The sequence below is a fragment of the Hyphomicrobium sp. CS1BSMeth3 genome, from assembly GCF_900117415.1.
Taxonomy (GTDB): domain Bacteria; phylum Pseudomonadota; class Alphaproteobacteria; order Rhizobiales; family Hyphomicrobiaceae.
In genome coordinates this window covers 1-55,601 of the sequence record NZ_FPEI01000003.1, presented here as the reverse complement: position 1 = coordinate 55,601, position 55,601 = coordinate 1, and the positions used below count along the sequence as shown (strand labels likewise).

The window sequence follows — 55,601 nt, the reverse complement described above, 5'->3', positions numbered from 1 at the left end:
ACACTAGGTCCAGAGAACCATGACAGAGCTGAGCGATCTCTACAGCCAGCGTATCATCGAGCTGGCCGCAACCATCCCGCCGGCCGGGCATCTTGCCGCGCCGGATGCGACGGCGTCCGCCCATTCCAAGCTCTGCGGCTCGACCATAGCGATCGAGCTGGCCATGAACGGCGATCGCGTCACGGAATATGCGCAGACCGTGAAGGCCTGCCTGCTCGGTCAGGCCTCGGCGGCGGTCATGGCGCGCAACATCGTCGGCTCGAGCGATGCCGAGTTGCGCGAGGTCGCGGCCGAAATGCGCCGGATGCTCAAGGAGAATGGGACACCGCCGGGCGGACGCTGGGCCGATCTTTCGGCACTCGAGCCCGTGCGCGAGGTCAAGGGACGGCACGCCTCGACGCTGCTGGCCTTCGAGGCCGTCGTCCGGGCGCTCGACCAGATTGCCGAGAAGCGCGGCGCACACGAGAAAGTCGCCGCGCGCGACTGATGCACGACGTAACCCCCATGGCGAACCCATTCGAGCGCGCCACGAAGGAGATCGCCAAGGCGCCCGTGCGGCTCTACCGCTGGACGCTGAAGCCTCTGCTCGGTCATGAGTGCCGGCATCTGCCGACATGCTCGGAATACGCGCTCGACGCGATCGAGCTCAATGGCGCATGGCGCGGCTGCTGGCTCGCCGGCGCGCGCGTGTGCCGCTGTCATCCCTGGGGAACGTCCGGCTATGACCCCGCGCCCGATATCCGCGGCGAACAGCACATGTTCGCGCCATGGCGCTATGGCCGCTGGTCGCAGCGCCAGATGGAGGCGGATCGCCTTATGAGTCCGCCGGCTGCGGCCCCTCGTGGCCTTGGACGACCACGAGATCCATGATGGCCTTGCCCTGCCGAAGGGCCATCGCCTTGGCGTATTCAGGCGATCGGTAGCACTGGAGTGCGGCCTCATAGGTCGGAAACTCTATGACGACAGTCCGAGAGCGCGTCTCGCCCTCGAGCGCTTCAGACGGACCGCCGCGCACGAGAAAGCGTCCGCCATACTTCTTGAAGGCGTTCGCGTTCTCTTGAACGTACGCTTTGTATCCTTCGGGGTCCGTCAAGTCGGCAAAAGCAACCCAATATCCCTTGGCCATTTCACCCTCGCGAAATGCTCATTATCCAAGCGCAATGAATTGAGCACATGTGCCGAGCAAGTGCCAGCGGGGCCCTGAAAGGGCTTCGAAGAGTGGTCCTGCCTCAGCGCGCACTCAACCGCTTGAGCCGCTCCTCGGCCTCGCGCGCGCCGAGATCGCGCGCCTTCTCATACCAGCGGCGGGCAAGTGCAATATCGGGCTGCACGCCTGCGACGCCCATGGCCGCAAGCTCGGCCGGATCGTAGGTCCCTGCGAGCGCGAGCGCGCCCTCGGCGAGATCGGCCTCGGCGGCGCGCTGATAGAACAGCCGCGCGGCGGCGATGTTGCCCTGCTGGGCCTGCGCCCGACCGCGGACAATGAAGCCGAGTGCCCGCTTCTGCTCTTCGGTCAGCGGCGCGGGCTCCTTCGCGACCGGGGCGCTCGCTGCCGGCATGGGCGGTCGTGGGGCCGGAGGCGGTGAGGCTTCGAGCGGCGCCGGCGGATTGCCCACGGAGGCGACGCTGCGCTCGCGCGGTGCCGCCGGTTGTGCCGGGGCGATCATTTCTGCAGCCGCAACGACAAGGGAGGCACGCGCCTCGGCGAGCACCGTACCGTCGATCTGGACGAGCGCGATGGTGATGTCGGTCTTGCCGGACACGCCGACGGGGATCGAGATGCGCAGGTTCGGCAGGACGGAGAGCGGCACGGCCCAGGAGCCCGGCGCGATCGAGTGGCCTTCCGAGAGCACGGCAGCGGCCGGCACGCCACGGATGCGCACGAAGCTGTTGCGCGGGATGGCTTCGAGTGGGCCGACCTGGATCGGCATCGGCGTTTCGCTCGCCGGCTCGGCGAGGACGACCTTGCCGATGTTGATGTGCGGCTTCTGGTTGATGGGTGCCTGCACCTGGATGGAGGCGCCATCGGAGTCGTCCTGCGCGGCGAGCGTGACGGCGCTGCCGATCGCCGGTACGGCCGCAGCGGAGGTGATCGCGCCCGCCCCGAGCGCGATGATGCAAAGGCTGCTGGCGCCCATCAGAATGCCGCCGATCGGCACTCGCATTCTGGTGTAAGTCATGTTGCCCCCTCAGTGTCCCGATTCCGCAGTTCGCCGCACCTCGATGCCAGCGTCCCGAGCGAACTGCGGAAGCATAAGGGACACTAGACTCATAAACTTGCTAGTGTGATTCAGATCGAGAAATTCGTTCGATGCCGTGCCGAGAGATGTGGCGAATTTCTCGATCATCACACTAGAGCTGCGAAGCGCGTCGGCTGCCGTTGCCAAGGCAGCCGCTCGCGCTCACACCCTTAGTTCTGTCGCTGCTTCGTCCATTCGATGAACTGCTGGAAGAGCCGCTCCTGCTCCTGCGGATTGTCCGGCGCCGCGCGCGCAGCCTGGGCGCGAGCGAGCGCATGGTCGATCTTCGGGCGGGCTGGCGCGGCCGCCGGTGCCTTCGCGATCTTGTCGATCTTGTCCTGCATGGGCTGGAAGCGCTTCCAGCCGGGGACGTTGGCCGCGAGGTTCACGTCCTTCCACTTGGGATGATAGCCCGGCTCGCTCTGAAGGCGCGGGAAGCGGTCATAGATGTAGTCCACGAGACGCGAGACGCGCTGATAGCGATCCGTATCCTTCGGCCAGTCGTAGACGGCGAGGAGGGCCGGAACAGCGATCGTCTCGACGCGCTGGCCTTCGGGAATGAGCGCCGGATAGTCCTTCGACTCGAGGTAGGCCGGCAGGTAGTACTCGAGCTTGTCGGAGTACTCGACGGGCAGGAACTTGAAGCCCGGCGGGAAATTGCCCTTCAGGAACGGCGGCAGCGGCTTCGAGGAGACCCACACGGTCGCGGCGAACTTGTCGCCCTTGCGCATGGACTCCATGGCGACGTTGTGCGGGATGAACTGCGCGTCGACGTTGATGCCGAGCTGCTTGAAGATGATCGGGCCGCTGTAGGCGGCGGCCGTGCCGACGGTGTTGAAGTTGACCGCCTTGCCTTCGAGGTCCTTCAGCGAATTGATCTCCGGGCGCACGAAGATGTGCAGCTCCGAGGGGAAGAGGTTCATCAGGTAGTTGATGCGCCGCCCGATGCCCGCGATCTCGGGGTTGTTCTTGAAGTGCTCGAGCACGTCGCCATAGACGATCGCCGCATCGACGCCGCGCAGGTAGAGCAGGTCGAAGACGTTGTCGAAGGGGCCGCGGGTCACGATCGGGAGCACGCGCATGTTGTCGCCGTCATCGACGACGCGGGCGAGCTCGGACGCGAACTGGAGCGGCGCACCTTCCGTACGGCCGGCGGCTAGGCCCACGGTCCAGGAGTTGATCGCCTCGCGGCGCTTCGCTTCCGCCGACACCTGCGGCGCTTGAGGCTGCTTGGCGCGTTTGGCAGTGGCCTGCGCAACCTGCTGCTGGGCATCAGCGCTTCCGATCAAAGATCCCCCGAGAAGCGCAAAGGTCAGCAGCACCCCTGCGAGGGCTCGGCTGCAACGCGACACAAGCATGAATACCTCCGTTTCGTCCGGCCACGGCAATCGCCCTCGGCATCACCGTGAAACTGCCAATACCAACGTGCTCCCTGGCCAGGGCGCCCACCGCAGGCGCATCCCGGGGGACCACTGTGCGCGCCGTTCCGCCTTTCAGGCGCGCAACCCGCCCTCTCGTGGGCAGGGACACCGCGCGGCCTCACGCATGGAGGCCGCACGGCAAAGGTTCATCGCCAGCTCAGGGGCGGATATAGGCGTAGCCCTGGTGCTGCAGCTCGGCGAGGCGCACGACGCCCGAGGGCGTGACCTTGGCTTCGCTGATGAGCGAGATGTCCTTGTTTTCTTGCTTCTTCATGTTCGCCTGGGTGTTGGCGCAGGCGGCGAAGGAAACTTCCGGTATCTCGAGCGACATCTGCTGGATGCGCTGCTTCACCGGGCTCGTGTCATCGCGCAGCATGTGCAGCCCGGGGCCGAACGTGACGATCTCGACCACGACCTTCTCACCCGCCTTCTTGTAGTGCTGGATGATGTTGGTCGCGTTGTTGAGGGCGAGGTTCATGAGCTGCGGGTTGTTCTCGGCGACCTGGATCGCGATCTTGTGCACCTTCTCGCTTGCTTCCTTCTTGGAAGCTTTCGACTTGGCCTGCGCGACGCGCACGGTCTCCTTCGGGCGCTCCTGGGCGCACGCGGCCAGCGGGCTCAATCCAACCAGGCATCCGACGGCCGTCATCATTGCGATCCGGCGACGCGCGCGAGAGGTCATTTCATTCCGCTCCTGAATCCCCGAGGCCCGGCATTGCACCGTTGGGCCTAGTTTCCCCGACGGGATGCCGTTGACGCAGCGCCATGCCAAAACGGGCGGGCTTAACGGACGGCCCGCCGACGAATGAATAGACTTCTGGCATGGGCGGCCGGCGGCTAACGAAGGTCCCCCTAACCCCGGCGATCCCGTCGCTAGCAACCCGCTATTTTCCAGGCTTTTTTGCGGCACTTGCGGCGAGAGAATGAAAAATATTCAATAGCTTAGGCTGAATGTCAGGCTACGCCTTACTATTCGGGGCGCGCTCCTGGAAATACTTCAGAAGCCATATGCGCACGGCGCTCGAAAGCCCTGCTTCGCCACGACTTTGATCGATCGTGGCAACCAGCTTCGCGAGCGGCAGGCGTTCGCGGGCGGCGACCTCCTTGAGAGCGCTCCAGAAGTCCGCCTCGAGCGAAATGGACGTGCGGTGCCCGCCGATGGAGAAGGAACGCTTGATCGGCCGCGTCACGGCGCTTTTGGCGATGGCGACTTGGGCGCAGGATCGGCGGGAGCGTTGTCGGACGCGGGGTCTGCGGCCGGATCGAGCTGGTGGCTGTCGAGGAGGAGCTTCTTGCGCGCCTCGCTCAGTTCGTCCCGCTCGCGCTCGCCGCGCGTGCGTCCGAAGCGGGCCCTGTTCTCGGCCGCCTCGGCTGCCCGGGCCTCGCGTTCGCGCTGCTTGCGCACTTGCCTGAGGTTGATGATCTCGGCGGTCATTGGAAGTCCATGGGGACGATCACTGCTGGCTCAGACGACAACGCGGATCTTCCTGTCGATGACGGCAAGGACGCGATCGAGCTCGTTGCCGCGCTTGAGAATGAGACCGGTCGCGCTGACCACGCTGTAGGCGCCCTGCTTGCGGGCGAGCTTCGGCGTCTTTTCGATGCGGTAAAGGGGGACTTCGCTCGAGCGGCGGAAGATCGAGAATGACGCCGTCTCGCGGCCGTGGTCGATGGCGTAGTCGCGCCACTCACCGGCTGCAACCTGACGCCCATAGACATCCAGAATGGCCGCCAGCTCGCGCCGATTGAAGACCACCATGGCCGGTACCGGCGAAGGTGCGCGTTGGGTCTGCGTCGACGACCCGCCGGCACCAAAGCCGGGGTAGAGGCTTATTGGCTCGGCATCGCTCACGGGCGCCTCCTGTTCGTGTTTGACAAAAAGATGACGCCAAACCGAGGGGAGCGCAAGTGCGTGCCGGGACGCGGCCGAGTGTCCTGTGCGGAACAGCTCGGCGCGCCTTGTCGGGCTAATCAGGTCTTGGTCTTTGCGAGCTTCTCGATTCGGGCCTGCATGGCCGCGAGCTCGTTCCGCATGGCCGCGAGCTCATCGCTCTCGGGCTGCCCGTCCGGGCCTGCCGCCGGCTTTGCCGCAGCCGGCTTGTCACGTGGCACGCTCGGCTCCGGGGACTCGCTCTTGGCAGGGCCCTCCTCGGGCTTCGCGCCAGGCTTGCCGGTGGCGCCGAAGGGGCTGAACATGGCCATGGCCTGCTCGAAGAGCTGGAGGTTCTTGCGCGCCTGCTCCTGGTAGGCCTCGAGCGCTCCCTGGGGCGTGAAGGCATTGGCGAACTGCTTGCGGAAGCGGTCCTGCTCGCGCGTCAGCGTCTCGAGGCTGACCTGAAGGTAGCTCGGCACCATGCGCTCCATGGCCCCGCCATAGAAGCGAATGAGCTGGCGCAGGAACGGCACCGGCAGCAGCGTCTGGCCCGCGCGGCTCTCCTGCTCGACGATGATCTGCGTCAGCACGGAGTGGGTCAGGTCGTCGCCCGTGCGCGCGTCGAATACGACGAAATCACGCTCGGACCGGACCATTTGGGCAAGGTCCTCCAGCGTCACGTAGGTGCTGGTCTCGGTATTGTAGAGACGCCGGTTGGCGTACTTCTTAATGACGACCGGCTCTTTTTTGCCCGTGGCTGGGTCAGACTTGCTCAGCATATCCTTGGCCGCCTCCCAGTGCTTGACATATGGCAATGCTACCACGCTCTCCCCGTGGCAGGAAACCTTGGATTACAGGCCTCGGGAAGCCAAATGCCAACCTTGGTTGCCATGCGATCCGATTGCGGGGGGCCTCGATCGGCTGTAATCGTACGAATACATCGAAACGAGCACCGGCGGCAGCCGGCCCCTCATTGGGTCGCACGGGACGGGGCGCGATCCCTTCACTCAGGAGACGACGATGAGCTCAGAATCGACAACCATTGTCATCGCAAGCGCGGCGCGCACGCCGGTCGGCTCATTCAACGGCGCGCTGGCAAGCCTGCCGGCGCATGAACTCGGCAAGACGGCGATCAAAGGCGCGCTCGATCGTGCCGGCGTTGCGGCCGGCGACGTGTCCGAAGTCATCATGGGCCAGATCCTCGCGGCCGGCGCCGGCCAGAACCCGGCCCGTCAGGCGTCCATTGCGGCCGGCATCCCGGTCGACGCGCCCGCCTGGGGCATGAACCAGCTCTGCGGCTCGGGCCTGCGCGCGGTCGCGCTCGGCGCCCAGCAGATCCAGGAAGGCTCGGCGTCGATCGTCGTCGCCGGCGGCCAGGAGAGCATGAGCCAGGCGCCGCACGTCATGCACCTGCGCGACGGTGTGAAGATGGGCGACACCAAGATGATCGACACGATGATCAAGGACGGCCTGTGGGATGCCTTCAACGGCTATCACATGGGCACGACCGCCGAGAACGTCGCGCGCCAGTGGCAGATCAGCCGCGACGAGCAGGACAAGTTCGCCGTTGCTTCGCAGAACAAGGCCGAGGCGGCGAGGAAGTCGGGCCGCTTCAAGGACGAGATCATTCCGGTGACGATCAAGTCGCGCAAGGGCGACGTGGTCGTTGCCGATGACGAGTACATCAAGGACGGCGTCACGCTCGAGTCCATCTCGAAGCTGCGTCCGGCCTTCGACAAGGAAGGCACGGTCACCGCGGCGAACGCCTCCGGCATCAACGATGGTGCGGCGGCGGTGGTGCTTATGTCGCTCGAGGAAGCCAACAAGCGCGGCATCAAGCCGCTCGCGCGCATCGTCTCGTGGGCGCACGCCGGTGTCGATCCTTCGATCATGGGCACGGGGCCCATTCCTGCATCCCGCAAGGCGCTTGAGAAGGCCGGCTGGACCGTGCAGGACCTCGATCTCATCGAAGCCAATGAAGCCTTCGCGGCGCAGGCCTGCGCGGTCAACAAGGGCCTCGGCTGGGATACGTCCAAGGTCAACGTGAACGGCGGCGCGATCGCCATCGGCCATCCGATCGGCGCTTCCGGCGCGCGCGTTCTGACGACGCTCCTCTACGAGATGCAGCGCCGCGACGCCAAGAAGGGCCTCGCAACGCTCTGCATCGGCGGCGGCATGGGCGTCGCCATGTGTGTCCAGCGCGATTGATCGGCTTCGTAAACGATAAGGCGGGCGGCCGCTTGCAGGCCGCCCGTCGATTGAGCGAGAACAAGATCTGACTGACTGCAAAAGCATATGAACATGCCGAGCAGTTCGGCGTGTTGGGAGAGGAAGCGAGTAATGGCGCGCGTAGCAGTGGTGACCGGAGGTACTCGCGGGATCGGTGAAGCGATCTCGATCGCAATGAAGAGAGCAGGCTTTCGCGTCGCCGCGACTTACGCGGGTAACGACGCGGCCGCGCAGAAATTCCAGGCCGAGAGCGGCATCCCCGTCTACAAGTTCGACGTCGGCGATTACGACGCCTGCGAAAAGGCCGTGGCACAGATCACGCGCGATCTCGGACCGGTCGACGTCCTCGTCAACAATGCCGGCATCACACGCGACGCTGCCCTGCATCGCATGACGCGCGCCTATTGGAATGACGTCATCCGCACGAACCTCGACTCGGCCTTCAACATGTCGCGCCTCGTCATCGACAGCATGCGCGCGCGCAACTTCGGCCGCATCATCTCGATCTCGTCGATCAACGGCCGCAAAGGCCAGTTCGGCCAGGCCAACTATGCGGCGGCCAAGGCCGGTCTCGTCGGCTTCTCCAAGTCGGTCGCGCTCGAGGGTGCCGCCAAGGGGATCACGGCCAACGTCATCGCGCCGGGCTACATCAATACCGAGATGGTCGCCGCCGTGCCCAAGGAGATTCTGGACACCAAGATCATCCCTCAGATTCCGGTCGGGCGTCTCGGCACGGCCGAGGAGATCGCGCGCTGCGTGGTGTTCCTGGCCTCGGACGATGCAGGCTTCATCACCGGCGCCTGCCTCGACGCCAATGGCGGCCAGTACATGGCCACCTGATACATGGCCGCCTGAGCGCCCGGATGCCCTGATTTGGCGAACGCTCCGCACTCCGACGGGGCGTTCACCATTTCGGGCAGCGCCTTTGCCATGAAATCAATTGACCTTTTGCCTCAATCAGACTGCAAGATCAGTGGAAGGCTGCGGGCAGCGCATGGCAGAGACGCAGGCTCGAGGCGGAGGTCCTGGGACAATGGTTGAAGACGTGAAGGGGCGCGGCGGTACGTTCCTTACCCGCAAGAGTGACGCCGCAAAGTCTCAGCAGGACGGGAACCGGCCCTCGGATGTGCTCATCGTCGAGGACGAGAACTTCGACGCCGATCGCCTGCGCGCCACGCTCCACATCATGTTCGGCTACGCAATCGAGGTGCGCCGCGCACGCACGCTCGGATCGGCGCTCGACTGCGTCATCGAGCGCAAGCCCGAGCTGATCTTCCTCGACGACTACCTGAAGCCCTCCGACAACGCGACCCACACCATCCCGTTCCTGCGCCGCTGCGGCTATGCGGGGCCGATCATCGTCGTCAGCGGGCAAGTGGACCGGCTGCGCCGCGCCATGCTGGTCAAGGCCGGTGCTGTCGACGTCATCCACAAGGATGATCTCGACAGCGTGCGCATTGCCGAGGCGCTCGCGCGCGCGTCGGAGGCCGCAGGGGACCCGCCGCCGGCCCAGTAGCGGCCCGCGCCCCACTGCCCTGTCATTTTAGCAAAGCTCCCCCGTCGATTGCGGGCTTGTGCTGCCCGGCTCCGTGCGCGAGTTCAGGCAACAATAAGTTTACGGATCAACCTTGGGAGAAACGTCTATGCGATCAGTGCTGGCCAGTCTCATATCTGCCGCCTTGTGTCTCGGGTCCGGGGTGGCGCACGCGCAGATCTCCGGCGATGCCGTGAAGATCGGCGTGCTCAACGATCAATCAGGACTGTATGCGGACTTCGGCGGCACGGGTTCGGTGCTCGCCGCACGCATGGCCGCCGAGGATTTCGGCGGCACGGTTCTCGGTAAGCCCATCCAGATCCTCTCGGCCGATCACCAGAACAAGGTCGATCTGGCGTCCGCGACGGCGCGTCAGTGGATTGATGTCGAGGGCGTCGATGCCTTCGCCGATCTCACGAACTCGGCAGTTGCGCTCGCGATCCAGAACCTGACCAAGGAGCGCAATCGCATCGCGCTCTTTTCAGGCCCCGCAACGACCCGCCTCACCAATGAGGACTGCTCGCCCAATGGCTTTCATTGGACGTTCGATACGTACTCCCAGGCGATCGGCAGCGCGCGCGCCATTCTCCAGGAAGGCGGCAAGGAGTGGTTCCTCCTCGTCGCGGACTATGCTTTCGGCCACCAGATGGCCGCAGATCTGACGGCCGAGGTCACCTCGAAGGGCGGCAAGGTCGTCGGCCAGGTTCGCCATCCGACCGGCTCGAGCGATTTCTCCTCGTTCCTGCTCCAGGCTCAGGGCTCGAAGGCGCCCATCATCGGTCTCGCCAACGGTGGGCTGGATACGGTCAACGCCGTGAAGCAGGCGAGCGAGTTCGGCATCACGGACGGTGGCCAGAAGCTCGTCGGGCTCGTGATCGTGATCACCGACGTTCACGCCATGGGCTTGAAGGGCGCGCGCGGCCTCATCGCGACGACCGCCTACTACTGGGACCGCGACGATGCGAGCCGTGCGTTCGCCAAGCGCTTCGAGGCTCAGACCAACCGCAAGCCCGGCATGATCCAGGCCGGCGTCTACTCGTCGGTCACGCACTACCTCAAGGCCGTTCAGGCGGCCGGCACCGATGAGGCCAAGGCGGTTGCCGCGAAGATGCGGGAAATGCCGGTCGACGACTTCTTCGCCAAGGGCGCCAAGATCCGCGAGGACGGGCGGCTGATCCACGACATGTATCTCGTCGAGGTCAAGAGCGAGAAGGAGTCGAAGGGCCCGTGGGACTACTACAAGATCCTGCGCACCATTCCGGGCGATCAGGCGGCCCTGCCGCTTTCCGAGAGCAAGTGCCCGCTCGTGAAGAAGTAGAACTTCCCCTTCTCCCCGTTCTTCGTCGCGCCAGAGGCGCGCTTCCAGCGCGACGAGAAGGTCGGGATGAGGGGCGGGAGCTCGTTGAAACGTCAGCGTATGCCGCCGCCCCCCACCCTAACCCTCTCCCCGCAGGCGGGGAGAGGGGACGCGTAGCGCTGGCGGTCACAGCAATTTTCACCCATAGCTGCGATCGTCGGCAATCACCTTGCCATCGTTCGGCAGCGTGCCCGGAGCGACCAGCTCGACGCCCGCCTTGAGCTTTGTCGCCTGCTGCACGGCTTCGCCGACGCGTGCGGCCATCTCCGCATCCTGCGATGCGCTCTCTGCCTTGAACGTCATCACATCCTGCTCGCCCGTGCGCGTCACGACGAGGCGCACGCGACCGAGCTCGGGAAAGCGCTTGGCAACCTCGGCCACCTGCTCGGGATGGACGAACATGCCCTTGATCTTCGTCGTCTGATCCGCACGACCAAGCCAACCGCGAATGCGCATGTTCGTGCGCCCGCACGGCGAGCGGCCGGGCAGCACCGCGGAGAGATCGCCGGTCGCAATGCGGATCATCGGATAATCGCGATTGAAGGCGGTGACGACGACCTCGCCGACTTCGCCTTCCGGCACGGGATCGCCTGTGCCGGGACGCACGATTTCGACGATCACGCCTTCATCGACGATCATGCCTTCGACGGCGCCGTCGGGACCCGGGCTTTCGTAGGCGATATTGCCGACATCGGCCGTCGCATAGGCCTGACAGACCGAGACGCCGCGCTTTGCATACTCTGCACGCAGCGAGGGAAAGAGTGCGCCGCCGGAGACGAGCGCGCGCTTGATCGAAGAGGCGTCCTTGCCGAGCTCTGCGGCCTTGTCGAGCAGGATCTTCAGGTAGTCGGGCACGCCGACATAGACGGTCGGCTTCAGGTGCTGAATGGCCTCGAGCTGCTGCTCGGTGTTGCCGGGGCCGGCGGCGATGACGGTGCAGCCGAGCGCGCGGCCGCCGGCATCGAGAAGCCAGCCGCCGGGTGTGAGGTGATAGGCGAACGTGTTGTGAATGATGTCGCCGCGCCGGACGCCGGCGGCGAAGAGGGCGCGCGCAGAGCGCCACCAGTCGGCGCCGAGGCCTTCGGGCTCGAAGATCGGACCGGGTGACATGAAAATGCGGCCGATCTCGCGACCGCTCGCGACGTTAAAGCCGCCGAACGGCGGGCGCCCGACCTGCAGGCTGTGGAGCGCGCTCTTGCGCAGGATCGGAAGCTTGGCGAGCGCTGCGCGCGAGGTGAGCGCGGCCGCATCGACCCCGGTGAGGTGGCTCGCCCAGCCGGGCGCGCCGGCAATGGCATTGCGCACGAGATCGGGCAGGAGCCCGAATTGCGAAGCCTCGCGCACCTCCGGCTCGCGCGTTTCCAGTTGATCCAGGAATTCATTGGCCACGGTGCGCTCCCCTTCGGCTGCGGCAATACGGTCGCCGAATTTGGCATGCCCGGCCTGCAATGGCGATGGTCCGAAGGATGAAGATGACCGCCGTCGGCACAGGCGGCAACCATTTGGCAACCGTGCCAATAGAACGCGCTCGGAACATCTCAAAAAAGGATTATCTTCCACCGCGAAAAGCGAGCGAGCCTTTTCACCTCTTGGCATCGTGTACGACGGCAGGTGATCGCCATGGATGGAACCATTCAGATCTTGTTCGCCGCATTGACGACGGGCAGCATTCTCGGTCCCGGCGGGGCCAACATTGCATCCCAGCCGAATGTGCTGGCATTGACGATGGTCCTGCTGCTTGCGGCATTTATGATGGCTGCGCTGGCCGCGTGGAAGGCCGCGACGGGGCCGGTGCGCCGTCCGCCACCCCCCGGCCCGGCGCTGCCGAAGCTTCGCCGAAGCATGCATGGGCCCCGCGAGCGCCGCACCTGACGCCACGGCGTCGCGCATTTCCAAAAAATTACGCGGCCCGGAAGTAGTTCCGGGCCGCTGAGTTTTTGACTTCGGTTTTTGAGATCGCGCGGTTAAGGCGTCGCGATGTTGTTGTCCGGGAGAACTGGGTCGGCGAGCGGCAGGGCCTGCCGGTACTCGTCGTCGCTGACCTGCGGCGCGTGCGGCAGCGCCTGGCGGAAGTCGTCGTTGCCGAACTCGGAATGCGGCAGCGCCAGGCTCGGATCGTAGAAGGGGTCTTTGGCGGGCGCCTGCGCATGGGCTGCGCCGGCAAGGACGCCGACAGCGACGAGTGCACTCAGAATCGTCTTCATGACCTATCTCCGTTTTTTTAGGCCCCTGCGCATTTTGCCAGGGGCTCTGCCTCCAGGGTTCTTGTTGGCCCCATGGCATCCAAGCCCGGAGGCCTGCTCGACCAGCTTTTGTGCGGTCTTGCTGAAGCGCTATATGGGGCCGCCCGAGGTCCCGCCCAGGGGGGCTCACGCGTGCGTGAATCGAGTTGAGCGGGCGCGACCCGGCACGTGAAAGTAGGTGATCGGGCAATTGACGCCGCAGCCCGGCGCGCGCTCAATACGGTCTCAGAACAATTCAAAAGTAGGGGAGAGCCCGTGATGCAGGACCAACAGATTGCCGAGCCCAAAGCCGAGCCGAGAACTCTGCGCCTGCATCCGAGCGACAACGTGATCGTTGCGGTGGACCAGATTGCCCAAGGTGCCCGCGCGCAGGGCATTTCGGCGTCCTCCCGCGTGCCGCGCGGGCACAAGATGGCGACGACTTTGATCGAGAAGGGCGCGCCGGTTCTGAAGTTCGGTCAGGTCATCGGCTTTGCGACGGAGGCGATTGCGCCCGGCAGCCACATCCACACGCACAACTGCGCCTTCGGCGAGTTCGATCGCGACTATGCTTTTGCCAAGGATGCGAAGCAGGAGCCGCTGCTGCCGCTCGAGGCGCGCGCCACCTTCGAAGGCTACCGGCGCGCCAACGGCAAGGCCGGCACGCGCAACTACATCGGCGTGCTTACCAGCGTTAACTGTTCCGCGAGCGTGGCGCGCTTCATGGCGCGCGAAATTGAACAGTCCGGCATTCTCGACGCGTATCCGAACATCGACGGCATCATTCCGCTCGTGCACGGCACGGGCTGCGCGCTCGATCTCAAGGGCGAGGGCTACGAGGTGCTGAAACGCACGCAGTGGGGCTACGCGGCGAACCCGAACATGGGTGGCGTCGTCATGGTCGGCCTCGGCTGCGAGGGATTCCAGATCAAGGCCTTCATGGAGCAGACCGGGATCAGGGAGAGCGATACCTTCCGCACGTTCACCATCCAGGAAGTCGGCGGCACGAAGAAGACTGTCGCCGCGGGCGTCGAGGCCATCAAGGAGATGCTGCCCAAGGTCAATGCCGTGCGGCGCGAGAGCATCCCGGCATCGGAGCTCGTGCTGGCTCTCCAGTGCGGCGGCTCGGACGGGTACTCGGGCATCACGGCGAACGTCGCGCTCGGCGCGGCCGTCGACAAGCTCGTCGAGCATGGCGGCACGGCCGTGCTCTCGGAAACGCCGGAGATCTACGGCGCCGAGCATCTGCTGACGCGGCGCGCGGCGACCCGCGAGGTCGGCGAGAAGCTCGTCGACATCATCAAGTGGTGGCAGGACTACTGCGCGAAGAACAACGGCTCCATGGACAACAACCCCTCGCCCGGCAACAAGGCTGGCGGGCTGACGACCATCCTCGAGAAGTCGCTCGGCGCCGCGGCCAAGGGCGGCACGCGCACGATGAGCGCCGTCTATCGCTATGCCGAGCCCGTCACGGCCAAGGGCTTCGTCTACATGGACACGCCAGGCTATGACCCGGTGGCGGCAACGGGGCAGGTCGCAGGCGGCTGCAATGTGCTCTGCTTCACGACCGGGCGCGGCTCGGCCTATGGCTGCAAGCCGACGCCCTCGATCAAGCTCGCGACGAACAGCGCGATCTACCGGCAGATGATCGACGACATGGACATCAACTGCGGCGACATCCTCGATGGCGTCTCGATCGAGGCCAAGGGTGAGGAAATCTTCCAGCATGTGCTGCGCGTTGCTTCCGGCGAGAGGTCGAAGTCGGAACAGCTCGGCTATGGCGATGCCGAGTTCGTGCCCTGGCAGCTCGGCGCGACGATGTAAGGAGACGATTTCGATGTGCCGAGCCGCGAGCAACAGGTCATGAAGTTCGAGCAGGTCCCTCTGCGCGCGGCGTCCGGCGCTATTCTCGCCCACTCGATCCCGACACCGTCGGGCGCGATCAAGAAGGGGCGCGTGCTCGGCGCGGACGAAATTGCGCGCCTTGAGGCTGCCGGTATCGAGAGCGTCACGGCGGCGCTGCTCGAAGCAGGCGATGTCGGCGAGGATGCGGCGGCGGCGCGCGTGGCGGCCGCGCTCTGCGGAAGTGCGATGCATGTCGCGGAGCCTTTCACGGGACGCGCGAACCTCTATGCGGATGCGAGCGGGCTCGTCGAGATCGATGCGGCGCGTCTCGGCCGCCTCAACAGTCTCGACGAAGGCCTGACGGTCGCCACGGTCTCCGCCTTCGAGCGCGTGACGCGCGGCCAGATGATCGCGACGGTGAAGGTGATCACGTTCGCGCTGCCGGAAGCCGTGGTCAGTGCGGCGGAGACGCTGGCGCGCGAAGCCGGCGGCCTCATGCACGTGCGTGCCTTCCGCGCGGTGCACGCGGGCCTCGTCCTCACGCAGCTACCCGGCACGCGCAAGAACCTCGTCGAGAAGCGCCGCCGTGCCATCGCGCAGCGGCTCGAGGCGCTCGGCAGTGAGATCGGCGCATCCGAGGTCGTGGCGCACGAGACGGGGGCCGTCGCGGCCGCGATTTCGCGCATGGCTGCGGCGGGCCACGATCCCATTATCGTCTTCGCGGCTTCCGCGATCGTCGATCGCCAGGACGTCATTCCGGCGGGGCTCGTCGCTGCGGGCGGCGCCATCGAGCGGCTGGGGATGCCGGTGGATCCCGGCAACCTCATGCTGCTCGGCCGTCTCGACAAGAGGGATGTCATCGGCGCGCCGAGCTGTGCGGCTTCGCCGAAGATCAACGGCTTCGATTGGGTGCTCGAGCGGCGTCTCGCCGGCATTGCCGTGACGTCGGCGGATGTGGCCTCGATGGGCCTTGGTGGTCTGCTGAAGGAGATCGTGACACGTCCACAGCCGCGCGAGGTGCCGCCGGACGAGGACGCAAACGCGGACAGTGCTGAGGTCGTGCGCCGCGCGCCGCGCATTGCGTCCGTGGTGCTCGCGGGTGGCCGCTCGACGCGTTACGGCCAACGCAACAAGCTGCTCGAAATGCTCGACGGTGCGCCGCTGGTCGTTCGTGCCGTGCGGGCCGCACTCGCGAGCCGGGCGAAGCCGGTGATCGTGGTGACCGGGCATGAGGCTCCGGCCGTCGAGCACGCACTCGCCGGCCTCGATGTGCGCATCGTGCACAATCCCGATTTCGCGGAAGGCCTCAGCACCTCGCTCAAGGCGGGCATTGCGGCGCTGCCCGATGATGTGGACGGCGCGATCGTCAGTCTCGGCGATATGCCGCGGATTGAGGCGCGGCATCTGGACCGGTTGATCTCGGCCTTCTCGCCGAAAGAGGGGCGCGGCATCGTCGTGCCCGTGCACCTCGGCAAGCGCGGCAATCCCGTTCTCTTCGCGCGCGTTTATTTCCCCGAGCTTCTGGCCATCGAAGGCGACACCGGCGCCCGCCACATCATTGCGGCCAGTGCGAGCGAAGTGGCCGAAGTTGATCTCGCCACGGACGCGATCTTCCTCGATATCGACACGCCGGAAGCGCTCGAGCGGGCGAAGGAAAACTGAAAAGGCGGGTGGGTCCGGGAGGGTGTCCCTCCCGGTAGAGCGCGAGACTAGTCTCGCTCGCGCCTCCGGCGCGACGGGGCTTTGTTGAGTCGCGCGCCGCCGGCGCGACCGCCCCTGGCCCCAACCGGGAGACCCCGGCCCCCCTCCTTTTTTGAGTTGAGAGCTTGCCACGCGCGCTACAGGCCCCTTCTCCCCGTCCTCGCGGGGAGAAGGTCAGGATGAGGGGCGGCGGCAAACGCCGACGTCGCAAATATTGCCGCCCCTCACCCCGACCCTCTCCCCGTCCTCGCGGGGAGAGGGGGGAAAAACAGCGCAGCGACTGCCGCGATCTCCTTGGCCGGCCTGTGGAAACAGTGTGTGGGGACCGGGGCCCGGCGCCCCCTGCCGTGCCGCGCAGGGCGAATCACCTATCTTGCGCACAAACCAACGACCGGGCCCTCATGCGCTTTCCGCCGCACATATTGGACGATATCCGGGCCCGGCTGCCGGTCAGCTCGGTGGTCGGCCGGCGCGTCGCGCTCAAGAAGGCCGGGCGCGAATGGAAGGGGCTCTCGCCCTTCAAGAGCGAGCGCACGCCGTCGTTTACGGTCAACGATCAGAAGGGCTTCTACAAGTGCTTCGCCTCTGGCGAGTACGGCGACATCTTCACGTTCGTCATGAAGACGGAGGGGCTGTCGTTCACCGAGGCTGTCGAGCGGCTGGCGGCCGATGCGGGCGTGATCCTGCCGAAGCCCGAGCCCCGTAGTCAGCGGGCCATGGAGGAGGTGGATACTCGGGCGCGGTTGATGGCGCTCGTCGAGGCCTCCGCGAAGTTCTTCGAGACGCAGCTCATGTCCTCCCCGGGGCAGGAAGCGCGGCGCTATCTCGAACGGCGCGGCGTCACGCGCGAGACCATCCAGCGTTTCCGGCTCGGCTTTGCGCCCGCGGGCCGCGAGATCCTGAAGGCGCATCTCGCGAAGGAAGGCTTCACGGTCAAGGAGATGGGCGAGTCCGGCATGGTCATCATGGGTGATGACATTGCCGTGCCCTATGACCGCTTCCGCAATCGCGTGATGTTCCCGATCGAGGATCTCAAGGGCCGCGTGATCGCGTTCGGCGGCCGCGCGCTCGATTCTGACGCGCCGGCCAAGTACCTGAACTCGCCGGAAACGCCGCTCTTTCACAAGGGCAACCAGCTCTACAACATCCACCGCGCGCGGCCCGTCGCCTTCGAGACGTCCCGCATTGTGGTTGTCGAGGGCTACATGGATGTCGTCGCGCTCGACCAGGCAGGCTTCCAGGCGGCCGTGGCGCCGCTCGGCACGGCGCTCACCGAAGCGCAGGTGCAACTGCTCTGGCGGGTCGCGCCCGAGCCCATTCTCTGCTTCGATGGCGACAGTGCCGGCCAGCGGGCGGCCTATCGGGCCGTCGATACGATCCTGCCGCTGCTGAAACCCGGCTACAGCTCCCGCTTTGCCTTTCTCACGGACGGCCAGGACCCTGATGACCTCGTGCGCCAGCAGGGTTCGGCGGCTTTCGAGGCTGTCCTCGCGCGGACCAAGGCCCTGTTCGACGTCATGTGGGAGCGGGAGCTGGCCACCCAGCCGGTGGCGACCCCTGAGCAGCGCGCCGCCTTCGAGCAGAAAATGAAAGCGCTGGTCGGCCGGATCGGCGACCAGAGCGTGCGCGAGCACTATGAGCGCGAGGCCCGCCAGACGCTGTTCAGCCTGAACCGGGCGGTGCTGCGGGAGCTGGCCGGGTCATCCCCGCGTGGTGCGGGCGATCGCCGCATCGCCGGTCGCCAGAACAATGTTCAGATGGATTGGCGCGTGCGCGAGCGGGCGCGTCTCCAGCAGAAAGGGCGTCCACCGACGGCTGCGGCGCCAGTCGCCAGCAGCGAGCTTTCGGGGCGCCTTGTGGCCGTTCCTGCTAGGGAAGCGTTGATCCTGAAGGCCCTCGTCAACCATCCCTGGCTCATCGAGGAGCACGCTGAACGAATCGCGGCAATGGAGTTTACCGTCCCGGCCCTCGTTGGGCTGAAAGACGCTATTTTGGCGGCTTTGGCGGAGGAAATTCCACTTGACAGTGTAAGCCTACGCAACCATTTCTCCGCTGTAGGCTTGTCCCAAGTCGTTGCCCTCGTCGAGCGTGCGATCACGCATAAAGGCGACAAGTTCGCCGAACCAGAGGCCGACCAGGAAGCCGTCGAAACCGGTTGGTGTCACGCCGCGACCCTGCACGAAAGGCAGGTAGGGTTGCGGCGGGATTTGGTTGTGGCCGAGCAAACGTGGCTTGAGGAGCAGAGCGAGGACGCCTTTCAGCGCCTCTGCGAAATCAAGGCCCGGCAGAACCAGGTCGATGACGGCGAGACGGAAAGGGAAGAGCGCACAGCATTGCCATCGGGTCGGGTGCAGCCGTGAGGCATGAGTGTCGGATCATGCCACCGCTATGCGACCTAGAAATGGCGAAGGAAGTGCGCGGGGGGACAGCATTGGGCCGCTTTGTCATGCCGATGCGTTTCGTGGTCGCGAGTGCGGTTCGCTCGTTCCACGTCGTGCGCGGCGTCGTCGCAGGTCCGGACAACTGAGGTTCTTGCCCCAGCAGGCAACCATTTCATCGAGGTGAGATCACCATATGGCGACGAAATCCGAGGAGAAGGCCGCCCCCGCAGCCGAGACCGCCGAGAAGGACAGCCCGCTGCTCGATCTCTCGGATCAGTCGGTCAAGAAGCTGCTCAAGGTCGGCAAGCAGCGCGGCTACGTCACCTATGACGAGCTGAATTCCGTGCTGCCCTCCGAGGAGGTCTCCTCCGAGCAGATCGAGGACACGATGGCGATGCTCTCCGAGATGGGCATCAACGTCGTCGATTCCGAGGAGAGCGAGGAAGCTGCGGCCGATGACACGCCGGACGCCGCGGACGAGGAAGACGGCCGCGCGATGACCGTGCAGTCGCTGCCCGCGAAGACCGAGGGCCGCGCCGAGCCGGCCGATCGTACGGACGATCCCGTGCGCATGTATCTGCGCGAGATGGGCACCGTCGAGCTGCTGTCGCGCGAGGGCGAGATCGCGATCGCCAAGCGCATCGAGGCCGGTCGCGAAGCCATGATCGCGGGCCTCTGCGAGAGCCCGCTGACCTTTCAGGCCATCATCATCTGGCGGGACGAGCTCAACGAGGGCAAGGTCCTGCTGCGCGACATCATCGATCTCGAGGCCACCTACGAAGGTCCCGAGGCGAAAGCTGCGCCGCCGCCCATGCCGAACGGCAATGGCGGCGCCGACGCTGACGATGAGTCCGAGCGCGCCGAGGGGGGCGAAGGCGAGCCGCGCGGCGAAGGCGAGATGGACGAGGACGACGACTACGAGAACGCCGTCTCCCTCGCCGCCATGGAGCACGAGCTGAAGCCGAAGGTGCTCGAGACCTTCGATGCCATCGCGTCGAACTACAAGAAGCTTCGTAAGCAGCAGGACAAGAAGCTCGAGCAGCAGGTCGCGGGCGAAGCCGGCTCGCGCCAGCAGCAGAAGGCCTACGAGAAGCTGCGCGAGGAGATCGTCAAGGACGTCAAGAGCCTCTCGCTCAACAACGCCCGTATCGAAAGCCTCGTCGAGCAGCTCTATCGGATCAACAAGAACCTGATCAGCTTCGAGGGCCGCATCATGCGGCTCGCCGACAGCCACGGCGTCGTGCGCACCGCCTTCATCTCCGAGTATTACGGCAACGAGCTCGACCAGACCTGGCTCGACCGTATGGCGAACTCGAAGTCGAAGGCCTGGGATCGCCTGATCAAGGCCGAGCGCAAGCAGATCGAGAAGATCCGCGCCGAGATCCACCAGCTCGCCAGCGAGACGGGTCTCGAGATCGCGGAGTTCCGCCGCATCGTCAAGAGCGTGCAGAAGGGCGAGCGCGAGGCACGCCAGGCGAAGAAGGAGATGGTCGAGGCCAATCTCCGGTTGGTGATCTCGATCGCCAAGAAGTACACGAACCGCGGTCTGCAGTTCCTGGATCTCATCCAGGAAGGCAACATCGGTCTCATGAAGGCCGTCGACAAGTTCGAGTACCGGCGTGGCTACAAGTTCTCGACCTATGCGACGTGGTGGATCCGTCAGGCCATCACGCGCTCGATCGCGGACCAGGCGCGCACGATCCGCATTCCCGTGCACATGATCGAGACGATCAACAAGATCGTGCGCACGAGCCGGCAGATGCTCCACGAGATCGGCCGCGAGCCGACGCCGGAGGAGCTTGCCGAGAAGCTCGCCATGCCGATCGAGAAGGTCCGCAAGGTGCTGAAGATCGCCAAGGAGCCGATCAGCCTCGAGACGCCGATCGGCGACGAGGAGGATTCACACCTCGGCGACTTCATCGAGGACAAGAACGCGCTGCTGCCGATCGATGCGGCCATCCAGTCGAACCTGCGCGAGACGACGACGCGCGTGCTCGCCTCGCTCACGCCGCGCGAGGAGCGCGTGCTGCGTATGCGCTTCGGCATCGGCATGAACACCGACCACACGCTCGAAGAGGTCGGCCAGCAGTTCTCGGTCACGCGCGAACGCATTCGCCAGATCGAGGCCAAGGCCCTGCGCAAGCTCAAGCACCCGAGCCGCAGCCGGAAGCTCAGGAGCTTCCTCGACAACTGATCCCACAAAAGCCCCCAAGGAAACGCGGGGGCTTTTCCTTGGTGTGCCTGCCACGATCTGCGGCATGACGTTCTCGCGCGTTCGCGAAGGCAAGCATGAGCGGTGCGCCGCTTAACGCTGGAACCTCCTCGCCGATTGACTCGTTTCTGCCCGGGCGCCACAAGGGCTCCCGGGCATTTCCTCTTCTTGGCGGATCGAGCCGTGCGCCTGACCATCGTGGCCTTCGTCGCGCTTCTGGTCTCTTGCTTTTCGGGCACCGCATCCGCGCAGCCGGCGCCGAGCTTCCAGGCGCGCTGCAGCGAGATCAAAGACAGCCTTGCGGCACTGAAGGGCCAAGAGGAGCGCGAGCTCGTCACGATCGAGGTCGTGGGGACGCTTCAGATCGTGCGCGAGGAGAACGGTCTCGCGTTTCTCGGCCTCTGCGGCCCACCCGATCCGCGCGTGCTTTGCATCACCTACGAGGCGGGCGGCCGGCAGGCCGGCGATCGCGTTGTCGTCGTGGGCTCCGTCCATCCCGTGGGCGATGATTTCATCCAGCTCGACCCCTGCCTGCACTACACCCCGACCGCCGAGGACAAGGACTGACAGGCGCTCGCATTGGAGGTGCCCATGCCCGATGGTTACGAGACACTCGGCGAACCATTGGCGAGCCGGGCGCAATTTTTCCGTCGCCTCGGCGCCAATGTGGCGCTGGCGCTCGCGCTCACTACCGTCTCGCTCGCCGTCGGCATGGCCGGCTACCACTGGCTTGGCGGTCTCGGTTGGATCGATGCCTTTCTCAATGCGGCGATGATCCTTTCCGGCATGGGGCCGGTGGATGCGCTCCAGCACAATGGCGCAAAGATCTTTGCCGGGCTCTATGCCATCTATTCGGGCCTCCTCGTCGTCGCGACGACCGCCCTCATTCTTGCCCCGGCTTTCCATCGCCTCCTGCACCGCCTCCACGTGAAGCACGAGCAGGATCCCGACGACGACGATGATGCGCCGGTATCGGAAGTACGCCGGTAGCGCCTCGCCGCGCGGAGCGTTAGGCTTGGCGCGGGATCACCTCACGAGGAAATGCTCATGTCATTCTGGAAGAAGCTTTTCGGCGGCGGAGGCGGTGTCGACGGTGGCGGCGGTGTTGACGGCGGCGGCGGCGCGCCTGCGCGCTCGGTCGAGCACAAGGGATTTACCATCGAGGCACGGCCCTACCAGGAGGCCGGCCAGTACCAGGTTGCGGGCACGATCAGCAAGGAGATCGGCGAGGCGAAGAAGGAGCACCGCTTCATCCGCGCCGACCGCTTTCCGACGCTCGATGAGGCAGCCGACTTCGCGCTCATGAAGGGCCGCCAGATCATCGACCAGCAGGGCGACCGGATCTTCGACTGAGCCGGTCCTCGTGCGGGACAATTGACCGCCATGGGGTTGCCGAGGCGCTCTCGCGGTTGTTCGCGGCGGGGCTCTCCTCCGCTTTTCGATGACAGGATGAACCAATGAAGTACCCAATAGCACTTGCAGCCGCGGTGCTGCTTGGTCTCTCGGCTGCGGCTCAGGCCCAGCACACGGGCCACGGGAGCCATGCCGCGCCCAAGACTGCAGCCGCCAAGGAGACGCCGGCGACGAAGGCCTATCGTGCGGCGAACGACAAGATGCACGCCGGCATGAACCTGAAATTCTCGGGCAATGCCGATGTCGACTTCCTGCGCGGCATGATCCCACACCATCAGGGGGCCATCGACATGGCCAAGGTCGTGCTCCAGCACGGCAAGGATGCGCGCGTGCGCAAGCTCGCCGAGGAGATCATCCGCGCGCAGGAGCAGGAGATCGCGGAGATGCGCAAGTGGCTTGCTGAAATGCAGAAGTAGGGGCCCGCGGAGACAGTCGATTGCCCGACAGGTCGGGCCCCACAAAACAGAAACGGCGCGGACCTGAGCCCGCGCCGTTGTTCTTTTCAGCATTGCCTGAGCTGACGCGTCCGCGGCTAGTGTCCCTATCCGTAAGTTCGCCGCACCTCGATGCTAGCGTCCCAAGCGAACTTCGGGATCGAGAAATTCGCTCGATGCCGTGCCGCGAGAGCTGGCGAGTTTCTCGATCATCACACTAGGTGCCGGCCATGATTGTTTTGAGTGTCGTGATCATGCCCTGCTTGCAGACGTCCGGCGAGACGTACATGCAGGCGAGATCGTGAACGCCCGTCCACGACATCTGGGCCGCGACATAGACGATGATGGCGAGGCCGATCCAGCTGATCCAGGGGTAGGTCGCGAGCAGCTTGGCGATGTAGTTGGCCGCGACGGCCATCAGCACGATCGCGATGGCGAGGCCGACGACCAGGATGATGGTGTTGCCCTTCGCGGCGCCGGCCACAGCGAGCACATTGTCCAGCGACATCGAGACGTCGGCGATGGTGATCTGGACGACGGCCGCCCAGAAGCTCATCTCCTTGATCTTCTCGCTGCCGTTCTTTGGCTCCTCGACAGCCGCAGCGCCGAGCGAATGCGGCTCCGGCTCGTGCCCGCCGCGCAGCTCCTTGTACATGTTCCAGCACACGTAGAAGAGCAGCAGCCCGCCGAGCAGCATGATGCCCTTGACGGCCAAGAGCTGCATGGTGATGCCGGCGAAGAGGATGCGCAGGATGACGGCGGCCGCGATGCCCCAGAAAATGACCTTGCCGCGGATGATTGGATTAACGCGAGACGCCGCGAGGCCCACGACAACGGCGTTATCACCGGCCAGCACGACGTCGATCATGATGATCTGGAGCAGCGGCCAGAGGTGAGGCTGCAACGTTTCCCACATATTGCGATGAATCCTTCCCCTATGCGGCTTCGATGACCGCTGCGCGCCCTTGTTCCCCGCGGGCGTGTGAACGTTTCAGCAACGGCGGTTCTGGCGACGCGCCTGGCGGCGCTGCCATAATGCTGTGTGTTCATGCCGCGATGAGCGGCCGAACATGAACCGTGTTCCCCTCGCGCGAGCAGGAAGCGCGTGCGTGCCCTGAGCTACGCGCCGATAGCGCCCACATGGAGGTAGCGCACTATCCTGTGAACGCGCCAGGATTGCAACACAATGTCGTGACGCAACGGCCCATGTTCAATGCCGGAGAAGCAGAGGAGTGCGTGACAACATGCCCCAGATAACCTTCATCCGCGCGACGAACGGTCCTGGCCTCTACGAGCTCACGGACGAGATCGCCGACTTTGTCACCGCGTCCGGCGCCGATATGGGCCTGCTGACCGTTTTTGTCCGTCACACCTCCTGCTCGCTGCTGATCCAGGAGAACGCCGACCCGGACGTGCGTCGGGATCTGGACACCTTCTTCCGCCGCCTGGTGCCGCCGGCCGACGACCCGTCCATGCGCTGGATCGTCCACACGACCGAAGGGCCGGACGACATGCCGGCCCACATCAAGGCGGCCCTGACCCAGACCTCGCTCGGCATTCCGATCTCCGCCGGCCGCATGGTGCTCGGCACTTGGCAGGGCATCTATCTGTTCGAGCATCGCCAGCGCCCTCATCGCCGGGAAATCGTGCTTCACCTGAGCCCTTGAGACCGACGAGAGGTGGCTGGGACAAGGCTTTGTCTCGGCTGGACTTGCGTAGCGGTGGGTGCGATAAGCGCGACCGGGCTTGACCGGCGCGGCCGCGGCCGGCGCACGAGGTGGCACATGGGCATTTTCAGCGAGATCTTTAGCTGGTGGGGCGGCAATACGTGGTCCAACCGCATCTATACGGCGCTCCGCGGCCGTCTCGTCGGAACGGATGACGAGGGCAACCGCTACTACACCCAGACTAAGGGCGTCGGGCCGCTCGGCGTGCCGCGCCGCTGGGTCATTTTCAAGAACGGCGCCGAGGCCTCGCAGATCCCGCCCGAGTGGCACGGCTGGATGCACTACACCGTCGATACGCCGCCCACCGAAGAGAAGTACACGCCGCGCCCGTGGCAGAAGCCGCATGTGCCCAATATGACGGGGACGCCCGCAGCCTACCGCCCTGCCGGCTCGATCCTCGCATCGGGCACGCGGCCGCGAGCCACGGGCGACTACAAGCCCTGGCGGCCGCAGTAAGCCGGCCCGGCAGCCCGGGAGCATGGGATCGGCCACGGCGTGGCCTATATTTTGTGTGATGGCGTTCTAAGCCGCTCATCGGTCGCAGCGGCAGGCGGCGTGCAGTTGCCGCCGAGGGAACGGGGATCGGATGCACGCGAAGGCACCACATCGATCGGCAAGAGGGCGCGGCGCCGGCATGTTGCTGGCGATCATGTCTGCGCTCGGCGTGCTGACGGCTACAACGAGTGCCAACGCCCAGCGGATCGAGAACCAGACGGCCGTGTTCGCGGCCCTCGACAAGGTGACGGCGCGCATCAGCCCCCTCAATGCGGGGCTCAATACGTCCGAGACATTCGGGGCCCTCAAGGTGGTAGCGCGTGCCTGCTATTCGCGCGGGCCGACCGAGCCGCCGAAGACCTCAGCTTTCGTCGAGATCGACGAGGTCATGCTGGACGGCTCGACGCGGCGCATTTTCACGGGCTGGATGTTCGCCGAGAGCCCGGGCCTCAATGCGCTCGAGCATCCCGTCTTCGATCTCTGGCTGACCGAGTGCGCCAATCCGGCGCGCACGGCGGCAGCGCCGCGCCCCGGCGCGCCGGCCGCTGCTGGCCAGGCCCCGCAGGGCGAGGCCGACACGCAGTTCCGCCGCCGCGTCAGGCGGTAGATTGCGCGGCCCCTGAAGGCCGCGCCTGCCTCATCCTCCGAACGCCTTCGACCTGATCTCGCTGAGCTTGCCGTCGCGCTCGGCCGTCTCGCGCAGCAGTGCCGACGGCTTCCAGTGGCGGCCATACTGCTGATGCCAGGCGGCGATCTGATTGTAGATCTCGCGCGCGCCGATGGTGTCGCCCCAGAACATGAGGCCGCCGCGCCAGCGCGGGAAGCCGAAGCCGTGGAGCCACATCACGTCGAGGTCGCTCGCGCGGATGGCCTTGCCCTCTTCGAGGATCTTGCAGAACTCGTTGATCGAGCCGAACAGCAGGCGATGCAGGATCTCCTCGTCGGTGAACGCCCGCGGCTTGTTGCCTAGCTTCTCGGATTCCTCGCGGATGATCTCCTTGACCACCTCGGAGGGACGCGGCGTGCGGTCGCCCGGCTCGTAGTCGTACCAGCCGGCCGAGGTCTTGAGACCCTTGCGGCCCATTTCCACGAGCCGGTCGGGGATGGTGAGCATCCGATAGTTGGGATCGGCGGCCTTGCGGCGCTTGCGCGTGTCGTAGCTGATGTCGAGGCCCGACATGTCCGCGACCGCGAAGGGGCCGACCGGATAGCCGAAGTCGACCATGACCTTGTCGACCTGCTCGGGCAGCGTGCCTTCCTCGATCATCAGGTTCTGCTCGAGCGCGAAGGGAATGCGGCTGCGGTTGGCGGCAAAGCCGTCGCAGTTGCCGGCATAGGCACTGATCTTGTTGATGTCGCGTCCGAGCTTCATGGCAGCGGCGAGCGTCGTCGGCGCGGTCTTGCTCGCGTTCACGACCTCGAAGAGCTTCATGACGTTCGCGGGCACGAAGTAGTGCGTGCCGGCGACCATCTCGGGCCGCTTGGTCACGGCCGCGATCTGATCGATGTCGAGCGCCGAGGTGTTCGTGAAGAGCAGCGCCTCGGGCTTCATGACGGCGTCGAGCTTCTGGAAGACTTCCTTCTTCACCGGCATCTGCTCGAAGACGGCCTCGATGACGGCATCGCTGTCGCCGATCTCCTCGTAGGTCTCGACGGGCGTGATGAGCGCGAGGCGCTCGTCCATCTGCTCCTGCGTGAGGCTGCCGCGTTTGACGCTCACCGCGTAGTTGTCGCGAATGCGCTGCAGACCGCGCTCCAGCACTTCCTTGGAGGCATCGAGCAGCTTCACGGGAACGCCGGCATCGGCAAAGCTCATGGCAATGCCGCCGCCCATGGTGCCGGCACCGACCACGGCCATGGTCTTGACCTCGGGGAGCTTCAGATCCTTCGGCAGGCCGGGAATGCGCGCAATCTCGCGCTCGGCGAAGAAGGCATAGCGCAGCGCCTTGGCTTCATCGGAGCTGACGAGCTCGAGGAACAGGCGGCGCTCCTCGGCAATGCCCTCGGCGAACGGGAGCTTGGTCGCGGCTTCGACGGCGGCAATGCAATGATAGGGCGCCTTCTGGCCGCGAGCCTTGCGTGCGATGGATTTGCGCATGGCATCGAACATGCCGGGATCGGCCTTGGCCTCGGCGAGCTTGTCCTCGCGCGCGCTGACACGCGGCAGCGGTCGCGCATCGGCAATGCGCTTTGCATAGGCGATCGCGGCCCCGCGCAGGTCCGCGCCATCGACGATGTCGTCGATGATGCCGAGCTCCTTGGCTTCAGGTGCCGGCACGTGCCGCCCCGTGACGATCATGTCGAGTGCGGCCTTGGGACCAATGAGGCGCGGCAGGCGCTGCGTGCCGCCACCACCCGGCAGGATGCCGATCAACACTTCGGGCAGGCCGACCTTCGCGTCGGCAACGGCAATGCGATAGTGGCAGCTGAGCGCGTGCTCGAGCCCGCCGCCGAGGGCATAGCCGTGAATGGCAGCGACCACGGGCTTATTCACTTCGTCGAGCAGCTCGTAGCTGCGCCGCTTCGGCGGCGGGCGCGACTTGTCGAAGCCGCGGATGTCGGCGCCCGCAATGAAGCTGCGCCCCGCGCCGATCATCACGAACGCCTTCACGTTCGGATCGGCCTCGCCCTTCTCCAGCGACTCGACAATGCCTTCGGTAACGCCAGGGCCGAGGGCATTGACGGGCGGATTGTCGATGGTGATGACGGCGATGCCGTTCTCGACGTCGTAGCGGACGACGGGCTTGTCGTTCATGGCGTTTGCTCCTGTAGTCGTCGTGTTTCTTGGTTCGCTTCCGGGCTCAGGCCACTTCGGCGGCGAGCTGCTTCAAGTACCATTCGGCATCGCCGAGCAGGGACTCGCACATCGCGAGGCGCTTGTAGTAGTGCCCGACCACCAGCTCGTCGGTCATGCCCATGCCGCCATGGAGCTGGATGGCCTGACCGCCGACGAAGCGCGCGCACTGCGCGGTCTTGATCTTGGCTTTCCAGATGGCCTGGCGCGCCTGCGGGTCGCCGTCGTCGATCGCCTGGAGCGCGGCGTGCACGAGTGCGCGCGCCTCCTCGGTGGTGACGCTCATGTCGACGAGGCGGTGCTGGAGCACTTGGAACTTGGAGAGAAGCTCGCCGAACTGCTTGCGCGTCTTGAGATAGTCGACAGTGATCTGCGTCACCGCGGCCATGGCGCCGACAGCCTCGGCACAGAGCGCGATCGCGCCGCGATCGAGGATCTCGCTGATCGTTGCGGTCTGATCCTTGTCGCTGTCGCCGAGCTTGGCGCCTGCCGCCACGCGTACACCTGTGAGCGTCACCGCAGCACCGCGGCGACCGTCGAGGGCGGGGGCCGGGCTCAGCTTGATGCCGGCACTCGTGCGCGGCACGAGAAAGAGCGCGACCGGTCCCTTATCCGAGCCGAGGCGCGCGCTGACGACAAGTGTGTCCACCGCGTGGGCGGCGATCGTGTGGCTCTTGGCGCCGTCGATGACGTAGTCATTGCCCTCGCGACGCGCGATCGTGCGTACGTAGTCGCGCGCATAGCCGCTGTCGGGCTCGGCATGACAGAAGGCGAGCATGAGCTTGCCTTCAGCGATCTCGCCGAGCAGCTTCTGCTGATCCGCAGTGCCGGCCTTCTCGATAGCCGACGCGCCGAGCACGATCGTGCCGAGCAGCGGTTCGAGCAGCAGGAAGCGTCCGGCACCGGCCATGACAATGCCGAGCTCAGTCGCGCCGCCGCCTGCACCGCCCGCACTCTCGGGCAGCGAAACGCCGAGCCAGCCCATTTCCGCGTAGGTCGCCCAGTCTTCGCGGCTGAAGCCGTCACCGTCCTCGGCGCGCGCGACCTTCTTGAAGTGCTCGAAGGTGTACTTGTCGGCGAGCAGGTCGCGGAGGCTGTCGTTCAGGAGCTGGCGCTCCTCACTCGAGAAAGAAGGCATTATTCGAAACCTCAGAGACCGAGAGCGCCTTTGGCGATGATGTTCTTCTGCACTTCGCTCGAGCCGCCGTAGATGGTCGCCGCACGGCGATAGAGGTGCTCGTAGACGAGGCCGGTCGTGTCCTCGGGGCCGATCAGCTCGCCATTCCAGCCGCCGTGCAGGGCGTCTGTCTGATAGATCTGCCCATAGCGGCCGAGCACGTCCATGACCGACTGATGCAACGCCTGCTGCAGCTCGGTACCGCGCAGCTTGAGTGCAGCAGCGCCCATGAGCGTCGGCGCCCCACCTTCCTCGGAGGTCGCCGCGAGCTGGTCCGCCATGAGCGCCTTGACGGTCGCGAGGTTCACCTCGTGCTCGGCAACCTTGCGGCGCCAGAGTGGATCCTCGGCGAGCGGCTGGCCGCCTTCGCGCGTCTCAGCCAGCAGGCGGCGCAGGGCATCGAGCGCGTGCTCCAGGCGCGAGATCTCGACATTGCCGACGCGCTCGTTGGCGAGCAGGAACTTGGCGTACGTCCAGCCCTTGCCTTCCTGGCCGATGAGGTTCTCGACGGGCACGCGGACGTCGTCGAAGAACACCTCGTTGAGGTGATGGCTCATGGTGATCGCGATGATCGGGCGCACGGTGATGCCGGGCGTCTTCATGTCGATGAGCAGGAAGGAAATGCCCTCCTGCTTCTTGCCGCTGTCGTCCGTCCTGACGAGGCAGAACATCCAGTCCGCCCAGTGCGCGAGCGAGGTCCAGATCTTCTGGCCATTGACCACGTAGTGATCGCCATCGCGCACGGCCTTGGTCTTCAGTGCGGCGAGATCGGAGCCGGCGCCGGGCTCGGAGTAGCCCTGGCACCACCATGTGTCGTTCTTGATGATGCCGGGGAGGTAGGTACGCTTCTGCTCCTCCGTGCCGAACGTGTAGATGACCGGCCCGGCCATGTTCACGCCGAAGGGAACGACCGCCGGTGCGCCGGCGCGCCCGAGCTCCTCGTTGAAGGCGAGCGTCTGCGCCGGGCTCCAGCCGAGGCCGCCATGCTCCTTCGGCCACTTGCCGGTGATCCAGCCCTTGGTGCCGAGCCGCTTCAGCCAGGCATCGTACTCGTGGCGCTCGAGATGCTGGCCGAGCGCCTGCTTGCGACGGACCTCGGGCGGCAGCTCGCGCTCGCAGAAGTCGCGCACCTCCGCGCGGAAGGCATCGAGCGACGTATCGCGTTCGACGGACCTGATGAACATGCGCGCGCTCCTTCGGCCGCTGCGGATCAATTGGGGCGACCGTAGAAAGGCCGCCGCCCATTGGCAATGCCGCTCATCAGTTGGCGGTCATGCCGCCATCGATGACGAGCTCGCTGCCCGTGACCCATGCCGCCTCGTCCGACGCGAGATAGAGGCAGCCGGCGGCGATGTCTGCGGGCGTGCCGAAGCGGCCGAGCGGTGTCGCGGCGATGCGGGCTTCGGCAACTTCCGGGTTCGAATGGCCCGGCTTGGTCATGGGCGTATCGACGAAGCCCGGATGGATCGAGTTCACGCGGATCTTGTCCGGTGCGTACTGGATGGCGGCAGCCTTCGAGAAGATGCGCACCGCGCCCTTGGAGGCGTGATAGGCGCCATTGGAGTGCGAGCCGACGATGCCGCAGATGGACGAGATGTTGATGATCGAGCCGCCGCCCGCGCGCTGCATGGCCGGGATCACCGCCTTCACGCCGAGGAACGTGCCGGTCGCGTTGATCTCCATGACCTTGTTCCAGACCTCGAGCGTCTGCTCCAGGATGCGTCCGCCACCGACGAGGCCCTGCTGCATGTTCTGGCGCGGATCGCGCCCGGAGATGCCGGCGATATTGCAGAGGATGTCGACGCGGCCGTAGCGCTTCTCGGCGTCGGCGACGATCTCGGCCCAGCGGGCTTCGCTCGCCACATCCTGCTCGACGAAGGAAGCGGTGCCGCCCTTAGCTGTGATCTCCTCCGCGATGCTCCGGCCGAGCGCGGCATTGGCGTCCGTCAGCAGCACCTTGGCGCCATGGAGCGCGAACATGCGCGCCGTCTCGGCACCGATGCCCGATGCGCCGCCCGTCACGATCGCGACCTTGCCGGCGAGCCTTGGTCCCGGTTGCATTGGATGTCTCCTCCTATGTTCGCGTGGGGTTTGCCCTTCAGCGCAGGGTGGCGCCAAACAGAGCTGTCGTCCACCGCCACAAACGAATACGGGCCACCCGGAGGGCGGCCCGCATCGTCAGTCAGGAGGGAAGAGAATTGGCGAGCTCGCGGCTCAGGCCGGCGGCTTGCCGAAAATGAGCACGGCATTGAGGCCGCCGAAGGCAAAGGAGTTCGACATGACGTTTTCGACCTTCGCCGCGCGCCCGACATTCGGGATGTAGTCGAGGTCACACTTCGGATCGGGCTCGTCGAGGCCGATCGTCGGCGGCAGCCAGCCGTCCTGCAGCGCCTTGATGCAGGCAATGGCCTCGACCGCACCGCCGGCACCGAGCAGGTGGCCGGTCATGGACTTGGTCGACGAGATCGGCAGCTTCTGAGCGTGCTCGCCGAAGACCATCTTGATGGCATTGGTCTCGTTGACGTCGTTGAGGGCCGTCGCCGTGCCGTGGGCATTGAGGTAGCCGATGTCCTCGGGCTTCAGGCCCGCATCGGCCAGCGCGAACGCCATGGCGCTCCTCGGACCCTCGACATCGGGATTGACCATGTCCTTGCTGTCGGAGGACATGCCGACGCCCTTGAGCTCGGCGAGGATGGTCGCGCCGCGCGCCTGGGCGTGCTCGAGACTCTCCAGAACCAGCGCGCCGGCACCTTCGCCGAGGACCGTACCATTGCGCTTCTTCGAGAAGGGGAAGCAGCCCTCCGGCGAGAGGACGCGCATGGCCTGCCACGTGCGCAGCGAACCATGTGTCAGGACGGCTTCCGAGGCGCCCGTAACGGCGACATCGACGAGGCCGTTGCGGATATAGTCGGCGCCGATGGCGATCGCGTGCGTTGCCGTCGAGCAGGCCGAGCAGGTCGCGAATGTCGGGCCTTTGATGCCTTGCTCGATGCCAATATGCGCCGAGGCCGACGATCCGATGATGCGGAGCAGCGTGAGGGGGTTGGTCGCCTTCTTGTTCTTCAAGAAGAGATCGTCATACGCCGTCTCGATGGTGTTGAAGCCACCAGCGCCCGAGCCGAAGATGCAGGCTGCGCGATAGGGGTCCGCAATCGGGGTCGGCAGGCCGGACTGCTTCCACGCCTCTTCGGCCGAGCGCGCGGCGAACCATGAATAGCGGTCGCCGTACTGGACCTTCCTGCTCGAGACGTGCTTTGCAGGATCGAAGCCTTTGATCTCGGCCGCGATGTGGATGTAGAGATCCTTGATCTCGAAGGTCTCGATCGGACCGACGCCGCAGCGACCTTCCCGCATCGACGACCACGTTTCGCGAGCATCGAGACCGATCGGCGTAACGGCGCCAACGCCGGTAACGACGACGCGGCGACGCTCGCCCTTAGACTGTGTCATGGGACGCACTTCTTCTACTATGGCAACCGGAACGCTTCCGGCACGCGTGGAATAGTCCGCGCTGGCGTCACGCCTTGGCCGGCGCGCCCGAATTCTCCAGCAGAGCCTTGACGCGATCCACTACCGAGCCGACGGTCTTGAAGTCTTCAACTTCCTCGTTGGCATTGTAGGGGATCTGGATTCCGAAAGAATCCTCGATGTCGAATACGATCATTGCAAGATCGAGAGACTCGATCTTCAGATCAGTAAGCGCAGTCGAGAGCCCGATGTCGTCACGTGGCTCCTTCATGTGCTTCTTGAGGATATCGATGATCTTGGTGGCAACGTCGTCCATTTGTCTCTCCCACCCCCAAGTACTCTGCGGGTACAGGTGCTGATGTGTTGGTTTAGCTAAGGCAAAGCCCGTCTGACCGCAAGTTGGGCCTCACATAACCGTTAACACTATTCAAGTCCATACGGTCACGGACTGTTGTTTCGGGGCTCCGGTAGTTCAGGCCTCCGCATACGTGTGCAGTACAACCATCAAAGCTGGCGCTCGGGGACAAAAGTGTTCAAAGTCGTTTACCGTGATAGTTCAGCGACTCGCGGCGAGCGCAATGATGCGCGTCAAAGCAGATCAACGGTGCATCGGCTCGTCGCTGCCGCACGTCGTGGCGTCTGAGCGCGCCCCAGCCTACCGTCCTAAATGGACGCGATTCAGGGAGGCATCAAGACCATGTCCGCAGGCACACCAGCAACGACGGGTGGCGCAGCACCGGCACAGCTGAGCTATCCCTGGCTTGCGCACTACCCCGCCGGCGTGAACTGGCACCAGCAGATAGCCCCGGCGCCGCTCTATCAGCTTCTCGAACGAGCTGCCGAACGGCATCCTTCGCGTATCTGCACCAACTTTCTTGGCCGGACAATCACCTACGGCGACATGTCGCGCCTCGTGGACCGGGCGGCCGCCGGGCTCGCAGCGCTCGGCGTGACCAAGGGGACCAAGGTCGGTCTGTTTCTCCCCAACTCGCCGACATTCGTCGTCTTCTACTTCGCGACGCTCAGGGCAGGCGGCACGGTCGTCAACTACAACCCGCTCTATACCGTCGAGGAGCTGACCTTCCAGGTGAAGGACAGCGAGACCGACATCATGGTGACGCTCGACCTCAAGGTGCTTTTCAACAAGGTCGAGGCGCTCATGGCGGCGGGCACGCTCAAGCGGGCCATCGTCGCGCCCTTCCCGGCCCTGCTGCCGACCGCAAAGTCGATCCTCTTCCGTCTCTTCAAGAGCAAGGAGCTGGCGAACGTCAGGTCTTCCAAGGTCGCCCCCTCGATCATTTTCGAGGAGAGCGTCCTCGCCAATGACGGCCGCTTCCAGGGGCCGGCCATCAACCCGACCGAGGACGTCGCGGTCCTGCAGTATACGGGCGGCACCACCGGCACGCCCAAGGGCGCCATGCTGACCCATGCCGCCGTCTATACGAACGTGATCCAGACGGCAGCCTGGGCGCCCGAGGTCGAGGAGGGGACCGAGCGCGTCATGGGCGTGCTCCCCTTCTTCCATGTCTTCGCGATGACGGTGGTCTTGAACTTCGCGGTCGCCAAGGCGGCCGAGATCATCATCATGCCGCGCTTCGTGCTCGATGATGCGCTGAAGCTCATCGACAAGACCAAGCCGACGGTCATGCCCGGCGTGCCGACGCTGTTCAATGCGATGATGCACCACCCGAAGCTCAAGAGCTTCGATCTCTCCTCGCTCAAGTTCTGCCTCTCGGGCGGCGCGGCGCTTCCGCTCGAGATCAAGCAGCGTTTCGAGCAGCTCACGGGCTGCAATCTCGTGGAGGGCTATGGCTTGAGCGAGGCTTCACCCGTGGTCACGGCGAACCCGCTCGGTGGGCCGGTCAAGGAAGGATCGATCGGCCAGCCCATTCCGCAGACGATCGTGTCGCTCCGCGCCCTCGATGACCCGACCAAAGAAGTACCGCTCGGCGAGAAGGGCGAGATCTGCGTGAAGGGCCCGCAGGTCATGAAGGGCTACTGGAAGAAGCCGCGCGAGACCGAGGAGCAGTTCGTCGGCGACTTCCTGAGGACCGGCGACGTGGCGATCATGGATAAGGAGGGCTTCCTCTTTATTGTCGACCGCATCAAGGACCTCATCATCTGCTCGGGCTACAACGTCTATCCGCGCCGGATCGAGGAAGCGCTTTACGAGCATCCGGCCGTCGAGGAGACCACGGTCATCGGCATTCCCGACGAGTATCGCGGCGAGGCGCCCAAGGCCTTCGTCAAGCTCAAGGCCGGGGCGAGCGTGACGATCCCCGAGCTCATGAAGCATCTCGAGCCCAAGCTCTCGCGCATCGAGCTGCCGGCGGAGATCGAGATCCGCGACGCGCTGCCGAAGACCATGATCGGCAAGCTCTCCAAGAAGGAGCTGGTCGCGGAGGAGGCAGCGAAGCGCGCCAAGACTAAGGCGTAGGGCGCTCGCTTCCGGCTTCCCACATGGCTCGAAGTGGACCGCGCCCCTTGTGGGAGGCGCAGGGCTTCGCTTAAGGTTAATCGGAGAGATCAGCTTAGGGTGGGAAGAGCGGATTGATGCGGATTGGGCGCACGTGGACGCTGCCATTGGCTGTGATGGCGGCTCTTGTCGTCACGGGATGGAGTTCCAGTCCGGCCGCGGCGCGCACGCTGTGCGTCGGCAAAGAGACCATCCTACTCCGCGGCGGTCCCTCATCGCGTCATAACCCGGTCGGCAGCCTGCCCGCTGGCGCCTGCGGCATCCAGGTCGTCGGCAAGTGCGTCTCGGGCTGGTGCGACGTGGCACTCGGCACGCGGCGCGGCTGGGTCGACTCGCGCCTCGTCAACGTGCAGGAAGGTGGTGCGGCGGCCGCACCGGCGCCACAGCGCACCGAGCCCCCGCCGCCACGCCAGGCAGCACCTGCACCTCCCCCGCGCCCGGCACCGCCCTCCACCACCGGCGCGACCGCGGATCGGGAGAGCCACTGCGTGATGGGCGTCAGGCAGGGCGACACGCTGCGCATCCGCACGGGGCCGAGCGCCGAGCATCGCGAGGTCGGCGGCATCCCACCGAATGCTTGCGGCGTGACCGTCGGCAGTCCTTGTTCGGGCTCCTGGTGCCCCGTGACCTATCGCGGCATCCGCGGCTGGTCGAACGCGACCTATCTCCGCCCGCCCTGGATGCGGTGAGGAACTTACTTCCTCCCCCTACTTCCCCTCTCCCCGCGCGCGGGGAGAGGGCCACGCCTCAGGCGTGCTTTCAGCACGACGTGAGGGGCGGCGGCATACGCAAACGTCAGTGCAAGCGGCCGCCCCTCATCCCGACCTTCTCCCCGCTTGCGGGGAGAAGGAGGAGCGCGCGACCGCGCGCCGGCGCGTGCGCCGCCCCCGCGGAGCCGATGAGCGAAGCGAATTCAGGCGTGAGCGAAATAACCCGCCGTTGAACCCCTTGACGCGGGGTGTATGCTGCAAGCCAACTCCCGAACCCATTCACAAGGAGGCCGCAATGGCCAATCCAACGAACGATCCCGTGGTCATCGTCGCGGGCGCGCGCACGCCCATGGGCAGCTTCCAGGGCAGCCTCCAAGCCATGACCGCGCCCGAGCTTGGCGCCGCTGCGATCAAGTCGGCGCTCGGACGCACCGGCATCGCCGCCGAAGAGGTCGCCGAGGTCCTCATGGGCTGCGTGCTGCCGGCGGGTCAGGGCCAGGCACCGGCACGTCAGGCCGCGCGCTATGGCGGTCTTCCCGACAGCGTGCCCTGTACGACCGTGAACAAGATGTGCGGCTCGGGCATGAAGACCGTCATGATGGCCTACGAGGCCCTGCACACGCGGCCCAAGGACGTGATCATCGCCGGCGGTCTCGAGAGCATGACCAACACGCCGTACCTGCTGCCGAAGATGCGCTCCGGCGCACGGCTCGGTCATACGCAGGCCTATGATCACATGTTCCTCGACGGCCTCGAGGATGCCTACGACAAGGGCCGCCTCATGGGCACCTATGCCGAGGACACGGCGCAGCATTACCAGTTCACGCGCGAGCAGCAGGATGCCTACGCCATCGAAAGCCTGCGCCGCGCCAAGGTCGCCAACGAGGACGGCTCCTTTGCCAACGAGATCGTCCCGGTGATGGTCAAGTCGCGCAAGGGAACGACCGAGGTGGCGCGCGACGAGCAGCCTTTCACGGCCGATCCCGCCAAGATCCCGACCCTCAAGCCCGCCTTCCGCGATGGCGGCACGGTGACGCCTGCCAACTCGAGCTCGATCTCGGATGGCGGGGCAGCCCTTGTCCTCATGCGCGAGAGCGAGGCCAAGCGCCGGAAGCTTCAGCCGCTCGCCCGCATCGTCGCCCAGGCGAGCCACGCCCAGGCCCCTGCCTGGTTCACGACGGCCCCGATCGGCGCCATGAAGAAGGTGCTCGAAGCAGCCGGCTGGAAGGCGAGCGATGTCGGCCTCTACGAGATCAACGAGGCCTTTGCCGTGGTCACCATGGCGGCCATGCGCGATCTCGACCTGCCGCACGACAAGGTCAACATCCACGGCGGCGCCTGCGCGCTCGGCCATCCGGTCGGTGCTTCCGGCGCGCGCATCATCGTGACGCTCATCAATGCCATGGCAAAGCGCGGCGAGACCAAGGGCGTCGCATCCCTCTGCATCGGCGGCGGCGAGGCGACCGCAGTCGCGATCGAGCGCATCAATTGAGTGCCGACGCTCCCGGCGGCGCTTCGGTGACGCGGCCCATGGTCGTGATCACGGGCGCCTCCGAGGGCATCGGACGGGCCTTCGCGCGCCGCTATGCCGCCGAGGGCCGCGATCTCCTGCTGATCGCGCGCCGGTCGGAGCTGCTGGCACGTCTCGCCGCAGAGCTGCGCGCGGCCCACGCGATCCGCGTCGAGACCCTGGCGCAGGATCTGACGGCGCCAGACGCGCCGGACGCCATCGATACGGTGCTCGCCATCGTCGGCGCGCATTGCGACCTGCTGATCAACAATGCCGGCATCGGCCTCTCGGGCGCCTTCCACGATCTCCCATTGAAGGACATCGAGCGGCTGGTCGCGACCAATGTTGGGGCGCCGACGCGGCTCATGCATCACGTGCTGCCGGGCATGCGTGCGCGAGGACGCGGCGGCATCATCAATCTCGCCTCGCTCGGCGGTTTCGCGCCCGGGCCCTACCAGGCCGCCTACTATGCGAGCCGCGCCTATATGCTCTCGCTCTCGGAGGCCGTCGCTGCCGAGGTGTCCGGGGATGGGGTGCGCATCACGGCCGTCGCCCCCGGTCCCGTACGCACTGGATTTCACGACAAGATGGGGGCCGACAGCGATCTCTACCGCTGGCTCATCCCCTCGCTTTCGCCCGAGACGGTCGCCCTTTGGGCAGTGACGGCCCACAATTTGGGCGTGCGCGTCGTCGTGCCCGGTTTGCTGAACAATATTCTCGCACTATGTTTGCGACTCATGCCGCACCGTATTTCCGTGCTGGTCCAGGGTTCACTCTTCTATCCCCGGAACCGATAAGGCGATGATGCTCGACGCCATACCGACCCGCGAAGCGCCGCTCGACGGCCACGGCATCGATCTCGCGCTTCCGCTCACGCACGAGAAGAAGCCGGTCGTCCTCGTCCTGCACATGCCGGGGGCCAATCCCGGCCATGTCGGCCGCTGGTTCCGCGAGAACGGCTATCCGCTCGACATCCGCCGGCCTTATGCGGGGGATCCGCTGCCCGAGACGCTGGCGCATCACGCGGGCGCGGTGATCTTTGGCGGGGCGCAGAGCGCCAACGACAATCTCGATTTCATCAAGCGGGAGGTCGACTGGATCGGCGTCGCGCTCGAGGAGAAGAAGCCCTATCTGGGGATCTGCCTTGGGGCGCAGATGCTCGCCCTCCATCTCGGCGCGCGCGTCGACCACTGCAATCATGGGCGTGTCGAGATCGGCTATCACCGCGTGCAGCAGCTCGACCAGGGCCGCGTTCTCGGCCAGCTCCCGGAGCACGTCTACCAGTGGCACCGCGAGGGCTTCGATCTGCCGAGCGGGGCTGAGCTGCTGGCGACCGGAAGTGGCGCTTTCGCGAACCAAGCCTATGTCTATGGACCGGCGGCGCTCGGCGTTCAGTTCCATCCCGAGATCATGCATACGCAGATCAATGCCTGGTCGGGCTCCAATCCCGTGCGCCTGCTCATGCGCGGCGCGCACTCGCGCCAGGAGCAACTGGCCGCGCATCTCCAGCACGCGCCGCGCGTGCACTCGTGGCTCGATCAGATGCTGCGCCGCTGGGTCGCGGGCCGTCTCGCGACTTGAGCCGCGCCGCGATTAACCAAGATCGCCGTGTTCGCACATTTGTAACAACTTGCGTGGCATGATGCCTTCAGCGTCGGGCTTCCGGTTTTGCGTACCCGCGCCATCATTTCAGCGGAGCACGGCCAGGCCGTTGCTCCGCTTTACTTTTTGGTCGCCCGCAATTTGATCCACGCCTTCTGCCGGCCCAGCGTTTGACGCACTCCGCGCCTAGACCTAAACCCGAGAAGGGGCGCACAGCGCAGCGAGGCGGGGTCATGCTGCTTTCGAAACTAGTGCCTGAAGAGGTCGCGGCACCCGCGGCCATTCCTCCCATCGACATCAAGGGCCTGACTGCCGACAGCCGCGCGGTCGCGCCCGGCTTTCTCTTTGCAGCGCTCGCCGGCAGCCGCACGGACGGCGCGCGCTTCGTCGCCGATGCGCTCGCCAAAGGCGCTGCCGCGATTCTCGCTGCGGAGGGCGCGGCCATCGAGGCCCCCCAGCATGTGCCGGTGTTGCGCGCGCGAGAGCCGCGCCGCGCGCTGTCGCTGATGGCGGCGCGCTTTCATGCGCGCCAGCCGGCGCACATGCTCGCGATCACCGGGACCAGCGGCAAGACGTCCGTTGCCGATTTCACGCGCCAGATCCTGACGCTCCTCGGCCGGCAGGCGGCCTCCGTCGGCACGATCGGGCTCGTGCGGCCGGACGGTGCCGTCTACGGCTCGCTGACGACGCCCGATCCCGTGAGCCTCCACGCGACGCTCGATGCGCTCGCCGGCGACGGCATCACGCATGTTGCTTTCGAGGCCTCATCGCACGGCCTCGATCAGCATCGTCTCGACGGTGTGCGCATCTCGGCCGCCGCTTACACGAACCTCGGGCGAGATCACCTCGACTATCACCCGACGCTCGATGCCTACCTTGCGGCCAAGCTGCGCCTCTTCACGGAGCTGCTGCCCGCTGATGGCACGGCTGTCGTGAATGCGGATGGTGCGGAGGCCGTGCGCGTGATCGATACGGTTCGTCGGCGCGGCGTCAATCTCATCACCACCGGTTTTGGCGGCGACACGCTCCAGCTCTCGGAGATCACGCGCGATGGCTTCGCGCAGCGCGTCGCGCTTCATGCCAATGGCCGCACGCACACGCTGAGATTTCCGCTGCTCGGCAGCTACCAGGTCGAGAACGCGCTTGTTGGAGCGGGGCTCGCCATGGCGAGCGGCGAGCAGATGGGCGCCGTGCTCGGCACGCTCGAAAAGCTCGTGGGCGTTGCCGGGCGCCTCGAGATCGTTGCGGGGCACAAGGGCGGCCTTGCCGTCGTCGACTACGCGCATAAGCCCGAGGCGCTCGCGGCGGCACTCGATGCGCTGCGTCCGTTCGCGACTGGCAAGCTCGTCTGCATTGTCGGCTGTGGCGGCGATCGTGATCGCGGCAAGCGGCCGATCATGGGGCGCATCGCGGTCGATCGCGCCGATGTCGTGATCATCACGGACGACAATCCCCGCAGCGAGGACCCGGCCATTATTCGCGCCGAGATGCTGCGCGGGGCCGTCGGCGCGCGTGAGATCGGGGACCGCGCCGAGGCTATTGCTACCGGCATGACCATGCTCGGGGCGGGCGATGTGCTGCTCGTCGCTGGCAAGGGGCATGAGACGGGCCAGATTGCCGGCGGCGTTACGCATCCTTTCAGCGATCACGATGAAATCAGGAAGCACCTTCATGGCTGACGACGCGCCGCTCTGGACTTGGGACGCGCTCGTCGCGGCGGCGGAAGGTCGGGCCGAAGGTGCGCCGGCAGGCGCGATCACGGGCTTTTCCATCGACACGCGCTCGCTCGCGCCCGGTGAGGTCTTCGTCGCGCTCACGGATCAGCGTGATGGGCACGAGTTCGTCGGTGCCGCCTTCGAGCGCGGTGCCGCCGCGGCGCTCGTACGAACGGACTTCGTTGCGCCCGCTGGTGTCGGAATGCTGATCCGCGTCGATGATCCGCTGAGCGCGCTCGGGCGTATTGCGGTTGCGGCGCGCGCGCGTTTGCGGTCGCAAGCCCGCGTCATCGCCGTGACGGGCAGCGCCGGCAAGACCGGGACCAAAGAGATGCTGCGCGCCTGTCTGGCGACGGCGGGCAAGGTCCACGCGCCGGAGAAGTCATTCAACAATCACTGGGGTGTGCCGCTGACGCTCGCGCGGATGCCGGCCGATGTCGATTTCGCGGTGGTCGAAATCGGGATGAATCACGCGGGCGAGATCAGCCCGCTGACGCGCATGGCGCGACCGCATATCGCCGTCGTTACGAACGTGCTGCCCGTGCATGTGGGTAATTTCGCCGATGGCGAGGCGGGTGTCGCGCGCGCCAAGGCCGAGATTTTCGAAGGCTTGGAGCCGGGTGGGATCGCCGTGCTACCGAGGGACAGCAAGCACTACGCGTTGCTGAGCGCTGCAGCGACGGCGCGTGGGGCGCGCGTCGTCACGTTCGGCACGACGACCGATGCCTATGCCGGCGCACGCGAGATCAAGCTCGGCGATACGGGCAGCGAGATCATCGCCGAGATCGGGAGCGATGTGGTCCGCTACAAGCTCGGCACCGTGGGTGTGCACATTGCGGTCAACTCGCTGGCCGTCATCGCGACGCTCGATGCGCTGCACTTGCCGCTCGACAAAGCGACCGCGCCGCTCGCCGGCATCACGCCTCCGGTCGGGCGCGGCGCACGCACAGTACTCAAAGCTGGCGATGGCGCGATCCTGCTGATCGATGAAGGCTACAACGCCAATCCGGCTTCCATGCGTGCGGCCATTGCCGTGCTGGGCGCCGTCTCGCGGGAAAACTACCCGCGCCGCGTTGCCGTGATGGGCGACATGCTCGAGCTCGGCGAAGGGGCGGAGGCCTATCACCTCGGTCTTGCGGATGCGCTTGCGGCGGCCGAGGTCGATGCCGTCTTCGCGTGCGGCCCGAATATGCGGAAGCTCTACGAGGCACTGCCGCAAAAGCAGCGTGGTGCGTGCGCGCCAGACTCTGCGGCTCTCATCGAGCACGTTGTCGGCGCGCTTCAGCCCGGCGATGTCGTGATGGTGAAGGGCTCGCTCGGCAGCCGCATGGCGCCGATCGTCGCCGCGATCAAGGCGCGCTTCGGCGCCGGCTGATCTTCCAACGCAATGCGGGGCGAGGGTGTCAGGGCTTGCGCGGCCTTTGCGTATGCCGCCGCCCCTCACCCTAACCCTCTCCCCGTAAGTACGGGGAGAGGGGATGATGGAGCGCTCGCCACGCGCGATGTGCTCATAAAGGCGGGTGGGTCCGGGAGGGTGTCCCTCCCGGCAGGGGTTCGGGGACTGGTCCCCGTCGCGCCGAAGGCGCGATCCACATAGCCACAGACGGGCCGCCGTCTGCATGGCCGCCGCGGGCATAGCGCGACACTGGTAGGCGACAGCACCACTTCCCAGCAGCCCGCGGCACAAAAACAAAGGCCGCGGACGTACGCCCGCGGCCTTGAACTTTCGATGCGATGACGAAGCTTACGCCTCGGCCGCAGCGGCCTTGGCGAGCGCAACGCGGCGCTGGCCGGCGAGCTTCTTCGCCTTGGTGCGCGCGCCGATGGTGTTGCCGGTGATGCCGCTCACCTTCTTGCGGGGAATGGCATGCGCATTCTTCTTGCGGCGCTTCTCCGCATTGCGCGGCGAGCGTGCTGCACGGTTCGACATGATGCTATCTCCTGACTTTCGGCGCGCTCAGGCGCCGTTCTGTTCCCAAGATCAATCCCAGTCGCGCGGCGGACGGCGCTCGCGGCCACCACCACCGCCACGGCGTTCGCCACCACGGTCGCCACGGTCACGGCGCTCGCGACGCTCACCGCCGCCTTCGCCTTCGCCACCTTCACCACCCTCACGCGGCGGCTCGGGCGGCAGCTCCTGGCCGGTCGCCTGATCGACGACGCGCATGGAGAGGCGCACCTTGCCGCGATCGTCGAAGCCGAGCAGCTTGACGTAGACCTCCTGGCCTTCCTTCACGACCTCGCCGACCGTCTGCGGGCGCCCGCGCGTGAGCTGCGAGATGTGCACGAGACCGTCCTTGGGCCCGAAGAAGTTCACGAAGGCGCCGAACTCCATGATCTTGACGATCTTGCCCTTGTAGATATGGCCGACCTCGGGCTCGGAGGTGATGCCGCGGATGCGGCGCAGCGCCGTCTCGATGGAGTCGCGGTTCGCCGAGGCGATCTGGATGGTGCCGTCGTCCTCGACATTGATCTTGGCGCCGCTCTCCGCAACGATGTCGCGGATGACCGAGCCGCCGGAGCCGATCACGTCGCGGATCTTGTCGACCGGGATCTTGATCGTCTCGATGCGCGGGGCGTGCTCGCCAAGCTCGGCGCGGGCGCCGGTCAGCGCCTTCGCCATCTCGCTGAGGATGTGAATGCGGCCCGCATGCGCCTGCTCGAGAGCAATGCGCATGATCTCCTCGGTGATGCCGGTGATCTTGATGTCCATCTGCAGCGATGTGACGCCGGCTTCGGTGCCCGCAACCTTGAAGTCCATGTCGCCGAGGTGATCCTCGTCGCCAAGGATGTCGGAGAGCACGGCGAAGTCATTGGCCTCCTTGATGAGGCCCATGGCGATGCCGGCGACCGGGCGCTTCAGCGGGACGCCGGCGTCCATGAGCGCGAGCGAGGTGCCGCACACTGTCGCCATCGAGGACGAGCCGTTCGACTCGGTGATCTCCGAGACGATGCGCATCGAGTAGGGGAATTCCTCGGGCGAGGGAAGCAGCGGATGGATCGCGCGCCAGGCGAGCTTGCCGTGGCCGATCTCGCGGCGACCGGGCGAGCCCATGCGGCCCGTCTCACCGACCGAGAAGGGCGGGAAGTTATAGTGGAGCATGAAGCGCTCTTTGCGCGTGCCCTCGAGCGCGTCGATCATCTGCTCGTCGTCGCCCGTGCCGAGTGTCGCGACGACGACGGCCTGCGTTTCACCGCGCGTGAAGAGCGCCGAGCCGTGCGTGCGCGGCAGCACATGCACTTCCGACGTGATGGGGCGCACGGTCTTGAGATCGCGGCCGTCGATGCGCTTGCCCGTGCGGATGATGTCACCGCGCACGACGTCGGCCTCGAGTGCCTTGAACACGCCGCCGAGCTTAATCTTCAGCGTGGCATCGGCATCGGCCGGCGCCATCGCCGCCATGGCCTTTTCCTTGGCCGCGTCGATGAGCGCGTAGCGCTTCTGCTTCTCGGGCGTCGCGAAGGCCGTGCGGAGATCCTCTTCGATCAGCGCCTTCATCTGCGCCTTTTCAGCGCTCGTGTCGGCCGGCTGGAAGTCCCACGGCTCCTTGGCCGCCTTCTCGGCGAGCTTGATGATCGCGTTGATCACCGACTGGAAGCCCTGCTGGCCGAAGACGACGGCATCGAGCATCTGCTTCTCGGAGAGCTCCTTTGCCTCCGACTCGACCATCATCACGGCGTCGGTCGTGCCGGCGATGACGAGGTCGAGCGCGCTCTCGCTCATCTCGTCGATCATCGGGTTCAGGACGAACTCGTTGTTGATGACGCCGACGCGGGCTGCGCCGATCGGCCCGAGGAAGGGCAGGCCCGAGAGCGTCAGCGCGGCGGAGGCCGCAACCATCGCCAGAATGTCGGGGTCGTTCTCGAGGTCATGGCTGAGAACCGTGACGACGACCTGCGTCTCGTGCTTGAAGCCCTCGACGAACAGCGGGCGGATCGGACGATCGATCAGGCGCGAGGTCAGCGTCTCTTTCTCGGTCGGGCGCCCTTCGCGCTTGAAAAAGCCGCCGGGGATCTTGCCGGCGGCGTAGAATTTCTCCTGGTAGTTCACGGTCAGCGGGAAGAAATCGATGCCGGGCTTCACGCTCTTCGCGGCAACGACGGTCGCGAGCAGGCTCGTCTCGCCGTACTGCGCATAGACCGCGGCGTCGGCCTGGCGCGCCATGCGGCCGGTCTCGAGCGTCAGCTTGCGACCGCCCCAGTCAATCTCGACCTTGTGGGTGTTGAACATATCGTACGTATCCTTCATCAACAGCTCGGGCGCCGCAGCCCCCCATGGGCGCGGCGCCTATTCGCATCTTTCGGAAAGCGGGCTCGAGCTCATATCCCGCCTCGTCTCTTTCGGATTTGTGATCAGCGACGCAGTTCGAGGCGCTCGATGATCTTCTGGTAGCGGGCCTCGTCCTTGGCGCGCACATAGTCGAGCAGACGGCGCCGCTGGCTCACCATCTTGAGCAGGCCACGGCGTGAGTGGTTGTCCTTCTTGTGCGTCTTGAAGTGATCGGCCAGACCGTTGATGCGCTCGGTCAGGATGGCAATCTGGACCTCCGGCGAGCCGGTGTCCTTGTCCTTGGTCGCGAAGCTTTTGATGACCTCTTGCTTGCGCTCGGTGGTCAGCGACATCGGGTTGTCCTTTCGCTCTGGCGACCGGCCGGGCCGGGCGCGCTTAAGTTTTTCGGATGATGACAGGCAGGGCATCTGGGTCAGATGTCGCGCCGCATCTGCGGCCACAGCCGGGATGTCGTCCAGCCGGGTCGCGCTACGGGCTGCGCCCCCTTGGGAGGGGTGCGCAAGACCGCAGCCTTATACACGAAAGCGCACGCGAGGCGAGGGGAAATTCTGCCGATTCGCGGGCCTCGGAGGGCGCCGAGCCGATGCCCGAACGGCGCGTAAAGCTTTGCCGTGTTCAATTCACGCGGACCGGGCGCCAGCCGGCCGCAAGAGCCTCGCTCTCGGTACAGAACCAGCGCTCGCCCTTCTCGGGCTCGATGCGGATCTTATCGTACCAGGGGCTCCACGGCATGTGGTAGATGCGGCCGCTGGACGTGATGTTGCCCTTGATCGGGCAGCCGCCGGGGGCGGTGTCCTTGCCGGCCATTTCCCAGCGGCCGGCGCGATGATCCCAGGCCGTGGTTGTCGGTGCCTGCCAGATGCCGAGACCGCGGGCGCGCGCCTCGGCCTCCTCGGCCACATAAGCGCGCGAATACTTCACGAAAGCCCAGGCAAATCCGCGCCGTACCATCTCGGCGTTGATGTCCGTCGGGCCGTTGAAGCAGATGCCGAGCATGCGGCCGTACCGGTCAGTGCCGTGGCTCTCGCAACGCACGCTCGCGCGGCCGATGAGCCGCTGCAACTCGACTGAAGCCGCCTGCCCGCAGCGCCACGTGCCGCCGCCGGCGCGGGCGCAGGTCTGGCCGCCTTCGGGCGCGTCGATGCCCTCGAGGCGGATGCGCGTCGCGCCGATCTCGATGGTGTCGCCGTCGATTATGCGGGGGACGCCCTGCACGGCCGGTGCGCCCTGGGGGGCGGCTCGGTAAGGCGCGGGGGCCGAGCTGGGTGTGCTGGCGAGTGTGCCGCCCAGGATGGCCGCAGGTATGGCGAGGGCAAGGGCCAGCACGGCGACGGGCAACCGTCGGGTGGCATGATAGCGGATCGTTGGACCACGCATCGCATTTCTCCTCTCGGAGGAGAAGCTCGATGATTCGCGTGGTGAGGTAGAGACTTAATCGTGGCGGCGCGCCGCTGTTCGGTCACAATGTGGTTGATAAAAAATTGAGGCGCCACAACGCGGTACATTGGCGCCTCGTCCAAGTTCGGGTCTGGACCACACGTGCAGCGGACACAAGTGGACGGCCTCAGATGTGCACGAGTTCGGAGAGCGGAACAACTTATAGTTGATTTGTTCACATCCGTTCAATCGGACGCTGTGACAAGCCTGCCACGGCACCCACAAGTAGAATGCCGGCGGAGACGCCGAGGCCCGCTGCGAGGCTGCCGGTATGGTCGGCGAGGAAGCCGGTGGCGGCAGGGCCAAAGCACTGAAGGATCGAGAAAACAAGCGTGAAAGAGGCGAAGACCTCGCCCCAGAGGACCGGGGGGAGCGATGCCTTGATGTAAGCCGTGAGCGCGCCCGGCACCATGAAGAAGCAGCCGAACAGCAGCGCCGAGGCGATCATGACCGGCAGCCCGCCGCCGACGAGCGGGAGCGCCGCGCCGATGCCGACTGTGGCCATCACCGCCGCGAAGGGGCGCCCGGCCGGCCATGCCGCGAAAGGCTTGGCCCAAATCTGGAGCGACAGGATGGTCGAGAGGCCAAGTGCGGCCCAGACGATCGCGATATCCGTGCTGCCGAGGCCCTGCTCGCGCATCCAGGCGACGATAAAGGTCATGTAGGCGAAATAGCCGAGCGCAAAGCAGCCATAGCCGAAGTAGAGCGGCGTGAGCGGCCCTTTCGCCCAGGGCGTCGGGTGGCGCACCGGGGGTGCGACGGCAACCGGCCGTGCAGCGAGCGTCGCAAGAAGGCTCATGACGAGGCACATGCCGCCGAGCAGCAGCCACGCCTCCGGCCATGCCGCATCGCCTCGGACTTCGAGCAGCCAGGGGATGGTCAGCGCGGTCACGAGCAGGCCGAGGCCGCCGCCGGCAAAGTAGATCGCAATGGCCGAGGCAGCGCGGCGCGCGTCGTGCGGAAAGACGCTCGCTGCCAGCACGCCGCCAGTGACGAACACGTAGGCCGCCGCGATCCCGGTGAGCGTTCGGACCGCCGCTATGGCCGTAAAATCGCGCACGAATGCGGTGGCAAGCACGGTGATCGCCGTCGCCCACAGCCCGATATAGAACGGCAGCTTCGGCCCGAGGCGTCTTATGCTCGCGACAGCGACGAAGGCGCCAGCCAGATAGCCCACGGCATTGATCGTATTGAGCGCGCCGGCCTGCGTGTAGCTCCAGGCGAGATCATCGCGCATGGCCGGCAGCACGAGCGCATAGGCAAAGCGCGCAAGGCTGTTGCCGACGGCCATGGCGAGCGAGAGCCCGAAGGCCGCGAGATAGCCGACGGCAGGGCTCGGCGGCCAGGTCGCGTGAGGTCGCTCGCGTTTCATGTCCACGTGCGTCGCCCTTCCCGCGCCGCGCCGATGTGCGCTCCCTTGGTCCCGCTTGTTGCCGCGGGTCGTGCTCGCAGAGACCAGACGCGGTGCGCGCGTGCAAGCGCGTTTCCCGCGGAGAAGAGCTGCAAAACCTTCCGCTGGCGCTCTTACGCTGCTAAACCCCGGCGGCAATGCGCGATGCGCCCGCCGCTCGGTGCCCTCAAGGAGACGCGCTCATGTTCACTCTTTCCGAGCTAGAGGCCGCGGCCGATGTGGTCGGCCGCCATATGCCCTCGACGCCGCAGCACAACTGGCCGCTGCTGTCCCGCCGGGCCGGCTGCGAGGTTTTCGTGAAGCACGAGAACCACTCGCCGATCGGCGCCTTCAAGGTGCGTGGCGGCATTACGTATATGGACGAGCTTCGCAGATCGGGCGCGCACATCGAGGGCGTCATCACGGCGACGCGCGGCAATCACGGTCAGTCGGTCGCGCGTGCCGCGACGGCCGTGGGCCTCAGGAGCGTGATCCTCGTGCCGCACGGCAATTCGCGCGAGAAGAATGCGGCCATGCGCGCGTTCGGTGCGGAGCTGATCGAGCACGGCGTGGATTTCGACGAGGCCAAGGACGAGGCCTTCCGCCTCGCCGGCGTGCGCAACCTGCATATCGTGCCGCCGTTCGATGCCATGCTCGTCAAAGGCGTTGCCACAGCAGGGCGCGAGATGCTGACGGCGCTTCCCGATCTCGACACGGTCTACGTGCCGATCGGCATGGGCTCGGGCGCGTGCGGCATGATCATGGCGCGCGATCTGCTCGGAGCCAAGACCGAGGTCGTTGGCGTGGTCGCGGCCAACGCGCCGTGCATTGCGCTCTCGGTTGCGGCCGGCAAGCCGATCTCGACCAACTCCGCCGCGACGTTCGCCGATGGCATGGCCTGCCGCGTGCCTGATCCGCTCGCGCTCGACGTGATCTCGCGTGGTGCGGCGCGCATCGTGACGGTCAGCGAGGACGAGATCGCGGACTCCATGCGCGCCTACTATGAGGATACGCACAACCTCGCCGAGGGCGCGGGGGCTGCGGCCTTCGCCGCACTCATGCAGGAGCGCCACAAGCTGGCCGGCAAGCGGGTCGGCGTCGTCCTCTCCGGCAGCAATGTCGACCGCGAGGTTTTTGCCGAGGTGCTGGCCGGGCGAACGCCGAAGGTTTGAGACCCCGTACCGTAAGGTTGCATGGCACCACGAATTACAGGCAAGTTTGGCCCGATATCATTGGCTTGAACCCGTGATATGTCCTTCCTGCCGGGTGGTGGCTGTGCCATCGTCGGCAGGCCTCTCCAAGCCGCCTGTGGCGGCACACTAAGTGACGGAACGATCGTGAAATACATCAGCACACGCGGCGCCGCGCCGGCGCTCGGCTTCGAGGATGTCCTGCTGACCGGGCTCGCCCGCGACGGCGGCCTGTACCTGCCCGAGAAGTGGCCCGAGCTCACGCGGGAGGAGATCGCAGGGCTCGCCGGCAAGTCCTATCAGGATGTCGCCGTCCGCATCATGAGGCCGTACGTCGGCGGCGAGATCCCCGATGCCGATCTCGCGGCGATCATCACTGATGCCTATGCCACGTTCCGTCATCGGGTCGTGACGCCGCTCGTGCAGGTCGGGCCCTCGGACTGGATCCTCGAGCTCTTCCATGGGCCGACGCTCGCCTTCAAGGACGTGGCCATGCAGGTGCTCTCGCGCCTTATGGATCGCGCGCTGAGCCGTCGCGGCCGCAATGCGACGATCGTCGGCGCGACGTCGGGCGACACGGGCGGCGCGGCCATCGAGGCCTTCCGCGGGCGCGATGCCATCGACATCTTCATGCTCTTCCCCGAGGGGCGCGTGAGCGATGTGCAGCGGCGCCAGATGACGACGCCCACAGAGGCGAACGTCCACACGATCGCCATCCAAGGCACGTTCGACGATTGCCAGAACATCGTGAAGGCGCTCTTCAACGACCTGCCGTTCCGCGACCGGCTCGGCCTCGCCGGCGTGAACTCGATCAACTGGGCGCGCCTCATGGCCCAGATCGTCTACTACTTCACGTCGGCCGTCGCGCTCGGCGCGCCTTCGCGCACGGTCAGCTACTCTGTGCCGACCGGCAACTTCGGCGACATTCTTGCGGGCTACGCGGCAAAGCGCATGGGCCTTCCGATCGACCGCCTCGTCATCGCGACGAACGTCAATGACATTCTGACCCGTATGCTGGAGACGGGCCGCTACGAGAGCCGCGAGGTTGCTGCAACCTTCAGCCCGAGCATGGACATCCAGATCTCATCGAACTTCGAGCGTTTGTTGTTCGAATTGACGGGGCGCCATGCCGAGCGCGTCAACAGCCTCATGCGCGATCTCACGACACGCGGCGGCTTCGCGCTGACACAAGGTGAGCACGGCCAGCTCAAGGAGGGCTTCGACGCCGAGCGCACGGACGAAGCTGCGACGCTCGCCACGATCCGCGATCTCGAGGCCGCAACCGGCTATCTCGCGGATCCCCACACGGCTGTCGCAGTCTCGGCGGCGCAGCGTGTTGCGCGCCGGCCGGACGTGCCGATAATCACGCTCTCGACGGCGCATCCCGCAAAGTTCCCCGATGCCATCCGCCGCGCCGTCGGGCATGTGCCGCCCGAGCCCGAGACGGTCACGCGCCAGCGCACGCTGCCCGAGCGCGTGACGGTGCTCCCCAATGACGTGGCGGCCGTGGCCCAGTTCGTCAGCAGCCGTGCGCGTGCAGGACGCGGGTGACATGCATCTCAACGAGACGCGCCTCCCGAACGGCCTGACCATCATCTCCGACCACATGCCGCATGTGGAGACGGTGGCGCTCGGCGTGTGGGTCGCGACCGGCGCCCGCCACGAGGCGGCGAGCGAGACCGGCATCTCCCACTTCATCGAGCACATGGCCTTCAAGGGCACGGCGCGCCGCAAAGCGCGCGAGATCGTCGAGGAGATCGAGGAGGTCGGCGGCGACCTCAATGCCGCGACCAGCCTCGACACGACGGCCTTCTACGCGCGCCTGCTCAAGAGCGACCTTCCCGTCGCGCTCGAGATCCTTGCCGACATCATGCTCAACCCGACCTACCCGGGTGAGGAGCTCGAGCGGGAACGGAACGTGATTCTCCAGGAGATCGCGGCGACCCGCGACAGCCCCGAGGAGATCGTGCTGGATCTGCTCCAGGATGCCGCTTATCCGCGCCAGCCGCTCGGCCGGCCGATTCTCGGCACGGCACGGACCGTCGGCCGCTTCAGCGCCGAGGACATGCACCGCTTCCGTGAGGCCCGCTATCACGCTGGCGGCATGGTGCTTTCCGCCGCAGGGAACATCGATCACGCAGCCCTTGTGCGCCATGCTGAAGCCCTATTCGGGGGGCTTCGTGGTGGCAAGCGAGTCGTGCCCAAGCCGGCGAAGTACGCGGGCGGGGTGCGCCTGTCGTCGCGCCGCTTCGAGCAGGCCCATGTCGTCATGGGCTATCAGAGTCCTTCCTTCCGGGAGCCGGATTTCTATGCCGCGCAGGTCTTCTCAGGGCTCTTCGGCGGGGGCATGTCATCACGGCTCTTCCAGGAAGTGCGCGAGAAGCGCGGCCTCTGCTACGCGATCTATTCGAGCGCCTGGGGCCTCGGCGACACGGGGATGTTCAACATTCACGCTGCGACCGGGCACGACACGATGAGCACGCTGATCGACGTTGTCACGGCCGAGTTCGATAAGGCGGCTACAACTTTGCCTGAGGCAGGTGAGGTCCGCCGCGCCAAGGCCCAGCTCAAGGCCGGGTTGCTCATGAGCCTCGAGAGCCCGGTTGCGCGCGCCGAGCAGATGGCGCGCCAGATGCTCGCCCTCGGCCGCCTCATGCCGACCGCCGAGCTGATCGAGAAGGTGGATGCGGTCGACGCCGAGCAGGTGCGCCGGCTTGCCGAGCGGGTTGTCGCAGGATCGAAGCTCTCGTTCGCGCTGGCGGGTGCCGGCAAGGCAGGGCGCAGCATCGTGGACAACGTTGAACAGCGGGCGGTGCGCCATTGATCGGGCTCGCGGGACTGGGGCAGCATCGGACGTCGCAGCGGTGTGATGCCGGTGCGCTATCGTTGGTCGCTGCCTCTGACGTGAAGGGAGGGCGGGCATGGCATTCCTGAGACCGTCCTTCATCGAGGAGGCGAGCGCTTTCATCCGCGGCGATGGCCTGTGGCTTCGCCCGCCCGCAATGTCCGACTTTGAGCAGTGGGCGCATGTCCGGCGCATCAGCCGCGACCATCTCGTGCCCTTCGAGCCGCAGTGGGCGACCGATGAGCTGAGCCGCGCGGCGTTCCGCGAGCGCGTGCGGCTCTATCAGCGCAATCGCCGCGACGGCCTTGGCTATGCCTTCTTCATTTTCCGCGACGCCGATCGCCATCTGATCGGCGCCATCACGTTCTCCAATGTCCGTCGCGGCATCACGCAGGCCGCCTCGCTCGGCTACTGGATCGGCCAGCCGTACGTTCGACAGGGCAACATGCGCCGCGCGCTTGCAGCCGTGCTGCCCTTCGCCTTCGAGGATCTGCGCCTCCATCGCCTCGAGGCTGCGTGCCTGCCGCACAACTTCGGCTCGCAACGCGTGCTCGAGGCGAACGGCTTCGTCCGCGAAGGGCTCGCGCGCCGTTATCTGCGCATCAACGGCCAGTGGCAGGATCATGTTCTCTTCGGACTGATCGAGGAGGACTGGCACGCATGATCGTGGGGGGAGTGCGCAGGGGGGGCGGTTCTGCTGGACGTGAAGCCGGTGGGCGCGCCGCCGTGCGCAGTGTCCTCTCCCTGCTCGCCTTGCTCCTCGGCGCGCTTCTCGGTCTTGCTGCCGGCGCGTCGGGCGCGCGCGCGCTCGAGCCCATCGAGGTTGCCGAAGACGCGGACCGTATCGATATCACCAGCCACGGCGAGCTCTACGAGGGCCGCGGCGACAGCATCCAGGCCGAAACGGCGCCGGATGCGACCGGCGGCACCTTCCGCATGAACGTCCGCGCGACGACGCCCGGCACGAACCCGAGCTGGATCGTCTTCTCGCTGCGCAACCCGACGAACAAGACCATCGAGCGCTGGCTGACCGCCAACCGCTATTCGACGACGCGCTCCGGCGTGATCTGGCCCGATCTCGATGCGCGCCGCATCGAGGCCGTCACGCAGTCCGAGGGCTTCGTGCCCGAGCGCATCAGGAACGACAGCGCCGACATCTTCCGCATCAGCATCGAGCCGGGCCGCACCGTCACCTTCGTCGTCGAGCTCGCCTCCGAGCGCGTCGCGCCGCTGCAACTGTGGAAGCCGCTCGCCTTCGAGCAGCGTCACCGCGATCGCCAGCTCTTCAACGGCATCCTGCTCGGTTTCACGGGCCTTCTCGCGATCTTCCTGACGGCCGTCTTCGCGGCCAACCACAAGATGATCTTCCCGAGCGCTGCGCTCGTCGCGTGGTGCGTGCTGGCGCTCCTTTGCGTGGACTTCGGATTCTGGCCGCGACTATTTCCCATGCGGCCCGAGGACAATGCTCAATATCGCGCGGTGGCGGAGGCCGCGGTCGCGGCAAGCCTTGTCATATTCCTGTTCACGTTCCTGCGCGGGAACCTATGGAACAGCTTCCTCAGGATGCTCTTCCTGATCTGGATCGGCGGCCAGCTCATCATCGTGGCGACCGCCGTCCTCGATCCGCGCCTTGCCGCGACCGTCGCGCGCCTCTCGCTCGGTGCGATCGGCACGGTCGGCGGTCTCGTCATTCTCTACTTCTGCCTGCGCGGGCTCGATCGCGCGCTGGCGATCGCTCCGACGTGGATCCTGCTGCTCGTCTGGCTCTTCGGCGCAGCGGCGACGCTGACCGGGCGCCTCTCGGGCGAGGTTGCAATCTCGGGGCTGCTGGCAGGTCTCGTGCTCATCACGCTGCTGGTCGGCTTCACCGTCACGCAGTTCGCCTTCCGCGTCACCGAGCCCGCCTTCGCGAACAGTCCATCCGACCGACAACTCCGCGCGACCGCCATCGAGATGGCGAGCGTCGGCGTGTGGGAGTGGAATGCGCGCCGCGACGAAATCAAGATGGACCCGCTCATCGAGGCGACGCTCGGGCTCCGGTCCGGCGATCTCTCGGGCAAGGTGGACGATCTCCTGAGCTACCTCCATCAGGCCGACCGCGAGCGCCTGCTGCTGCTCTTCCAGGGCATCAAGGACAAGTCCGGCGGCGCGGTGAACCTCGACTTCCGCATTCGCCATGCCGACAGCACCTATCGCTGGTTCGAGCTCGAAGGCGCCGCGGTGCCGACGGCCGATCGCCGCTCGCTGCGCTGCGTCGGCCTCATTCGCGACGTCACGGATTCGCGCCGCGCGCGCGAGCGCCTGCTGCACGATGCCGTCCACGACAGCCTTACGGGCCAGCCCAATCGCGAGCTGTTCATCGACCGTCTCGAGATGGCCCTGGCGCGCGGGCGCAGCGATCCGGGCCTGCGGCCCACGGTGCTCCTCCTCGATCTCGACAAGTTCAAGAGCGTGAACAGCGCGTTCGGCCTCGTCGTCGGCGACAGCCTGCTGCTCACGGTCGCCCGTCGCCTGCAGCGCACGCTCAATACGAGCGACACGCTCGCGCGCATCGGCGGCGACCAGTTCGCGATCCTCATTCCTGCCCAGCACGACCCGCGCGAGCTCGCCATGCTCGCCGAGCGCCTGCGCCGCTCGCTGCGCTCGCCGATCAAGATCGCGAGCCAGGAGATCATCCTCACGGGCTCGATCGGCATTGCCACCGCGGACGAGAGCCAGGCGGACGCCCGCGAGCTTCTGCGCGAAGCCGAGACGGCCATGTACCGGGCAAAGCGCGCCGGCACCGACCGCATCGAGATCTTCACGCCGCAGATGCGCGGCGAGAAGGACGAGCGCATTGCCATCGAGAGCGATCTGCGCCGCGCCATCGACCAGGGCCGGCTCACGGTGCTCTATCAGCCGATCGTCGCGCTCTCGAACGAGAGCCTCGTCGGCTTCGAGGCGCTCGTGCGCTGGGAGCATCCGCGCTACGGCCAGTTGAGCCCCTCCGAGTTCATCCCCATTGCCGAGGAGACCGACCTCGTCGCCAAGCTCGGCTCGTACGTGCTCTCGCGGGCGATCAGCGAGGTCGCGCGCTGGCAGGCCGCACTGCCGCGCGCCGAGCAGCCGCTGTTCGTCAGCGTGAATGTCTCGAGCCGCCAGCTCCTCAAGACCGACATCGTGCCGGAGATCCGCCACCTGCTCGGGCGCAATGTCGTGCCGCGCGGCTCGCTCCGGATCGAGATCACCGAGTCGCTCGTCATGGAAAACCCGGAGCGCGCGACGCACGTGCTCGAGCTCCTCAAGAGTGCCGGCGCCGATCTCGCGCTCGACGATTTCGGCACGGGCTACTCGTCGCTCGCCTACCTTCAGCGTTTTCCGTTCGACACGCTCAAGATCGACAAGGCGCTCGTGCAGTCGGGGACGGAGAGCGACGCGGGAGGCGCGATCGTGCGCGCCATCGTGCTGCTCGCGCACGAGCTCGGCCACAAGGTGGTGGCCGAAGGTGTCGAGGCGCCCGAGGATGCGGCCTTCCTGCGCGCGCTCGGCTGCGAGTATGCGCAGGGTTTCCACTACGGCCAGCCGATGTCGGATCGCGATGCGCTCCAGCTCATCCGTCTCGTCGCCAAGTCCGAGAAGAAGATGGGCCGCCGCGCCATGAAGATGGGTGCGCAGCGCCAGCCGGCTGCTGCGAACGGTGCCACGAATGGCAAGGAGCCACCGGCTCCAGCTCCCGCACAGCCGCCGCCCGTGGCAGCGCGCGCCGATCGTCCGCCGCCCGTTGCCGCGCCCGGTCCGCGCAATGGCCCGGCAGGGCCGGAGACCAAGCGTCCACGACGGACCGGTGCGCCGGCGCCGGCGACCAACGGTGCGGTGCCGCCTGCCATGCCGCCGGGCCCGCGCACCATGCCGCCCGCACCGCCACCCGTGCAC

At 66.1% G+C, this 55,601-nt stretch carries 52 protein-coding genes; 30 read left to right on the top strand and 22 right to left on the bottom strand.

Annotated features, from left to right (window positions below):
* Nucleotides 1-19 precede the first annotated feature (19 nt).
* On the top strand, nt 20-487 hold the full coding sequence (locus CS1BSM3_RS01955) for an iron-sulfur cluster assembly scaffold protein (RefSeq protein WP_072385302.1): 468 nt from the start codon (nt 20-22) through the stop codon (nt 485-487).
* Complete coding sequence (yidD, locus tag CS1BSM3_RS01950; protein ID WP_348532890.1) at nt 487-870, top strand: membrane protein insertion efficiency factor YidD; 384 nt, start codon at nt 487-489, stop codon at nt 868-870. Before CS1BSM3_RS01955 ends, yidD begins: the two co-directional genes overlap by 1 nt.
* Here the strand turns inward: yidD and CS1BSM3_RS01945 are convergent.
* The 8 genes from CS1BSM3_RS01945 to phaR form a co-directional block, all read right to left on the bottom strand.
* On the bottom strand, nt 815-1,126 hold the full coding sequence (locus CS1BSM3_RS01945; protein ID WP_072385300.1) for a DUF1330 domain-containing protein: 312 nt from the start codon (nt 1,124-1,126) through the stop codon (nt 815-817). The genes yidD and CS1BSM3_RS01945 overlap by 56 nt on opposite strands.
* A gap of 103 nt (nt 1,127-1,229) precedes the next feature.
* A complete protein-coding gene (locus CS1BSM3_RS01940; protein WP_143149046.1) occupies nt 1,230-2,180 on the bottom strand; it encodes an SEL1-like repeat protein in 951 nt (316 codons plus the stop codon).
* A gap of 230 nt (nt 2,181-2,410) precedes the next feature.
* A complete protein-coding gene (locus tag CS1BSM3_RS01935; protein ID WP_210188736.1) occupies nt 2,411-3,598 on the bottom strand; it encodes a TAXI family TRAP transporter solute-binding subunit in 1,188 nt (395 codons plus the stop codon).
* Between the two features lie 220 nt (nt 3,599-3,818).
* Nucleotides 3,819-4,343, bottom strand: coding sequence for a DsrE family protein (locus tag CS1BSM3_RS01930; protein ID WP_072385297.1), 525 nt, complete (start codon nt 4,341-4,343; stop codon nt 3,819-3,821).
* A 277-nt stretch (nt 4,344-4,620) separates the two neighbouring features.
* Entirely contained in the window at nt 4,621-4,851 is a 231-nt protein-coding gene (locus CS1BSM3_RS01925; RefSeq protein ID WP_244540402.1) for a ribbon-helix-helix domain-containing protein, read from the bottom strand.
* A complete protein-coding gene (locus CS1BSM3_RS01920) occupies nt 4,848-5,096 on the bottom strand; it encodes a DUF4169 family protein (RefSeq protein ID WP_072385295.1) in 249 nt (82 codons plus the stop codon). Before CS1BSM3_RS01920 ends, CS1BSM3_RS01925 begins: the two co-directional genes overlap by 4 nt.
* Nucleotides 5,097-5,126: 30 nt before the next feature.
* Nucleotides 5,127-5,495 (bottom strand): DUF2794 domain-containing protein, encoded by a 369-nt coding sequence (locus CS1BSM3_RS01915; protein WP_072385700.1) that lies wholly within the window; start codon nt 5,493-5,495, stop codon nt 5,127-5,129.
* Nucleotides 5,496-5,632: 137 nt separating this feature from the next.
* Nucleotides 5,633-6,313 carry a polyhydroxyalkanoate synthesis repressor PhaR gene (gene phaR / locus CS1BSM3_RS01910; protein WP_072385699.1) on the bottom strand — a complete coding sequence of 227 codons (681 nt, stop codon included), beginning with the start codon at nt 6,311-6,313 and terminating at the stop codon, nt 5,633-5,635.
* A 241-nt stretch (nt 6,314-6,554) separates the two neighbouring features.
* Between phaR and CS1BSM3_RS01905 the strand changes: the two genes are divergently transcribed.
* The 4 genes from CS1BSM3_RS01905 (at nt 6,555) to CS1BSM3_RS01890 (ending at nt 10,615) form a co-directional block, all read left to right on the top strand.
* Nucleotides 6,555-7,742 (top strand): acetyl-CoA C-acetyltransferase, encoded by a 1,188-nt coding sequence (locus CS1BSM3_RS01905; RefSeq protein WP_072385294.1) that lies wholly within the window; start codon nt 6,555-6,557, stop codon nt 7,740-7,742.
* A 132-nt stretch (nt 7,743-7,874) separates the two neighbouring features.
* Nucleotides 7,875-8,603, top strand: a complete 729-nt coding sequence (gene phbB / locus CS1BSM3_RS01900; protein ID WP_072385293.1) for an acetoacetyl-CoA reductase — start codon at nt 7,875-7,877, stop codon at nt 8,601-8,603.
* Nucleotides 8,604-8,796: 193 nt separating this feature from the next.
* Nucleotides 8,797-9,279 carry a response regulator gene (locus CS1BSM3_RS01895; RefSeq protein WP_072385292.1) on the top strand — a complete coding sequence of 161 codons (483 nt, stop codon included), beginning with the start codon at nt 8,797-8,799 and terminating at the stop codon, nt 9,277-9,279.
* 127 nt (nt 9,280-9,406) lie between these two features.
* On the top strand, nt 9,407-10,615 hold the full coding sequence (locus CS1BSM3_RS01890; protein WP_072385291.1) for an ABC transporter substrate-binding protein: 1,209 nt from the start codon (nt 9,407-9,409) through the stop codon (nt 10,613-10,615).
* A 177-nt stretch (nt 10,616-10,792) separates the two neighbouring features.
* On the opposite strand, the gene CS1BSM3_RS01885 is transcribed toward CS1BSM3_RS01890, so the two are convergent.
* A complete protein-coding gene (locus CS1BSM3_RS01885; RefSeq protein ID WP_072385698.1) occupies nt 10,793-12,043 on the bottom strand; it encodes a phenylacetate--CoA ligase family protein in 1,251 nt (416 codons plus the stop codon).
* Nucleotides 12,044-12,274: 231 nt separating this feature from the next.
* On the opposite strand from CS1BSM3_RS01885, the gene CS1BSM3_RS01880 reads away from it, so the two are divergent.
* Nucleotides 12,275-12,526, top strand: coding sequence for a hypothetical protein (locus CS1BSM3_RS01880; RefSeq protein WP_143149045.1), 252 nt, complete (start codon nt 12,275-12,277; stop codon nt 12,524-12,526).
* 92 nt (nt 12,527-12,618) lie between these two features.
* Here CS1BSM3_RS01880 and CS1BSM3_RS01875 read toward each other — a convergent pair whose 3' ends face one another.
* Entirely contained in the window at nt 12,619-12,858 is a 240-nt protein-coding gene (locus CS1BSM3_RS01875) for a hypothetical protein (RefSeq protein ID WP_072385289.1), read from the bottom strand.
* Between the two features lie 297 nt (nt 12,859-13,155).
* Between CS1BSM3_RS01875 and CS1BSM3_RS01870 the strand changes: the two genes are divergently transcribed.
* From CS1BSM3_RS01870 to CS1BSM3_RS01835, 8 genes are all read left to right on the top strand, one after another.
* Nucleotides 13,156-14,700 carry a UxaA family hydrolase gene (locus tag CS1BSM3_RS01870; protein WP_072385288.1) on the top strand — a complete coding sequence of 515 codons (1,545 nt, stop codon included), beginning with the start codon at nt 13,156-13,158 and terminating at the stop codon, nt 14,698-14,700.
* Nucleotides 14,701-14,739: 39 nt separating this feature from the next.
* Nucleotides 14,740-16,383, top strand: a complete 1,644-nt coding sequence (locus CS1BSM3_RS01865; RefSeq protein ID WP_072385287.1) for an NTP transferase domain-containing protein — start codon at nt 14,740-14,742, stop codon at nt 16,381-16,383.
* 440 nt (nt 16,384-16,823) lie between these two features.
* Nucleotides 16,824-18,782 carry a DNA primase gene (gene dnaG / locus CS1BSM3_RS01860; RefSeq protein WP_072385286.1) on the top strand — a complete coding sequence of 653 codons (1,959 nt, stop codon included), beginning with the start codon at nt 16,824-16,826 and terminating at the stop codon, nt 18,780-18,782.
* A gap of 214 nt (nt 18,783-18,996) precedes the next feature.
* Nucleotides 18,997-20,997: an RNA polymerase sigma factor RpoD gene (rpoD, locus tag CS1BSM3_RS01855; protein WP_072385285.1), complete on the top strand. Its 2,001-nt coding sequence runs from the start codon at nt 18,997-18,999 to the stop codon at nt 20,995-20,997.
* A gap of 201 nt (nt 20,998-21,198) precedes the next feature.
* Nucleotides 21,199-21,582 carry a hypothetical protein gene (locus CS1BSM3_RS01850; RefSeq protein ID WP_072385284.1) on the top strand — a complete coding sequence of 128 codons (384 nt, stop codon included), beginning with the start codon at nt 21,199-21,201 and terminating at the stop codon, nt 21,580-21,582.
* Between the two features lie 24 nt (nt 21,583-21,606).
* The gene (locus CS1BSM3_RS01845) at nt 21,607-22,005 is read left to right on the top strand and encodes a hypothetical protein (protein ID WP_072385283.1); all 399 of its coding nucleotides are present in this window, start codon (nt 21,607-21,609) and stop codon (nt 22,003-22,005) included.
* 57 nt (nt 22,006-22,062) lie between these two features.
* Nucleotides 22,063-22,368 carry an HlyU family transcriptional regulator gene (locus CS1BSM3_RS01840; RefSeq protein ID WP_072385697.1) on the top strand — a complete coding sequence of 102 codons (306 nt, stop codon included), beginning with the start codon at nt 22,063-22,065 and terminating at the stop codon, nt 22,366-22,368.
* Nucleotides 22,369-22,472: 104 nt separating this feature from the next.
* Entirely contained in the window at nt 22,473-22,844 is a 372-nt protein-coding gene (locus tag CS1BSM3_RS01835) for a CopM family metallochaperone (protein WP_072385282.1), read from the top strand.
* A 235-nt stretch (nt 22,845-23,079) separates the two neighbouring features.
* Here the strand turns inward: CS1BSM3_RS01835 and CS1BSM3_RS01830 are convergent, their stop codons facing one another.
* Nucleotides 23,080-23,778: a TerC family protein gene (locus CS1BSM3_RS01830; protein WP_072385281.1), complete on the bottom strand. Its 699-nt coding sequence runs from the start codon at nt 23,776-23,778 to the stop codon at nt 23,080-23,082.
* A 328-nt stretch (nt 23,779-24,106) separates the two neighbouring features.
* On the opposite strand from CS1BSM3_RS01830, the gene CS1BSM3_RS01825 reads away from it, so the two are divergent.
* The 3 genes from CS1BSM3_RS01825 (at nt 24,107) to CS1BSM3_RS01815 (ending at nt 25,691) form a co-directional block, all read left to right on the top strand.
* Nucleotides 24,107-24,529, top strand: coding sequence for a secondary thiamine-phosphate synthase enzyme YjbQ (locus CS1BSM3_RS01825; RefSeq protein ID WP_072385280.1), 423 nt, complete (start codon nt 24,107-24,109; stop codon nt 24,527-24,529).
* A 117-nt stretch (nt 24,530-24,646) separates the two neighbouring features.
* The gene (locus CS1BSM3_RS01820; RefSeq protein ID WP_072385279.1) at nt 24,647-25,045 is read left to right on the top strand and encodes an NADH:ubiquinone oxidoreductase subunit NDUFA12; all 399 of its coding nucleotides are present in this window, start codon (nt 24,647-24,649) and stop codon (nt 25,043-25,045) included.
* Nucleotides 25,046-25,223: 178 nt separating this feature from the next.
* The gene (locus tag CS1BSM3_RS01815; protein WP_244540401.1) at nt 25,224-25,691 is read left to right on the top strand and encodes a DUF2155 domain-containing protein; all 468 of its coding nucleotides are present in this window, start codon (nt 25,224-25,226) and stop codon (nt 25,689-25,691) included.
* Between the two features lie 30 nt (nt 25,692-25,721).
* Here CS1BSM3_RS01815 and CS1BSM3_RS01810 read toward each other — a convergent pair whose 3' ends face one another.
* The 6 genes from CS1BSM3_RS01810 to CS1BSM3_RS01785 all read right to left on the bottom strand — a co-directional run bounded on the left by CS1BSM3_RS01810 (nt 25,722) and on the right by CS1BSM3_RS01785 (nt 32,839).
* Nucleotides 25,722-27,839: a 3-hydroxyacyl-CoA dehydrogenase NAD-binding domain-containing protein gene (locus tag CS1BSM3_RS01810; RefSeq protein WP_072385278.1), complete on the bottom strand. Its 2,118-nt coding sequence runs from the start codon at nt 27,837-27,839 to the stop codon at nt 25,722-25,724.
* A gap of 46 nt (nt 27,840-27,885) precedes the next feature.
* Nucleotides 27,886-29,016, bottom strand: coding sequence for an acyl-CoA dehydrogenase family protein (locus CS1BSM3_RS01805; RefSeq protein ID WP_072385277.1), 1,131 nt, complete (start codon nt 29,014-29,016; stop codon nt 27,886-27,888).
* An 11-nt stretch (nt 29,017-29,027) separates the two neighbouring features.
* Nucleotides 29,028-30,239 (bottom strand): acyl-CoA dehydrogenase family protein, encoded by a 1,212-nt coding sequence (locus CS1BSM3_RS01800; RefSeq protein WP_072385276.1) that lies wholly within the window; start codon nt 30,237-30,239, stop codon nt 29,028-29,030.
* Between the two features lie 76 nt (nt 30,240-30,315).
* Nucleotides 30,316-31,116, bottom strand: a complete 801-nt coding sequence (locus tag CS1BSM3_RS01795; RefSeq protein WP_072385275.1) for an SDR family NAD(P)-dependent oxidoreductase — start codon at nt 31,114-31,116, stop codon at nt 30,316-30,318.
* A 153-nt stretch (nt 31,117-31,269) separates the two neighbouring features.
* Entirely contained in the window at nt 31,270-32,505 is a 1,236-nt protein-coding gene (locus CS1BSM3_RS01790) for a beta-ketoacyl-[acyl-carrier-protein] synthase family protein (RefSeq protein ID WP_072385274.1), read from the bottom strand.
* A gap of 67 nt (nt 32,506-32,572) precedes the next feature.
* The gene (locus CS1BSM3_RS01785) at nt 32,573-32,839 is read right to left on the bottom strand and encodes an acyl carrier protein (protein WP_072385273.1); all 267 of its coding nucleotides are present in this window, start codon (nt 32,837-32,839) and stop codon (nt 32,573-32,575) included.
* 381 nt (nt 32,840-33,220) lie between these two features.
* Here CS1BSM3_RS01785 and CS1BSM3_RS01780 point away from each other — a divergent pair, with 381 nt between their 5' ends.
* The 7 genes from CS1BSM3_RS01780 (at nt 33,221) to murF (ending at nt 41,911) form a co-directional block, all read left to right on the top strand.
* On the top strand, nt 33,221-34,960 hold the full coding sequence (locus CS1BSM3_RS01780) for a long-chain-fatty-acid--CoA ligase (RefSeq protein WP_072385695.1): 1,740 nt from the start codon (nt 33,221-33,223) through the stop codon (nt 34,958-34,960).
* 116 nt (nt 34,961-35,076) lie between these two features.
* On the top strand, nt 35,077-35,688 hold the full coding sequence (locus tag CS1BSM3_RS01775; protein ID WP_072385272.1) for an SH3 domain-containing protein: 612 nt from the start codon (nt 35,077-35,079) through the stop codon (nt 35,686-35,688).
* Between the two features lie 316 nt (nt 35,689-36,004).
* Nucleotides 36,005-37,201, top strand: coding sequence for an acetyl-CoA C-acyltransferase (locus tag CS1BSM3_RS01770; RefSeq protein ID WP_072385271.1), 1,197 nt, complete (start codon nt 36,005-36,007; stop codon nt 37,199-37,201).
* Nucleotides 37,198-38,016 (top strand): SDR family NAD(P)-dependent oxidoreductase, encoded by an 819-nt coding sequence (locus tag CS1BSM3_RS01765; RefSeq protein WP_083528152.1) that lies wholly within the window; start codon nt 37,198-37,200, stop codon nt 38,014-38,016. Before CS1BSM3_RS01770 ends, CS1BSM3_RS01765 begins: the two co-directional genes overlap by 4 nt.
* Nucleotides 38,017-38,020: 4 nt before the next feature.
* Complete coding sequence (locus CS1BSM3_RS01760) at nt 38,021-38,800, top strand: glutamine amidotransferase-related protein (RefSeq protein ID WP_244540400.1); 780 nt, start codon at nt 38,021-38,023, stop codon at nt 38,798-38,800.
* Nucleotides 38,801-39,054: 254 nt separating this feature from the next.
* Nucleotides 39,055-40,500 carry a UDP-N-acetylmuramoyl-L-alanyl-D-glutamate--2,6-diaminopimelate ligase gene (locus CS1BSM3_RS01755; protein WP_072385270.1) on the top strand — a complete coding sequence of 482 codons (1,446 nt, stop codon included), beginning with the start codon at nt 39,055-39,057 and terminating at the stop codon, nt 40,498-40,500.
* Nucleotides 40,493-41,911, top strand: coding sequence for a UDP-N-acetylmuramoyl-tripeptide--D-alanyl-D-alanine ligase (gene murF, locus CS1BSM3_RS01750; RefSeq protein ID WP_143149044.1), 1,419 nt, complete (start codon nt 40,493-40,495; stop codon nt 41,909-41,911). Before CS1BSM3_RS01755 ends, murF begins: the two co-directional genes overlap by 8 nt.
* Before the next feature lie 369 nt (nt 41,912-42,280).
* Here murF and CS1BSM3_RS01745 read toward each other — a convergent pair whose 3' ends face one another.
* From CS1BSM3_RS01745 to CS1BSM3_RS01725, 5 genes are all read right to left on the bottom strand, one after another.
* Nucleotides 42,281-42,466 carry a hypothetical protein gene (locus CS1BSM3_RS01745; protein WP_072385268.1) on the bottom strand — a complete coding sequence of 62 codons (186 nt, stop codon included), beginning with the start codon at nt 42,464-42,466 and terminating at the stop codon, nt 42,281-42,283.
* 51 nt (nt 42,467-42,517) lie between these two features.
* On the bottom strand, nt 42,518-44,767 hold the full coding sequence (gene pnp / locus CS1BSM3_RS01740; protein ID WP_083528227.1) for a polyribonucleotide nucleotidyltransferase: 2,250 nt from the start codon (nt 44,765-44,767) through the stop codon (nt 42,518-42,520).
* 122 nt (nt 44,768-44,889) lie between these two features.
* Nucleotides 44,890-45,159, bottom strand: a complete 270-nt coding sequence (rpsO, locus tag CS1BSM3_RS01735) for a 30S ribosomal protein S15 (RefSeq protein ID WP_072385267.1) — start codon at nt 45,157-45,159, stop codon at nt 44,890-44,892.
* A gap of 283 nt (nt 45,160-45,442) precedes the next feature.
* Nucleotides 45,443-46,204 carry a thermonuclease family protein gene (locus CS1BSM3_RS01730; protein WP_072385266.1) on the bottom strand — a complete coding sequence of 254 codons (762 nt, stop codon included), beginning with the start codon at nt 46,202-46,204 and terminating at the stop codon, nt 45,443-45,445.
* A 235-nt stretch (nt 46,205-46,439) separates the two neighbouring features.
* Nucleotides 46,440-47,636 carry a YbfB/YjiJ family MFS transporter gene (locus CS1BSM3_RS01725; RefSeq protein WP_072385265.1) on the bottom strand — a complete coding sequence of 399 codons (1,197 nt, stop codon included), beginning with the start codon at nt 47,634-47,636 and terminating at the stop codon, nt 46,440-46,442.
* 221 nt (nt 47,637-47,857) lie between these two features.
* On the opposite strand from CS1BSM3_RS01725, the gene CS1BSM3_RS01720 reads away from it, so the two are divergent.
* The 5 genes from CS1BSM3_RS01720 to CS1BSM3_RS01700 all read left to right on the top strand — a co-directional run.
* Entirely contained in the window at nt 47,858-48,826 is a 969-nt protein-coding gene (locus CS1BSM3_RS01720) for a threonine dehydratase (RefSeq protein WP_072385264.1), read from the top strand.
* Nucleotides 48,827-48,991: 165 nt separating this feature from the next.
* Nucleotides 48,992-50,395: a threonine synthase gene (gene thrC / locus CS1BSM3_RS01715; RefSeq protein WP_072385692.1), complete on the top strand. Its 1,404-nt coding sequence runs from the start codon at nt 48,992-48,994 to the stop codon at nt 50,393-50,395.
* 1 nt (nt 50,396) lies between these two features.
* A complete protein-coding gene (locus CS1BSM3_RS01710; protein ID WP_072385691.1) occupies nt 50,397-51,668 on the top strand; it encodes a M16 family metallopeptidase in 1,272 nt (423 codons plus the stop codon).
* 97 nt (nt 51,669-51,765) lie between these two features.
* Nucleotides 51,766-52,353, top strand: a complete 588-nt coding sequence (locus CS1BSM3_RS01705) for a GNAT family N-acetyltransferase (protein WP_072385263.1) — start codon at nt 51,766-51,768, stop codon at nt 52,351-52,353.
* The coding region (locus tag CS1BSM3_RS01700; RefSeq protein WP_143149042.1) for an EAL domain-containing protein at nt 52,350-55,601 on the top strand (3,252 nt) is incomplete at its 3' end. The genes CS1BSM3_RS01705 and CS1BSM3_RS01700, both read left to right, overlap by 4 nt.

Excerpts from the sequence above, each read along its gene's own strand:
- CS1BSM3_RS01800 (WP_072385276.1), bottom strand. The coding sequence starts at position 30,239 with ATGTTCATCAGGTCCGTCGAACGCGATACGTCGCTCGATGCCTTCCGC.
- CS1BSM3_RS01785 (WP_072385273.1), bottom strand. The coding sequence starts at position 32,839 with ATGGACGACGTTGCCACCAAGATCATCGATATCCTCAAGAAGCACATG.
- CS1BSM3_RS01790 (WP_072385274.1), bottom strand. The coding sequence starts at position 32,505 with ATGACACAGTCTAAGGGCGAGCGTCGCCGCGTCGTCGTTACCGGCGTT.
- CS1BSM3_RS01870 (WP_072385288.1), top strand. The coding sequence starts at position 13,156 with ATGCAGGACCAACAGATTGCCGAGCCCAAAGCCGAGCCGAGAACTCTG.
- CS1BSM3_RS01815 (WP_244540401.1), top strand. The coding sequence starts at position 25,224 with ATGTTGCTGGCGATCATGTCTGCGCTCGGCGTGCTGACGGCTACAACG.
- CS1BSM3_RS01795 (WP_072385275.1), bottom strand. The coding sequence starts at position 31,116 with ATGCAACCGGGACCAAGGCTCGCCGGCAAGGTCGCGATCGTGACGGGC.
- CS1BSM3_RS01835 (WP_072385282.1), top strand. The coding sequence starts at position 22,473 with ATGAAGTACCCAATAGCACTTGCAGCCGCGGTGCTGCTTGGTCTCTCG.
- rpsO (WP_072385267.1), bottom strand. The coding sequence starts at position 45,159 with ATGTCGCTGACCACCGAGCGCAAGCAAGAGGTCATCAAAAGCTTCGCG.
- CS1BSM3_RS01880 (WP_143149045.1), top strand. The coding sequence starts at position 12,275 with ATGGATGGAACCATTCAGATCTTGTTCGCCGCATTGACGACGGGCAGC.
- CS1BSM3_RS01890 (WP_072385291.1), top strand. The coding sequence starts at position 9,407 with ATGCGATCAGTGCTGGCCAGTCTCATATCTGCCGCCTTGTGTCTCGGG.
- CS1BSM3_RS01805 (WP_072385277.1), bottom strand. The coding sequence starts at position 29,016 with ATGCCTTCTTTCTCGAGTGAGGAGCGCCAGCTCCTGAACGACAGCCTC.
- CS1BSM3_RS01830 (WP_072385281.1), bottom strand. The coding sequence starts at position 23,778 with ATGTGGGAAACGTTGCAGCCTCACCTCTGGCCGCTGCTCCAGATCATC.
- CS1BSM3_RS01755 (WP_072385270.1), top strand. The coding sequence starts at position 39,055 with ATGCTGCTTTCGAAACTAGTGCCTGAAGAGGTCGCGGCACCCGCGGCC.
- yidD (WP_348532890.1), top strand. The coding sequence starts at position 487 with ATGCACGACGTAACCCCCATGGCGAACCCATTCGAGCGCGCCACGAAG.
- CS1BSM3_RS01845 (WP_072385283.1), top strand. The coding sequence starts at position 21,607 with ATGCCCGATGGTTACGAGACACTCGGCGAACCATTGGCGAGCCGGGCG.
- CS1BSM3_RS01820 (WP_072385279.1), top strand. The coding sequence starts at position 24,647 with ATGGGCATTTTCAGCGAGATCTTTAGCTGGTGGGGCGGCAATACGTGG.
- CS1BSM3_RS01760 (WP_244540400.1), top strand. The coding sequence starts at position 38,021 with ATGATGCTCGACGCCATACCGACCCGCGAAGCGCCGCTCGACGGCCAC.
- CS1BSM3_RS01935 (WP_210188736.1), bottom strand. The coding sequence starts at position 3,598 with ATGCTTGTGTCGCGTTGCAGCCGAGCCCTCGCAGGGGTGCTGCTGACC.
- CS1BSM3_RS01720 (WP_072385264.1), top strand. The coding sequence starts at position 47,858 with ATGTTCACTCTTTCCGAGCTAGAGGCCGCGGCCGATGTGGTCGGCCGC.
- pnp (WP_083528227.1), bottom strand. The coding sequence starts at position 44,767 with ATGTTCAACACCCACAAGGTCGAGATTGACTGGGGCGGTCGCAAGCTG.
- CS1BSM3_RS01895 (WP_072385292.1), top strand. The coding sequence starts at position 8,797 with ATGGTTGAAGACGTGAAGGGGCGCGGCGGTACGTTCCTTACCCGCAAG.
- CS1BSM3_RS01770 (WP_072385271.1), top strand. The coding sequence starts at position 36,005 with ATGGCCAATCCAACGAACGATCCCGTGGTCATCGTCGCGGGCGCGCGC.
- CS1BSM3_RS01905 (WP_072385294.1), top strand. The coding sequence starts at position 6,555 with ATGAGCTCAGAATCGACAACCATTGTCATCGCAAGCGCGGCGCGCACG.
- CS1BSM3_RS01920 (WP_072385295.1), bottom strand. The coding sequence starts at position 5,096 with ATGACCGCCGAGATCATCAACCTCAGGCAAGTGCGCAAGCAGCGCGAA.
- CS1BSM3_RS01745 (WP_072385268.1), bottom strand. The coding sequence starts at position 42,466 with ATGTCGAACCGTGCAGCACGCTCGCCGCGCAATGCGGAGAAGCGCCGC.
- CS1BSM3_RS01955 (WP_072385302.1), top strand. The coding sequence starts at position 20 with ATGACAGAGCTGAGCGATCTCTACAGCCAGCGTATCATCGAGCTGGCC.
- phaR (WP_072385699.1), bottom strand. The coding sequence starts at position 6,313 with ATGCTGAGCAAGTCTGACCCAGCCACGGGCAAAAAAGAGCCGGTCGTC.
- CS1BSM3_RS01930 (WP_072385297.1), bottom strand. The coding sequence starts at position 4,343 with ATGACCTCTCGCGCGCGTCGCCGGATCGCAATGATGACGGCCGTCGGA.
- CS1BSM3_RS01875 (WP_072385289.1), bottom strand. The coding sequence starts at position 12,858 with ATGAAGACGATTCTGAGTGCACTCGTCGCTGTCGGCGTCCTTGCCGGC.
- phbB (WP_072385293.1), top strand. The coding sequence starts at position 7,875 with ATGGCGCGCGTAGCAGTGGTGACCGGAGGTACTCGCGGGATCGGTGAA.
- CS1BSM3_RS01705 (WP_072385263.1), top strand. The coding sequence starts at position 51,766 with ATGGCATTCCTGAGACCGTCCTTCATCGAGGAGGCGAGCGCTTTCATC.
- CS1BSM3_RS01725 (WP_072385265.1), bottom strand. The coding sequence starts at position 47,636 with ATGAAACGCGAGCGACCTCACGCGACCTGGCCGCCGAGCCCTGCCGTC.
- CS1BSM3_RS01780 (WP_072385695.1), top strand. The coding sequence starts at position 33,221 with ATGTCCGCAGGCACACCAGCAACGACGGGTGGCGCAGCACCGGCACAG.
- murF (WP_143149044.1), top strand. The coding sequence starts at position 40,493 with ATGGCTGACGACGCGCCGCTCTGGACTTGGGACGCGCTCGTCGCGGCG.
- CS1BSM3_RS01730 (WP_072385266.1), bottom strand. The coding sequence starts at position 46,204 with ATGCGTGGTCCAACGATCCGCTATCATGCCACCCGACGGTTGCCCGTC.
- CS1BSM3_RS01775 (WP_072385272.1), top strand. The coding sequence starts at position 35,077 with ATGCGGATTGGGCGCACGTGGACGCTGCCATTGGCTGTGATGGCGGCT.
- rpoD (WP_072385285.1), top strand. The coding sequence starts at position 18,997 with ATGGCGACGAAATCCGAGGAGAAGGCCGCCCCCGCAGCCGAGACCGCC.
- CS1BSM3_RS01710 (WP_072385691.1), top strand. The coding sequence starts at position 50,397 with ATGCATCTCAACGAGACGCGCCTCCCGAACGGCCTGACCATCATCTCC.
- CS1BSM3_RS01840 (WP_072385697.1), top strand. The coding sequence starts at position 22,063 with ATGTCATTCTGGAAGAAGCTTTTCGGCGGCGGAGGCGGTGTCGACGGT.
- CS1BSM3_RS01940 (WP_143149046.1), bottom strand. The coding sequence starts at position 2,180 with ATGACTTACACCAGAATGCGAGTGCCGATCGGCGGCATTCTGATGGGC.
- CS1BSM3_RS01810 (WP_072385278.1), bottom strand. The coding sequence starts at position 27,839 with ATGAACGACAAGCCCGTCGTCCGCTACGACGTCGAGAACGGCATCGCC.
- CS1BSM3_RS01825 (WP_072385280.1), top strand. The coding sequence starts at position 24,107 with ATGCCCCAGATAACCTTCATCCGCGCGACGAACGGTCCTGGCCTCTAC.
- CS1BSM3_RS01865 (WP_072385287.1), top strand. The coding sequence starts at position 14,740 with ATGAAGTTCGAGCAGGTCCCTCTGCGCGCGGCGTCCGGCGCTATTCTC.
- CS1BSM3_RS01945 (WP_072385300.1), bottom strand. The coding sequence starts at position 1,126 with ATGGCCAAGGGATATTGGGTTGCTTTTGCCGACTTGACGGACCCCGAA.
- dnaG (WP_072385286.1), top strand. The coding sequence starts at position 16,824 with ATGCGCTTTCCGCCGCACATATTGGACGATATCCGGGCCCGGCTGCCG.